This window comes from Halotalea alkalilenta DSM 17697 (genome assembly GCF_000621205.1).
Lineage (GTDB): Bacteria > Pseudomonadota > Gammaproteobacteria > Pseudomonadales > Halomonadaceae > Halotalea > Halotalea alkalilenta.
This window is the reverse complement of the sequence record NZ_KK211227.1, coordinates 92,893-146,766: the sequence shown is the minus strand read 5'-3', so window position 1 is coordinate 146,766 and position 53,874 is coordinate 92,893. Positions and strand designations below refer to the sequence as shown.

Genomic DNA, 53,874 nt, shown 5'->3' with positions numbered 1-53,874 from the left:
CGTATTCTGCGTCGTTTCGAGGCTCGCGCAATAGGTGGTCTAGATGAGACCAGTGGGCTGCAGCTTCCTCGATTTTGAAGTCGAGCATATCTTTACTCCTTCCACTTGTCCTTGTCGTACTCCGAGTGGGAGAGCACGGCGCGGATGTAAACTCGTTTTGCCCGATACTGGACAATGGCGATGAGGCGGATGTTGTTGCCAGCGATGTCGAATACATGATGGCTGCCCACCTTATCGGTTGCCGGGAACAGGTTTTTCATCTCGGCGAAGTTTGCCGGATCGTTGACCTTGATCAGTCGGTACCATGCATCCAAGGCTTTCGAGGATTGGGGAAACCTTGACTTTGCTTGCCATACCCTTTTCTGCGTGATGACGTGCATTTGACTCATCCCTGATCTTTGAGCGCATTGTATAGCAATTTGCTATGCATAGCAAATTGCTATACGCCAGTAAAGGTCGTAGCTATCAAGGAGGCGAGATGAAGTGCTTGCCAGTGATTGCTCGGTCATCAATAGTCCCCCTTACATATGCGGTTCATCTCTCTGGCGACGAGATTTACCATCGGTGCAGGATGGTTGGCTCACACGCCGGGTTCGCAATCGAGGCTCGGCAGCTGGGTATGTTGATAGAGGATGCGTTAGAGCTTTAAGCCATATATGAAGAAGACGTGGAGGATATTATCCATGATGCATACAAGCTTCCGGTTTATCAGTCAAAAGACCTTGGAAACCAGATCACCCTGTTTTTTTAGTTTGGAGAAGGGATTAGCCTGCTTGGAAGAACGTGAAGCGCTAAGCAAGTCTCCAGGCCGGACAAGTGAATGTCTTGATGACGTTCTCTAGCGGGTTCGGCAATCAGGATGCGGCGTTCCAGCAAGAATGGTGCGGGCCAAGCCGGTATGGGCTTTACAGTCACGGCGAATATAGCCTTGATCGCTTTGTCGACCCGACCGGACGGCAATATACTTTGGAAGAGCTGCGTTGCAGGAACGCTGCGACGGCCAAGGAGCCGTTCGGGTAGTGGAAGCCTGCTGGCGGCTTTTTCATCGACTGGTTTCGAGCCGTCCTCCGTCAGGTGGGAGCTTCGAGGAACACGCCCGTGAGCAGATGCCGTTCCAGTTGATGGCCAGGCGCAGCACGAGCTCGAGCAGTTCGATAATCCATACCCGAAGGAAAATCAGCCGTGAGTAGAAGCCGCCGCAAGACGCCGATCACTGCGGTTACGTCTTCCGGGTTCAACGGTAGCGATAAGCCCGGCAAGCGCGCGGCCAATCGTGCGCTGCGCGTGGCTGAGCGCAGCTGGCTGGCATCTGGTATAGACGCGCCGCCACCGCTGCTTCGTGAAGTCTCCAACGTGTATGGCTTTCCAAAAGACGGGAAGCTTTGGCGCGGAGACCGATACCCTGAATTGAACCGAAAGTAGCCCAAGCCCAGCCTAGCGCTGGGTTTTCCATATCTGGCCCGCAGGTCATCCCAAGCGGATCGAGTGAAACCAAGCTGGCGGATGAAAGCGTCGCCTGAGCTCGGTGAGCGTTCGTCTCGCATCTTCGCTGCAATGGCAGAGTCTCCCGGATTTACCAACGATCCAATCCGCACCTCGAATGCTGGTACCTCGACTACGCAGGGTGATCGGGAATTTCATCGGATTCGTCGGGCCCCCGTACTCGCTCGGGTACTCGAGCAAGCCTTGAACCCAGCCTCAGCGAAGAGGTGAATGTCCCATTCACGGCTACTCCACCCAGCCGGCAGCAATCGGTGCGACTGTGCGTGGCACCGCTGCAAGGCATTCACCTACAGCGATGGCATAGTGAGGGAAGGCGCGCCAGGCTGCAGCTCGATCGCCGCTTCGCGGCGGGGTCCTTTGGCTTCTCGCCCCGCTTGGCGGCGCAGTGGGTGGACAGCAAGTACGTGGACTACTACTACGGTGTCACGCAGCACGAAGCGCGTAGCTGGTGCGCCGCCTACGAAGGTGATTCCACGGTGAACGTCGAGCTCGGTATGCGCATCGACTGGCAGCCGGCGCCCAGGCACGCAGTGTTCATCGACCTGGGGGCTGCGCGTATGGGCAGTACGATCAAGAATGGCCTGCTGGTCGATGAAGATATCCAGTACGGTGTCGGCGTCGACTACTTCTATCGCTTCTGATTTTACCTACTCAAGCCCCGTCATCGGTTCAGAAGAGCGTCAGGCGCCCACCCTGGGAAATGAGCTGCCGATAGAGCCTGTAGGTTCGCTCGTCGGGCAGGATCGGGCGCATTTCCGGCGCGGCGTCGAGCACCAGCATGGCGGGGGCTTGAGGGTCGTAGGCCGACCAGCGTGGCAGTCCGGCGCCGTTGGGGTCGCCGGTCTTGACGAAGTTGGCCCAGTAGGCCGATGCCTGGGCCGAGATCTTGCGGTCGGTGTCGGTGAAACTGCGGCCCTGGGCGCGGTCGAGCGTCGCCAGTACATAGGGCACTTCGGAAGTATGGAAGACGCCCCATTGCTCGGTTCCCGGTTCGATATGGTCGAACAGGTAAAGATAGATAGGCCGGTGGCTCGTTCTGGCCCTCTCCCTGGCCCATTGCCAGGTCGACGCCAGGCCGCGCTCGCGGCGGATCGTGCGGCTCAGCTCGCGCACATCGCTCGTGCGATCGACGCCATAGTGCGCGCGCGCCTGCGGCGCCATCGCGGCGAAGATCTGCTCGATTTCCGCCTCCAGTCCGTCCATCTCCTCCTGCGGCAGGCTGAAGGCCTCGTCGGCGTTCATCCCGGCCAGGATGGGCGTGTCGGCCGAGGTGCCCGTCGCACTGAGGTAGGGGTCCTGCGGCAGCAGCTGGCCGTCGATCACGGGGGCGAAACTCAGCACGCCGGAGGAGGGCAGGCGATTTTCCGCGGCCATGACGGCCTCGGCCGGAAGCTCGCGCAGCTGGTCGATGGAGTCGACGCCGGCGGCGGCCAGCAGTTGTTCTCCTTTGGCTTCGGCGGTGGCCATGGCCTGTGGCGGGCGGCCCATGCCGGGGCCGCTTTCTGAAATGGCGCGGGCGAATAGCCCTTTCGCCGCCGGACTCGCGATCAGGTTGTGCACCGACATGGAGCCCGCCGACTGGCCGGCGATGGTGATCTGCTCGGGGTCGCCGCCCAGCGCCTCGGCGTTGTCGTGTACCCACTCGAGCGCGGCGATGATGTCGGCCAGGCCGAAGTTGCCGGAGCCGACGCCCTCGCTTGTGAGCTCGGGATGGGCGAGGAAGCCGAACACGCCGAGGCGATAGTTGAGGTTGACCACGATGACGCCGTTGGCCGCCATCGGCGCGCCGTCGTAGATCGGCACCGAGCCGGAGCCTGAGGTGTAGCCGCCGCCATGGATCCAGACCATGATCGGCCGCTTCGCCACGCTCGGCTCCGTCGGCTTCCAGACATTGAGATAGAGGCAGTCCTCGCTCACCGGGCCTGGGGTCATGTACTCGGACGTATAGGGGCCGAAGCCGTCGCTCAGCTCCTGCTGGCAGCTGTCGGCGAAGGCCGTCGCCTGGCGCGTGCCTTCCCAGGGATGCGGCGGCAACGGCATCCGCCATCGGTTGGGGCCGACGGGCGGGGCGGCGTAGGGAATGCCGAGGTAAGCGTCGACGCCTCCCTGGCTGGTACCGCTGACGAGTCCTTGTTCCACCAATAGCGTGGCGGCAGAGCTCTGCCCGATGTTGGCCAAGGTCGCTGTCGCCAGCGAGAGCGTCAGCAGCACTCGTGTCATGTTCATGTCAGGGTCTTCCAGACAGGGGGATAGGGAAGGTTCGCTGCCCCTCGATGGATTGCCACTCGAGGCGCGGCATCTTCACCAATGATAGACCGCGGCGATGCCCTGCCGCGGTAGCGGTGGAAGATCAAGCGGTCAGTCGTTCGAACCAAGCGAGGAAGTCTCGCTGCATGGCAGGCGCAATGCCGTGATCGCCCGGGTACAGGCGGGTTTCGTGCGTGACGCCCAGCTCCGTCAGCATCTCGTCGGCGCGGTGGGCCCATTCCACCACCAGCTTGGTATCCTCCCGGCCATGGCCGATGAACCCCTGCACCTTGGCCAGGGCGGCGCGGTCCGCGACCTGGGGCCTGATTTCGGGAAGGATCCGCCCGGAAAGGATGCCGAAGCCTGCGACCAGTTCGGGGCGGGTCAATCCGATGCTCGCGCTCATGATGCCGCCCTGGCTGAAGCCGGCCACTATGGTCTTGGACGGTGCGACGGCGTACTCCGCCTGCAGTTCGGCGATGAACGTCGCCAGCTGCTGGCGGCTTTTCTCGGCCGCCACCAAGTCCGGACGCGGGCCCTGCGGGCCGAACGACACCTGGAACCAGGCATGCTGGGTCGGCCCCAGGGACAAAGGGCCGCGCGCCAGGATGACCCGGGTGTCGCCCGCCACGGCGGAGCCTAGCGGGGCGAGGTTGGTTTCGTTGCCGCCCACCCCGTGGAGCAGGATCAAAAGCCGCTTCGCCGGCCCGGTGTCGGATGTCATCGTCCGAAACGGCAGCGACAGGTCGGTGCGCAGCGCCGACCAAGTGATGTCGCTCATGGTGTTCTCTCCGTGTCGTTGGTGTCGAGTCCGAAGATGAATGAATCCATCGACAGCACGCCGTAGGTCATGCCTCCCTCGATCCGCCGGCGGGAGTCGTCCGCGCTGCTCGCGCCCGCTGCGACCAGAAGCGGCAGGTAGTGCTCCTCGGTGGGATGCGCGCGCGCCGCATGAGGGGCGCGGGCACGGTAGTGGACCAGCGACTCGTCGTCATGTGCCGCGACCGCCGTCGCGACCCAGTCGGCGAACTCCTGGGCGTATTCGGGATCGCGGATATGGCTGCGGAACTCGTAGAGGTTGTGGGTCAGGCTGCCGGAGCCGACGATCAGTACCCCTTCGTCCCGCAGCGGCGCCAGGGCTCGGCCCAGGCGCTGGGCACCTTCGGTGTCCATGTCGCGCGGCAGTGAAACCTGCAGCACCGGGATGTCGGCATCGGGCTTCAGGTATCGCAGCGGCACCCAGGCGCCGTGGTCCAGCCCGCGCTGGGTATCGAGCGTGGCGGGCAAGCCTGCACGGGCGAGCATTTCGACGATGTCTCCGGCGAGCTGCACAGCGCCTGGCGGCTCGTAGTGGAGCTCGTACAGGGGCGGCGGGAAGCCGCCGAAGTCATGGATGGTCGGTGGATTGGCCACCGCGGAGACGCGCAATTGCGGCGTCTGCCAGTGGGGCGAGACCACGAGGATCGCCGTCAGCGCCGGCAGCGAGGCACCGAGCCGCTGGAGGTTGGGGCCGAGCAAACCGGGCTCTAGCGCGAACATCGGCGAGCCGTGGGAAACGAACAAAGAGGGAATGCGAGACATAGGGCGTTCTCCAGGATGAGCGGGCGGCATGCCGCCCGCGTTTAGAGCCTATCCTCCGTATTACGACGCTTTGGCGCTGCGGCGGTTGCGCAGTGCATCGATGCTGAACTCGCCTGCACCGTTGGCGGCCAGGAGGAGGAAGCCACCGGCCATCCCCACGTTCTTCCAGAAGTTGATCGCCTGGCCTGCGTCGCCGAAGTCGGCGTGGAAGATCAACGCGGTCAGCACCGAGAAGGCCGCGAGGACCAGGGCGATCCAGCGGGTGAACGCACCGGCGGCGATCGCCAGCCCGCCGCCCAGTTCGAGCAGGATCACCAGCGGCAGCAGCGCGGAGGGGACGCCCATGGCTTCCATGTACTGCTGGGTGGCGGCGTAGCCGACGATCTTGCCCCAGCCGGAAATGATGAAGATCAGCGACAGACCGATGCGGCCTGGCAGTGAGAGGATTGCGTTCATGTCGGTGTCCTTGTGTCTAGCGTATCGAGATGTGATGACCGTTCGCGCGATAGCGGGGCGCTGGCCCCGCTATCGGCAACAGCGATGTCAGGCGCGATGGATCCAGGTGGGCGCGATCTGCGTGCCTTGCCCGGCGCCATAGGCGAAGTAGATGTTCAGGCCCGCCACCGGCTCCAGGTAGCGCGCGTTGTGCAGGCCGCCCGCGTCGACGGCCTGGAAGCCGATGCTTTCCGCCAGCGCATGCACGGTCTGCTTGGCGCGCTCGTCGTCGCCGGCGTAGAACACCGGCACGGTCTGGCCTGCCGAGAAGACGGGTCCTTCGGCCAGCACCTGGGCGAGTACGGTATTGAATGCCTTGACCACTTTCGCTCCCGGCAGCGCCTTGGCGATCTCCTCGGCCGCGGAGGTGTCGTAGCCCAGGGTCAGGCCCATGAAGTCGGCGGTCAGCGGATTGGTGATGTCGACCACTATGCGGCCTTCGAGCGAGCCGAGCGCTTTCAGCGCGGGGACGGCGTCGGCATAGCCGGTGGCGACGATGACGACCTGCGAGTCACCCAGTGCCTCGGCAGGCGACACGGCCGTGGCGCCGGCGTAGGTGTCGGCCAGGGCCTGGGCCTTGGCTGGGTCGCGTGCGGTCACTCGTACCTGGTGGCCCGCTGCGGTGAGCTGCTTGACGAAACCCGCGCCCATGTTGCCTGCGCCAACGAGAGTGATGTTCATGGTGAAAGTCCTTCGAAGTTTGGTTGAGTCGCGGCGCTTGGAGATTCGACTGCACAGTGTTCTGCAAGGCCGCTTGGTGTGAGAGAACTTTATTGGTTATTCATTTCGAGATAAATATGCATATCATGCACAAATTGTTTCGAGTTTAGAGACTATGGATCTTCTGCAAGCGATGAAAACCTTCACTGCCGTGGTCGAGGCCGGCAGCTTCGTCGGCGCCATGGAGCCAACCGACTTGTCCAAGCCTGCGATATCGCGCCATGTCGCCGAACTGGAGCAGCACCTGGGAACGCGCCTTTTGCAACGAACGACGCGTCGCCTGTCGCTGACCAGCGAGGGCCAGGCCTACTACCAGCGTTGCAAGGAGATCCTGCAGGCCGTGCAGGAGGCCGAGGCCGAGGTGGGGTGCAGTTCGTTCCAGGTGCAAGGGCCTCTACGCATCGGTGCGCCACAGACATTCGGCGCGCTGCACCTGGCTGCGCTGTGGGGACGCTTCGCCGCGGAGAATCCGCAGGTCACCCTGGACATCGTGCTGTCGGACCGCGTCGTCGATCTGGTCGAGGAGGGCTATGACCTGGTGATTCGCATCGCGCGGCTGTCCGACTCGAGCCTGGTGAGCCGCCCGCTGGCCCGCACGCGCGTGGTGCTGTGCGCCTCGCCGGCCTATCTCGCCAAGCACGGCGCTCCCACCCATCCGCACGAGCTCGCCCAGCACGACGTGATCTCGTACAGCTACTGGTCTTCCCGCGATGTGTGGAGCTTCCAGGGGCCCGCCGGCGAGGTGACGGTACGTACGCGCTCGCGCATCCATGCCAACAACGGCGATACCTGCCGGGCCGCGGCGCTGGCGCATCAAGGGATCGTCCTGCAGCCTGATTTCCTGGTCCATGAAGACCTGCGCAGCGGTGCGCTGGTCGAACTGATGCCTGATTTCCACGCAGCGGAACTGGGCATCTTCGCGGTCTACCCGACGCGCAAGCAGCTACCGCTGAAAGTGCGCCGGCTGGTGGATTTCCTGGTGGATGCGCTGCAGACGCCGCCCTGGGCGCAGTGACATGGCGGGCGGGATACTAACCTCAGGCGGCCGGTCGTGCCGCAAAAGTGCGTCGTCGGGCGAGGCGAGGGCGGTTCAGACTTCTTCGCCCAATCGGTCGCCGCTGAGCCGGGCGGCCATGAAATCGATCAGTGCCTTGATCTTGGGCTGGGGCTGTCGGCTGGCTGGCCAGAGGATGAACAAATCGCGCTGGTCGCTTACGTAGTCGTCGAGCACCGCGGCCAAGCGCTTGGCGGTGATCGCATCGGCGACGATGAAATCCGGCAGCAGGGCGATGCCCAGGCCCGCCTCGGCCATGGTCAGTAACGGGTCGATGGAGTTGGTGATGGCTGTCTGCGGCAGTTCCAGATCGAGCGGCTCGCCGTGCGCGTGCAGCGGCCACGGCGCGAGTTTGCCGCTGCTCGGGTAGCGGTAGCGCAGGCAGGCGTGCTCGAGCAGATCGTTCGGCCGGCGCGGCGTGCCCCGGCGGGAAAGGTAGTCCGGCGCTGCCATCAACCGATGGCGGTAGCCGCCCAGCCGGCGCAGGGTCAAGCGCGAATCATCGACCTCGCCGATCCGCAGTACCGCGTCGAAGCCTTCCTCGATCACATTGACCAGCCTGTCGCTGAAGTCCATTTCCAGCTCGATGTGGGGAAAACGCTGCTGGAACGAGGCCAGGTGATGCATCAGGTGCACCCCCAACTGGGGCAGGCTGATTCGCAGCCGGCCCCGCGGCTCTTGGGTCGATCGGCTGAGCTCGTTCTTGGCCAAGTCGAATTCGGCGAAGATCCGGTAGCAGCGCGACAGGAACAGCTCGCCTTCGGCGGTGAGGGCGATGGCGCGGGTGGAGCGGTGGAACAGCCGGGCGCCTAGCTCCTGCTCCAGCCGGGCCACCGAGCGGCCGATCGCCGACGAGGATACGCCCAGCCGCCGCCCGGCCTGGGTGAAGCTGCGGGTTTCGGCCGCCTGTACGAAAGCCTCGAGTGCGCCAAAGTAGTTCATGGTCGATTGATGCGTTTCATTCCGATATGTTTGGAAATTTAGCCCATTTTTCTTTCGAATGCAGGGGGCTAGATTGATCGTCTTCGTTCGGGCCGCACCGTTGCATGCCTGGACCCTCCTACAGGCGAGATATCCATGACCCAGAACCATCCGCAGGGCGCGCTCCCGTCGGAGCTTGCGCAGCATCCCGGCTATGCCCGGGTATTCCAGCCCGGCCACCTGACCTTCGGCTTCATCGCGCCGCTCGAGAGTTATCCCGATAGCCCCGGACCGACCCTGGCCGACCATGCCGAGATGGCGCAAAAGGTCGACGCGGCCGGCTTTGCCGCGCTGTGGCTGCGCGACGTGCCTTTTTATGACCCTTATTTCGGCGATGTCGGCCAGGTGCTCGATCCCCTGGTCTATGCGGGATTTCTCGCCGCCATCACCCGGCGGATCGCGATCGGCACGGCCGGCATCGTGCTGCCGCTGCGCGACCCGCTGATCGTGGCCAAGCAGGCGGCGACGATCGACCAGCTGCTGGGCGGGCGTTTCCTGCTCGGCCTTGCGACCGGTGACCGCCCGGTCGAGTACCCGGCCTTCGGAGTCGACTTCGACAACCGCGCCGAGCGCTTTCGCGATGCGCTGGAGATGATCCGCGCGGCCACCGAGCGTGCCTGGCCGGTCCATGCGTCGCGCTTCTATGGTCGTCTCGACGGTGGCCTGGACCTGGTGCCGAAGCCGGCCGCGCCGCGTCTGCCCAGCATCGTCATCGGTCACGCAGGCCAGACGCTGGAATGGACGGCGCGCAACACCGACGGGATCATATCCTACATCGCCGATCCGCTGAGGATCCCGCAGATCCTCGCGCAGTGGCGCGCGGTCAGCGAACCGGGCGTGTTCAAGCCGTATGGCTACGGCACGCTGTTCGACCTCGATCGCGATCCGAACATGCCGATCCAGCCCGGCCGGGTGCTGAGGGGCGGGCGCAACGCCCTGCGCGAGCTGTGGCTGCGCCAGCAGGAGCAGGGCGTGTCGCACGTCGGGCTGCACTTCAAGCCCCAGCGCCGCCCGGCTCGGGAGGTGATCGACGAACTGGGCGAATACCTGCTGCCGGTGTTTCCTAGTCTGAAGCCGCAGCAAGACAGCTCGGAAGACCAGTCATGAACCATCCGCTGCACCACATGGATTTCATCTTCCAGACCAAGCTCGGCACCTATCCGCTGGCCGTGCAGTGCGAGATGCTCGCCGAGCTCGGCTACCAGGGCATCACCGTCTCGGCCTGGAGCAAAGAGCTGGATCAGCTGCCGCGGGTGAAGGCGCAATGGGGGCTCGACGTGGGTGCGCTCTATTTGATTCATCGCCCAGGGCTCGAGTCGTTCGTCACCGGGATCTTCGAGTCGCTCGAAGGCTGCACCAGCATCGAGCTGGCGCTGCACTCCGGTGACAAGGTCGAAGACGGCGATCGTCGGATGCTCGAGCGCCTGCTGCCGATCGCCGAGCGCCGCGGTATCGATATCGCGCTCTACCCGCACGTGCGCTATGGCATGCAGACCACCTCTGAAGCGGTGGAGCTCTGCCGCTACTTCGACCATCCGCGCCTGGGCATCGTGTTCAATGGCTACCACTGGTACGCCACCCAGGAGGGGGCGCTCGAGCAGCGTCTCGACGCGCTCTGGCCATGGCTGCGCCAGGTCAATATCGCAGGCTGTCGCATGTCGCCGCTGGGCTGGGGAGGCGTTGCCACCATCGAGCCGCTGGACGAGGGCGAGATGGACAATTTCGTCCTGCTCGGCGCGCTGAGCCGCCGGGGCTTTGCCGGCCGCTACGGCGTAATGGGCTGGGAGAGCATGGGCGGCGACGTCTACGGCAACCTGGTTCGCTCGATGAGCGCGTTCCGTTCGATGGAGCGGCGGCTGGTGGCGCATCCCGACTGGGCGATCATGACTGAACTCCCCAACTAGCCGAGGAACGATGGTCATGGCTCACCCGATTCACGCACTGGATTCGTTCTTCTACAGCTCGATGGGCGTCTACGCCTTCCAGTCGCAGTGCGAAATGCTCGCCGAGCTCGGCTACGATGGCATCACCGTCTCGGCCTGGAGCGGACAGCCGCTCACCGACCTTACGCTTCTGCCCTCGGTCAAGCAGCGCCATGGCCTGGATGTGGCGGCGTTGTACCTGGTGCTGCATGAAGGCCGCAATGATGCGCTGCTGCGCCGTATCGTCGAGCGCGTAGAAGGCGTGGAGCTGATCGAGCTGGCGGTGCAGACCTCGATCAACGGCGCCGGGGCGATCATCGACATGATCGAATCGCTGCTGCCGATCGCCGAGCGGCGTGGCCTGCGTATCGCGCTGTACCCACACCTGCGCCACGTTACCCAGACCACCTCGCAGGTGGTGCGCCTGTGCGAGCACTTCGACCACCCGCGCCTGGGCGCTTCGTTCAATGGCTATCACTGGTTCGCAAGCCAGGAAGGACGCCTCGAAGAGCGTCTGGCCGCGATCGAGCCGTGGCTGATGCAGGTGGTGCTGTCGGGCAGCGCGATGTCGCCGCTGGGGTGGGGACAGGTGGCGACCATGGAGCCGCCGGACCGGGGCGAGCTCGATAATTTCGCCGTCGTCGCGGCGCTGGACCGGATCGGCTACAGCGGCAGCATAGGGGTCTTGGGCTGGGACTATGGCGGCGATATCTACTTGAAGCTTCGCCGCAGCCTGGCGGCGATGCGTGCCATCGACCAGCGCTTGGCGTCGCATCCGGGCTGGGCCGCAGCGATAGCCGGCGATTGAGGCGATGGTCCGCCCCGGGGCGGGCGCTTGCGCGATGCTGTCTGTAGCCTGAACCATTCGTCCGGGGCATTCCCGGACGAATGGCGTGCTTGGCTCATGCTTCGCGGTAGGTGCCTTTTTGCTTGGCCGCATGGATGGCCAGCGCATCCATCAGCGTGGGCGAGAGGCTGTCGTAGGGCGCAAGGCCCAGCTTTTGCAAATGCTCGCGGATCGCGGGCATGCGCGACGGCGGCGTACCGCCTTCGATCAGAGACGACACGAAGGCGGCGAATCCCGGCGCCGCCCAGCCGGTTTGTGGCGACAGCTCGGTATGGACGAAGTCCAGGCCATAGAAGGCGTGGTCTTTGTTCTCGATGCGACCGAACAGGTGTGCGCCGCACTCCCGGCAGGCATGGCGCTGGATGGTGGCGCTTTCATCGACGATCTCGAGCTTCTCGCCGTGGGCGACGACGCTGACTTTGTCGCGCGGTGCGACGGCGACCACGGCGAACAGCGCGCCTTGCGGTTTCCAGCACTTGGTGCAGCCGCAGGCGTGGTTGTGCTGGGTCTGGGACTCGACTTTGACCTCGACTTTGTCGCTGTCGCAGAGGCATTGCAGGACGCCCCCGGCGAAGCCCGGCTGCTCGGCGGCGATGCCGTTGTCCACGCTGGGGTGGATGCTGATCGGATTCATGATGATGTCCCGGTAGTAGGGCGCGGTCTGCACCGCGCCATGGACGAGTGATGACTTCTAGTAGTGGACGACGGAGCGGATCGATTTGCCTGCGTGCATCAGCTCGAAGGCTTCATTGATCTGTTCCAGCGGCATGGTGTGGGTGACGAAGGGAGCGAGGTCGATCTCGCCTTTCATCGCATCCTCGACCATGCCCGGCAGCTGGGTGCGGCCTTTGACGCCGCCGAAGGCCGAGCCGAGCCAGCGGCGGCCGGTGACGAGCTGGAACGGGCGGGTGCTGATTTCCTGGCCGGCGCCGGCGACGCCGATCACCACCGACTGACCCCAGCCGCGATGGGCGCACTCGAGCGCGGCGCGCATCACGTTGACGTTGCCGATGCACTCGAAGGAGTGATCGACGCCCCAGCCGGTCATCTCGATGATGACTTCCTGGATGGGCTTGTCGAAGTCCTTGGGATTGATGCAGTCGGTCGCGCCGAAGCTACGGGCGAGGTCGAACTTCGACGGGTTGGTATCGATGGCGATGATCCGCCCGGCCTTGGCTTGGCGCGCGCCCTGGATGACCGCCAGGCCGATGCCGCCGAGGCCGAACACGGCGACCGAATCACCTTCTTGCACCTTGGCGGTGTTGTGCACCGCACCGATCCCGGTGGTCACGCCGCAGCCCAGCAGGCAGACATGCTCCGGGTTGGCCTCGGGGCTGATCTTGGCCAGCGAGACCTCGGCGACGACGGTGTATTCGCTGAAGGTGGAGCAGCCCATGTAGTGGTAGATGGGTTGTCCGTTATAGGAAAACCGGGTGGTGCCGTCCGGCATCAGTCCCTTGCCTTGGGTGGCGCGCACGGCCACGCAAAGATTGGTCTTGCCTGATTTGCAGAACAGACACTCGCCGCACTCGGCGGTGTAGAGGGGGATGACGTGATCGCCGGGCTTGACGCTGGTGACGCCTTCGCCGACTTCGACCACTACCCCTGCGCCTTCGTGGCCCAGTACGGCGGGGAATACGCCCTCGGGGTCATCTCCGGACAGGGTGAAGGCGTCGGTGTGGCAAACGCCGGTATGGGTGACCTTGATCAGCACCTCGCCCTTCTGCGGCGGGGCGACGTCGATCTCGACGATTTCCAACGGCTTGCCAGCTTCGAATGCAACGGCTGCGCGAGATTTCATGGTAGGCCCTCTTGTGGAAGAAGTGATTGAAGGTGCGTCAGCGAAGATAGGAGCGCACCAGGGAGACGACATCGTCGATGGACTTCTGCTGCGCTGCGTCGGGCTCTGCGAGATGACCGAACTCTTCCCGCAGGTGGCTCTCCAGCACGCCGGCCATCAACCCATTGATTGCACCGCGCACGGCTGCGATCTGCTGGAGCACCGGGCCGCATTCGGCCCCTTCCTCCAGCGCACGCTCTAGTGAATCTAGCTGACCGCGCACGCGGCGCACGCGAGCCAGGACACGTCGCTTCTCTTGCGCGGTGCTTGGCATGGGTTGCTCCTGGATACTGTAGGGGAGTATATGATGATACTCCCGGGGGGTATGTGGATCAACCACCCCGTCCGTATGATCAGCGGTCTTTGATTCGGGCCGTTTCGCCCTGTGGCGGTGACCAACGCGAAAAAAAACCGCTTGCCCATCGGTGATGAGCAAGCGGTGGTGTTGGACGCAGATGGCGTCGTTCAGAACGGATAAGGCTGGGCGGGATCCTCGAGCGTGATCCACTTGATCTCGGTGAACTCATCGATGACCGCGCGGCCGTCGAAGCGACCATAGCCGCTGTTCTTCATCCCGCCGTAGGGCGCCTGCGCCTCGTTTTGCACCGTGGCACCGTTGACGTGCACGCAGCCCGCCTGGATACGCGAAGCCACGGAGATGGCGCGGGTGAGGTTGCTGCCGAATACCGCCGCCGACAAACCGTACTCGGAGTCGTTGGCCACGCGCACGGCCTCTTCAGTGTCACGCACCCGCACGATGGTGGTGACCGGGCCGAAGGTCTCTTCGCCGTAGATGATCATGCCTGGCTTGACGTGGTCGACGATGGTGGCGTCCATCGCCGCGCCCTGCGCGTTGCCGCCGGCGACGATCTTGGCGCCTTTGTCCACCGCATCCTGGAGCATGTGGTTGAGCCGCTCGCCCGAGCCTGAGTTGACCATCGGGCCAAGCGCGTACCGATCGGGATTGGTCAGGTCGCCCACCTTCAGGTCCCGGGCGCGTGCGGCGAAGCGCTCGACGAAGGCGTCGGCGACCTTTTCGTCGACCACGAAACGCTCGGTGGACATGCAAATCTGGCCCTGGTAGAGGAAGGCGCCGAACATCGCTGCATTCACTGCGCCGTCCAGATCGGCGTCATCCAGTACCACGAACGGTGCCTTGCCGCCCAGTTCGAGCAGGCAGCGTTTCAGATGGCGTGCCGAGGTCTCGGCGATGATGCGGCCTACGCGGGTCGAGCCGGTGAAGTTGATCCGGCGCACGGCTGGGTGGGCGATCAGCGCTTCGGTCACCGCGGCCGAGCCTTCAGGCGAGGTGGTCAGGAAGTTCAGCACGCCGGCCGGCAGGCCGGCCTCGTACAGGCAGGAGGCCAGCAGGGCATGAGTGCGCGGGCTGTTCTCCGAGGCCTTGAGAATCACCGGGTTGCCGCAGACCAGCGGGTAGGCGATGGCGCGCGCGCCGAGCAGCACCGGCCCGTTCCACGGCACGATGCTCAGCACCACGCCGGCCGCCTGGCGGACGGTGAGTGACAGCGAGCCGGGCTTGTCGGTCGGCAGCGTCTCGCCTTGGATCTGCGTCGCCAGTCCGGCGGCCTCGCGGAACAGCGCGGCGGAGCCCAAGACGTTGAATCTGGCCCAGAGTTCCGGCGCGCCGACCTCAGCCGCCATGACCTCGCAGAACTCCGGCAGCTTCTGTTCGAGCAGGTCGGCCGCCTTGAGCAGCAAGGTGCGCCGCGTGGTCGGGCCGCTGGTCGACCAGGATGCGAACGCCTTGGCCGCCGATTCGGCCGCCGCGAGCGCATCGTTGACCGAGGCGGCGGCGGCGGTGGTCACCAGCTCCTGGCTGATCGCATGACGCCGTTCGAAGGTGGCGCCGTGCTCGGCTGGACGGGAGAGGTTGTCGATGACTAGTTCGGTTTGCATGTACTTCTCTTTGCTGGATGGTGGATGGGATCGTGGTCACTAGGGAGCGCTCAGGCAGCATCGATGATGCGCTGGATGAGTTCGGCAGTGATGTAGCGGATATCCAGGCGTTGATCGCAAAGCTGGATCCGCTCCAGCTACTGGTGATGTTGGACCACTCGATTCGTGCTTGATTCCAGCGCTGGCGCAGGAGGGCCGAGGTTCACGTTCGCTGCGATGATTGGGCTGCCTCGAGCGCTGCGCCTGCGGGACATCGTCCTTGGCGCGATACCTGGAGCAGCGCAGCGATGATGGATAGCCGTCGATAGGCCTGTGGTGGCATCTGGATAGACCCCTTCGGAGATGAGCGCTTTACGCGCGTTCTGGCGAGATGCGACCAAGTAGTATAAAGACGAGCGGTTGCTGGCAGAACCACCGTTTTGATAGGGTTCATATCGATTTGATATGGATTGGGTCGCGTCGTCCGCGCAGGTAGCGCGGATTGGCTTTGATTATACCTTTACCGATATGAAAATGGACCTCAAACGACTTCGTTATTTCGTCACGGTGGCGCGCCTTGGCAGCTTCACGCGTGCAGCCGAGGAGTTGCGCATGGCGCAGCCCCCGTTGAGCCAGCGCGTCCAGGAACTCGAAGCCGAGGTGGGTGCGCCGCTGCTGGACCGGGACTCGCGACCGCTGGTGCTGACCCCGGCCGGCCGGTTGCTTTACGACCAAGCGGTGCAAGTGCTGCAGAAGACCGAGGCGATGGTGACCAGCATGCGCCGTTTGCTCAGCGATGAGCGGGCGGTGTTCAACTTCGGTGTGGTGCCGGCCAACTTCCACAGCAGCCTGGCTAGCATCATCCGCGAGTATCGGCGTGTGCTGCCTGGCGTCGAGGCGCGGATCCTTGAGCTGAACAGCTTGGAGCAGGTGGACGCCCTGCGCACCGGGCGGATCGATGCGGGTATCAGTCGGGTAGAGGTGCCTGCCGAAGGAATCCGGCGGATCGTGCTGCGCGAAGAGCCCATGGTGGTGGCATTGCCGAGCGATCATCCGCTGGCGACGCTGGAGGAGGCGATGCCGCTGGCGGCGCTGAAAGACGAACCCTTCATCGTCTATGCCAGCAACCCACGCCCCAGCCTGGCCGATCACGTGCTGGCGCAGTTCGAAAGTCGTGGGGTCACGCTGTCGCGGACCATCGAGATCGACCAGTACGACACCGCCCTGATCCTGATCGCCGCGGGGACGGGGGTATCGATCGTACCCGCGTCCGCGCGCCTGGTGACCTCGCCTGGGGTTGCCTATCGGCCCTTGGTCGAGCACATCGCTTCGCCGATCATCTTCTGCCACCGCGAGGACGACGCTTCGTCCGAACTCCGTGCTCTCTACTTCGCACTCGCCCAGTTCCTCACCGAGTGTGGGCACCCGGTTCCCAAGGAGCTGAAGCTTCGCGCCGATACGGCGCTGAAGTGATCGCGCGATAGCGCGTGAGATTAATGACAAACCCCTTTTGACCCAGCGACGCTCTCGATCCTGGCGAGTCGAGAACCGTTTGGGTCCTAACGCACCTCTTGCTCGCTTAGATGCGAGGGGCGGTCCCCTCGCGCTCCCCCTGAAAGGGGGGCGCGCCGCCACGAGATCGCGAAACCCTGGCCGATCAATCGCTTGCCCTCGGGTCGGCGCGCATGGACGTCCCTGTCCGGGCGCGCCTTTTGCGACATCCATGTCGCAAACCCCGGTGCAATCGATTGCCGGCCAGCGCGCTCTCGGAGGCGGCTGGAAACCATCGTGGCATTTTCAAATACTTTGTCAGCAGTTTGTCGCGCGATAGCGCGTGCAATACCGGCTCAGGCGGCGAGAGTTGGCTGTCGTTGCCGATATCGAAAACGACCTGGGACGCCTTTCGGCGCCCCTGGTAGTTTTGCTTCCGGTGACCTCGTCGGGTCGGTCAGGGAGTGGCGCTGTCGGCGTCATCCGGCAGTGCGTAAGCGATGACGTAGTCGCCGCGATCCGGTGATTGCCGCGCGCCGCCGGCCGAAACGACCACGTACTGGCGGCCGCTCGCCGGCGATACGTAGGTCATCGGCGTGGCCTGTGCGCCGACCGGCAGCCGGCCTTTCCACAGCTCCTCGCCGGTTTCGATGTCCAGCGCACGCAGGTAGTAGTCCTGGGTGCCGGCGTAGAACACCAGGCCCGAGGCGGTGTTCACCGCGCCTCCGAGGGTCGGCATACCGAGCGGGACGGGTACGCTCGCCTTGATGCCGTTCACCACTGCGTCCTCGACCGTACCGGCCGGGCGCTGCCAGACCAGCGCACGCGTGTTGAGGTCGATCATCGAGAAAGTCCCCCACGGTGGCGCATGGCAGGGAATGCCGAGCGGCGAGGAGAGCGATGCATGGTCGACCACGAAGGGGGTTCCTTCCATCGGGTAGACGCTACCGACGCCGTGGCCGGCAGGCATCTGGGACTCGTCCAGTCCTTCGCGCGGGATCAGCTTGACGATCTGAGGCATACGGATGTCGTTGATGAACATGTAGCCTTCGTTCTCGTTGATCGAGACGCTGCCCCAGTTCATCCCGCCATAGTAGCCCGGATACAGCAGGCTGGGCTCAGTGGTCGGCGCGGTGAATTCGCCTTCGTAGCGCAGCTTGCGGAAGGCGATGCGGCAGGCGAGTTGATCGAAGAAGGTGGCGCCCCACATCGCCTGTTCGGTCAGCGGCTCGGTGCCGATGGACGGCATGCCCACCGAATACGGCTGCGTCGCACTGACCCAGTCGCCTTCCTGGTGCTCCTGCGGTACCGGCCTTTCCTCGACCTCGGCCAGCGGTGAGCCATCGCGCCGGTCGAGCATGAAGATCTGCCCGCGCTTGGTCACCTGGATCAGCGCCGGTACGGTGCCCCCGTTACCATCGGGCAGCTCGTAGAGCGCAGGCTGCGCCGGCACGTCATAGTCCCAGAGGTCGTGGTGCGCGGTCTGGAACTTCCAGCGCACGCGACCGGTGGCGAGCTCCAGGGCAACGATGGATGACGAGAACTCATCGGCCGCTGGAGAGCGATGGGCACCCCAGAAGTCCGGCTGCTGGTTGCCGGTGGGCAGGTAGATCAGGCCCAGCGCTTCATCGAAGGCCGGTGTGGACCACACGTTCGGGGTCGCCCGGGTGTAGGTGTCGCCCTCGGGTGGCAGCTTGGTGATCGCTGGGTTGCCGAGATCCCAAGCCCAGACCAGTTCGCCGGAGTTCGCATTGAAAGCGCGGACCACGCCGGAGGGCTCGTCGACCGAACGGCCGTCGAATACCCAGCCGCCGACGATCACCAGGTCCTGGACCACGGTGGGCATCGAGGTCGGGAAGTAGTAGGCCGGCTTGATCTCTCCCATGCCGACTTTGAGATCGACGGTGCCGCCCTGGCCGAAGTCTTCGCACAGCTCGCCGGTATCGGCGTCGAGCTCGATCAGGCGTGCGTCGATCGTGGTCAGGACGATGCGGCGGCGGCAGGCGTTCGCCGCAGCCGGCTGTGCAGCGGCAGTTTCCAAAAGCGCAGGTGCCGCGGCGTCATCGACGCTATCGGTGTCCGCACTCTCCAGCAGGGAGTTGGTGACCGCGCCCGGCTCGTAGTAGCCCACGCCGCGACAGCGGTTCCAGGTGTGAGTGTCTGGCGCCTGCGGATCGAAGCTCCATTTTTCTTCGCCGGTATCCGCGTCCAGTGCGAACACCTTGTTCATCGGTGTGCACAGGTAGAGGGTGTCGTCGATCTGGATCGGCGTGTTCTGGTTTTCCGAGAAGGGATTGGCGGGATCGCCGGTGCGGAAGGTCCAGGCGACTTCAAGGCCTTCGACGTTGTCACGGTTGATCTGGGTCTCGGGGACGAAGCGGGTTCCGTTCGGCGTGCGGCCGTAGTACTGCCATGCCGCCGGATCCGAAGATTCCGGCTCGCCGCTGTCCGCCAGCGAACCGATGCCGCCATTGCTGATCACCCCGTGGGGAACGAACATGCCAACCCCGCCAGCGACGAGGACCAGCACCAGGGCGGCTGAAAGGCCGCGCGACACGCCGCGCCCGCTGCCGCCGAGCAAGGGGGGCAGCAGCAGGGAGGCGATCAGCGCCAGCACCAGCATCGGCGCCAGACGCGGTACCAGCGGCCAGAAGCTCAGGCCGACCTCCCATAGCGCCCACAGCACGGTGCCGACGAAGACCAAGGCATACAGCCAGGCGCCGGCGGGCTTGCGCCGCAGGTAGAGGAAACCGGACACCGCCATCGCCACACCGGCGATCAGGTAGTACCAGGATCCGCCCAATATGACCAATTGCATGCCGCCCGCGGCCAGTGCGACGCCGACCAACGACAGCAGGCCGCCAAACACGAGCAGAGCCGTTTGCGAGCACTTGCGTGACGCACCGGATGGACTCTTGTTTCTTTCCCCTGACATTTTCGATCCCTTGATTATTGATACCGCCGATAGTGATCAACTCGCAGAATGCACATCCCTCCTGAAGCGGTGACGGCCGCTCAGCTACCGTCCGAAGAATCGTTGCCGAAGAGCTTGCCGGCGCCGGCCCAGTCCGAAGGGGCGACATCTTCGAAGATCACGTAGATGTAGTTCGGATCGGTGCCGGTGTTCTTGACGATGCTCTCGGTGATTTCGGCAGCGACGGCTTGCTTGGCTTTCGCATCTTTGCCTTCGAACCAACTGACGCGTACTACAGGCATGTTCAATCCCTCTCTTTGGGTGATGAAAGTGCCGAGTCATGATGAGCCGGCACATGGGAGTCGATCTTTTCTCGACCGACGGTTAGCGGAAGAAACCTTCGAAGGGCTTGAAGTAGACCGCACCGAATCCATCCAGCCTGGCTCGGGCGGCGGCATCGGGTTCGCCGTATACCGTTAGCCGCGTCACATCGACCAACGAGATGAAGCGTTCGCCGAACGGCGCGAACGTCTCGTCGACGTGGGACACGACCGACGCCGAGTCACGGTAGTGCTCGAAGATGTGAACGGCGCTTTCGTCGGCGTTGATGCTGTATTCGTAGGCCAGGGTAGTGGGTTCGGTGCGGGCAGCGACCACCGCTTCGGCCACCATCTGCTTGAACTCCTCGAGCCGGCCAGGCTTAGGGGCCAGCTCGAATACCATGTAAACGGCGTTGTTCATGGGTTTTCCTCATATTGATCAAGGGCGGATGAAGGCAAGGCGAGTCGGCGCTCGATCCTGGCCCAACCAGTGCCGGGGCGCCGGCCCTACTCGGGGTTTCTCACCCTTTGGTGAAACTCTCCGATTCTATTTGTTGTCAGGAGGTCGATAAACTGGCGTTTGGTCTATAATTGATAGACATAAATTCCACTATCGGTGTGCGCGCATGACTGGGCAAGCGGGGGTTCCGGATTCACTCTCAGGCATCGGCGCGTTCGTTGCCGTGGTGCGGGCCGGCAGTTTCACCTTGGCGGCCGAACGCCTTGGGGTCACCAAGTCGGCGGTAGGGAAAAGCGTCAGCCGTCTCGAGCGACGCCTAGGCGTGATACTCATCCGCCGGACCACGCGGCGTCTTCAGCTGACGCATGACGGCGAGGCGTACTTCCAGGCATGCGCCGCGGCGCTGGATGGGATAGCGGCGGCGGAGGCGCAGATCATGCCTTACGACGAGGTGCTGCGGGGGCGGGTGTACATCGACATGCCCATGGCCTTCGGCAAGAGCGTGCTGCTGCCCATCCTGCTCGAGATAGCAGCGCCGCATCCGGAGCTGGCTCTGACCATGAGCTTCAACGATGCAACGGTCGATTTGATGCGTGATGAGGCGGATCTCGCGATCCGGTTCGGCGAAGTTCCGGACAGCGGTCAGTTGATCGCGCGGAAATTGACCAGCCTCGAGCGGGTGATCTGCGCCTCTCCCAGCTATCTGAAAGCCCATGGTATCCCGATGAACCCTTCCGATCTCAACGGACACCGCTGCATCGTCGGGACGACCCACGGGCCTCCGCAGCATTGGACCGTGCGGCAAGGGGGGCGCGACACATGCATCACGCCGCCGGCCACTTATCAGCTGAGCGACGGGGAGTCGATCGTGCAGACCGCCGTGGCCGGGTTCGGGCTGTGCCAGATGCCGATTCCTCTGGTCAGGCCCAATATCGAGCAGGGGCTTCTCGTCCCCGTGCTCGAGGCGTATTCGGGCGTGATGGTTGACGTGAGCATACTCTGGGTCCAGCAGGCGACGCACGCGCCGAGGATCCGCTATGTGATCGATCGGCTCATGGAGTATGCGCAGCGAGGCGCCTTGGCTTGAACCGCGGCGCGTTAGCCTCAGCGCCTGACCTGCGGCGGCAGACGCTCGCCAGGGCGCGAGTCCCCTCCGTCATGGATGGCCATGTCGCTTGAACCGGCGTGGCGCCATCCACCAGATGATCAATGCGGCCAGCGCCAGGGCGGCACCGACGAAGCCGGTCGATTCCCATGGCAGGCCCGCCGTGATGGCCACGCCTCCCGCCCATGGGCCCAGCGCATTCGCAATGTTGAATGCCGCCTGGTTGGAAGCCGCCGCCAGGGTCTGGGCGCCTTTGGCCACATCCATCAGGTGGATCTGCATGATCGGGGCGAGGGTGCCCATCGTCCCCAGCAGCAACACGGCAGGGATGATGGTCAGGCTCGAAGTGGCGGCCAGGGGATAGATCAGTAGCACGACGAGCGCGCCAATCAGGCTGATGGCGACCGCCTGGCTTTGGAACCGGTCGAACAGCCATCCTCCGAGTTGCGCTCCGATCAGCGAGCCGACGCCGAACGCGGCCACCCCGAAGGGAATCCAGTTGGCGCCGACCCGGGTGGTATTCAGCATCGTCGGTGCGAGGTAGCTGAACACGCAAAACATCCCCGCGAAGCCGACCGCGCCGACGAGCAGTGCGAGCCAGACCGGCGCTGTGTTGAAATCTCGAAGCTCGGTCAGTGGACTGGTGGGCTTTTCCTTTCGATCAGTCGGAAGCGCCACTGCCACCAAGGCGACGGTGATCAGCGCACCGACCGTGACCGCGACGAAGGCGTACCGCCAGCTCAGGGTCTGTCCCAGGCTGACCGCCAAGGGGTTTCCCACCAGCAGCGCGAGCGTGATTCCCATCATCACCCGTGCCACGGCTGCGCCGCGCTGACCGGGCCGGGCGACCGATGCGGCGACCAGGGCCGCCACGCCGAAGAATGCGCCATGGGGGAGGCCGGAAATGAACCTGAAGACCAGCATCCAGTGGTAGCTGCCGGCCAGGCCGCTGAAGAGATTGGCGATGGCGTACGCGCTCATCAGCGCCATCAGCATCGTTTTGCGTCTCAGACGTCCTCCGAGAATCGCAAAAGTCGGAGCGCCGACCACGACGCCGAGCGCATAGGCGCTGATCAGATGGCCCACGGATTGCTCCGTGACATTGAAGTCGCTGGCGACGTTCGGCATCAGGCCCATGATCGAGAACTCACTGAGCCCGATGACGAATCCACCCATCGCCAGCGCGAATATGACCGCGACGTAGCGTTTTCCATCGAATGAGTGCTGTGCTTCGGTTACCGCTTCATTCATCTTGCCAGGCCCTATGATTTAACCATTGGCGAACGAGCGCCCGTCTCCTCGAGGATCGATCCGAGCGCCCAATCTGCCGGGTGCTGCCTATGGATGGAGGATCTCGGTTTCATTATGGGGAGAGCAAAGCCGCGCCCGACCGCCACTGTCAGATGGCGGTCGGGCGCGGCACGGCGCTCCAGCGTGCGCCGTGTTCAGGGCGTCAAGTCAGGCCGATTCGGGATCCTCGCCGAACAGCTTGCCCGCGCCCGCCCAATCGGAAGGTTTGACATCCTCGAAGATGACGTAGATGTAGTTGGGATCGGTTCCGGTGTTCTTGACGATGCTCTCGGTGATCTCGGCAGCGACGGCCTGTTTGGCTTTCGCGTCTTTACCTTCGAACCAACTGACACGGACGACTGGCATGGCGTATTTCTCCCGATGATGTGGTAACGCTGGGTTGGGTGGGGCGTCGATGTACGTTTCGGGCAATCGCAGTCGCCGTCACGTTCACCTCGATGTGGCTCGAGGGTTCGAGCCGGAGCTCGGTATGGTCAAACCAAGGGCGCAGGCGTCTCATCGCCTTCCCTGGCAACGCTGTCCTGGCACCTCGGTCCATCTCAGGGCGCTTCCTGCAAGAAAGTGCGCAGATCGGTAGTGAACTTGACTGGATTCTTGAACATCAGGAAGTGGTCGCCCTGTTCAGCCTCAGAGTAGACGAAGAGTTTCGAGCCAGGAATGGTCTTTTGCATCCATCGCTGGCTGGGCAGGTTGTTGCTGACCTCACCGCTGAAGATCGCCACCGGCACGTCGATCTTGTGCCGGATGACGTCGCGCCAGTCGTTGGTGATGTGGTCGAACAGCACTCGCCCTACCGCCTGGGGGTCGTTCTCGATGAAGGTGTTGGCGAACGCCTCGGAGTTCGCATAGTAGGGCGAGTCCATCGCCTGCGAGCGCTGCATTGGCAGCAGGTCGGTGATCAGGGTGTTGAGCGGCGCGCCCTGGGTGAAGCCCGCGACCATGCGTTCTGGAGAGGTGGTCGTGCCGCCGGCGTCCAGGCGCTCCTGTTCGCTCCAGTCCTCGTGGGCGTAGATCGAAATGGGCTCGTCGACGAATACCGCCTTGCTGATGTCATCGGTCCCGAACAGGTCGATGTAGCTCCACAGCACCGCGGCGCCCATCGACCAGCCGGCGTAGTCGGCCTTCTTGAGGCCCAGGTGGTCGCCGAACTCCTTGAGGTCCATGGCGAAGCGCGCGATACGGCCGCCGTGCTCGACGCGCTGGGACAGCCCCTGGTTGCGCGGATCGAGCACGTAGACGTGATAGTCCTTGCTCAGCAGGTAAAGCACGTTGAAATACTCAGCGCCGTTGGCCGACCAGCCCGGGATGAATACCAGCGGTTCGCCCTGGCCAGCCTCCCAGTAGGCCAGCTCGACGCCATCGGAGGTGGTGAAGCGGTTGATCTGCAAGCCGGGGAAATCCGAAAGCTTCTGCGGCAGCCCCTCGATCCGGTTGGGGAAGGTGTAGTCCTTGCCGAGCACCTGCAGCGCCGGTGCGGCGAGGGCGAGGGCGGAGGTGGAGGCGAGGGCAACCCCCAGGCCCAGGCTGAGTATCAGTCGTGGCAGCATGGCTTTAGTCCTGCAAGGAGTGGGCTCGCCGGCGAGCCCGGATGACGGTTCAGGCATGTGCCCAGGACGGTGCGGTGGTCGGGCCGGCGCCGAGGAAGAAGCCGAACTGGATGTTCATCATTCCGATCGGCTCGAGGAAGCGGCTGTTGCGCAGCGGCCCGGCATCGACCGCGACGAATCCCAACGCTTGCGCCAGTTCACGCACCTGCGCGGTGGCGGCGGCATCGTCGCCGGCGACGAACACCTGCAACTGCCTGCCGTCGCGAGCCTCGGCCGGAATCAGGTCGGCGAAGATCGTATTGAATGCTTTGACCACTCGCGCGGTCGGGGCGGCGGCCTGGGTTCGTTCCGCCGCTGAAGTGGTCAGGCCCACCACCAGGTCCTTGAAGTCCTCACTGACCGGATTGCTCACATCGATCAGCACCTTGGCGGTCAGATCGCCGGCCTCGGCCAGCACTGCGGCGACGGCTTGGTGCGGCAGCGCCAGGATCACCGTATCGGCGAGCTTGAACGCGGCGACGATACCGCCGCCTTCCACCTGTGGGCCAATCTCATGCGCCAGGGCCGCCGCCTTGCTCGGATCGCGATCACCGATCGCGACGTCGAATTTCGCTTGCGCCAGCGCGCGCGCGTAGGCTGCACCGATGTTGCCGGTTCCAATCACTGCGATCTTCATGGGAAACCTCGCATATTGGGTTGTTCAGACGCTTGAGTTCAGAAACTTCGGTTCGGCAAGCTCAGAGTAGATTTGATCCAATTATTGGTAAATGACTAAAATGATTGTTCATTACAAACGAAATGTTTCCAATGGATCGACTGACCAGTATGGCGGTGTTCGTCAAAGCCGTGGATCTCGGTTCGTTCAGCGCAGCCGCCGAGGCGCTGCAGATGTCGCCGCAGCTGGTGGGGAAGCACGTTCGGCTGATCGAGCAACGCTTGGGGGTGCGTCTTATCAACCGCACCACGCGACGCCAAAGCGTGACGGACTTCGGCCAGGCTTTCTACGAGCGCTCCAAGATCATCCTCGCCGAAGTCGAAGTGGCCGAGAGCATGGCGGCCGAGACGCGCGCCTCGCCTACGGGGAGGTTGCGCATCAATGCCCCGGTGAGCTTCGGCATGCGGACGCTGGCCGAGCGCCTGCCCGAGTACATGCAGCGCTACCCGCAAGTGGAGGTGGAGCTCAGCCTGAGCAATCGCGCGGTGGACCTGATCGACGAGGGCTACGACGTGGTCTTCCGGGTCGGGGAGCTGTCCGATAGCGGCCTGGTCGCTCGACCCCTGGCACCCTATCGCCTGGTGCTGTGCGCAGCACCCAGCTATCTCGAGGGCCGGCCGCCTCTGCTCACGCCATGGGACTTGCAGCAGCACGACTGCCTGGGCTTCGCCCATACGGAGCTGCGCACCCACTGGTCCTTCGACGGGCCGGACGGGCGTGTCGTCGTGCCGGTGCCTGCCCGGCTGATGGTCGACCATGGTGAGCCCTTGCTCTGCGCTGCGCTTGCCGGCATGGGCATCCTGCTGCAGCCGCTGGAACTGGTCGGCAGCGCGCTGGCCGATGGTCGCTTGGTGCGTTTGTTGCCAGCCTACCAAGCACCGTCGCGGCCGATGCACGTGCTGTATGCCCCTGACCGACGCCTCACGCCGAAGCTCAGGAGCTTTCTTGATTTCGCCGTTTCCGCGTTCGGCGCCGAGTCCTTTGCGCACGACATCCCGGGAGCCGTTCGCTGACGCCAGCACGCGGGCCTCATTTCAGAGCATGTAAGGCTCGCGCCGCAGACGTTCGACGCACCTTTGCTTGGTGGGGAAATATCGATGGCCTGGAAGAACCGCAAGCATCGGCTCAACCTCGGCTTGCAGTTCGTCCACTTTGGTCTCGCTATTTATTGGTAGTTCGACGCTTCAGTCGCCCGGCTTGAATGTTTTGATTGTTTTTCAAAACGAATAGCGATAATACAGGCTGTATGATTCGATTCCTTCATTAGGGCTCGCTAGATCGGCATTCGAGTAGTGCATAGCGCGTATCCCGATGACGTGATGAACAGCGAACTCGACGCCGGCGCCGATCCGATCTTCGAATGCAAGGCGTGATCCAAGGTCTCGATCGCCGACATGAGTGCCGCTGAATGCGGCAGCACCGATGCCTGCTTCGATGAATGGGGTGAAGCCATCGGTGTTGAATCGATAGACGAACACCGGGCTGAAGGATATCGAATAGCGGTCAGGCGCTGCATCACCCTCTTCCCAGTAGGTCAGTCCCAGGTCCCAGTATCCGCCGAGCTCGCCGCGCTGGCTTTGCAGCCAACGATTATCCCATTCTCGGCCGTATGCCAAGCGCAAGGTCGTATCGGACTGCCCGGTAATACCGGGCGCGATGGTCACGTTGCCGGCGTACGTCGAAACCCACGGCAGGCAGGCGAGGGCTGCGATGCCGAGTGAAAATGCATAGCGCATAAGGTACCAACTCCTCGTGTCCTTGGTTTTAGTGCACAGAATCTAGCACGAAATTATTAGCGGACTAACAAAAAGTTCATGGCAGCCGATGCTCTGCCGCCGGCGCCCGGTGCGCTGCTCCGCACGGTTGCCTCGAGTGCGTCGGATCGATGGCTCGAAAACGCATCATATCCCGCTATGGCGGCCATATGGTGCTCTGGGGACGGAATTCACGCTCGGCCGTCGCAGATCGACATCGATGACCTGGACGGCACCTGGCGACGATGAACGCGCTTGAATGACACGCAGGAGGGAAGGCCTATACGCGCCTGGGTTCAGGATTCATCCACGTGCTCTTTCAGTTCCAGCCGGGATGATCCGTGTCTTCGAGGTGACTTTCTTCTTTCCCGATGGGCAACGGATCGTATCCATTTCTTCACCGTCAGTCGTTCCCAAGGGCTCGAGAACCGCTTTGTATCGAACGACTCGGGCAGCAGTTCGCCTCCCTCTTCGCTGGGCAGGATGAAGACACGTTGGGCGCCTACCGGCCGGTCTTCGCTACTGTATATCGCGATGACACGTATTTCGATTCTATCGAATAGCAGATCTTGTGCGTTTTTATAGGTGGATATTATGCCGTCGTTTTCTCTCAATACTCGCTCGTAGAGCGCTCTATAAGTGCCTATCCTTTTCGTTTGACCACTCTCCAGAGGGCCTTGACGGGTTTCGTTTTCGAGCGACAAATCATCCTCTTTGTCGCTAGGAAGCTCGAACTCGGCAATATCCGCGGTGACACAGCCTTTTTCGGAGTGCAGGGTGACCAGAATGTATTCGATGAAGATTTTCTCAGAGCTCATGTTGCTCAACAGGCATATTGAGTCCAGGTTTCTCGATCGACTTCGATTGATCAATATTCTCGGACGCCGCTGTCGGGCAAAATTCTGATATAGAAGTTGTGCATAAAACAGCCATACGCACAAGGTGGCAATCCCGTTGATGACCAGCAGTGCGCCTGAGTTTTCATTGATCCAGTTGATCATGTTCCATCCTTGGTCTTTAGCTTCTCCACGGTAGAGATCCATAGCGTAGGAAGGTTCCATGGATGGCGCTCGTTCCTTGACCTCACCCGATGTCTCCGGTGCGAGTACACAATCGTTCGGTTCGGCGTCGGTGACTCAAAGGACCCATGCGCTAGTGAGGATCGCCCATCCGGCTAATGCCGTCGTTGGGACTAATTTTCCGCTAATCAAGACAGTAAGACTTTGTGTCATCATGTGGATCGAATGATTATCTGGTGATCCGTATGGAAGGCTTCGTTTTTGCGCTCATATCATTTTTCATCATTGGCCCTCTCCAGCAAACGGTAGAGAACAATATCGAGGAAATGGGGCTTACGCAGCAAAGCGCGCGGCAGGTAGTGCAATGCTTGAGTGAGGATTACCAGGAAATCTACCAAAGGGCCGCTTCCGATATCTGGAGAACGGCGACGATTGCGTTCACGCTCTGGACGGGCATGGTCGATGCGAACGATGCCCTGGAATCCATCGCCCCGTCATGCACTTTCGTGCCTGACGACAAGGCCGTGGAATCGTGACGCTCGGCATTCTTTGCTGATCCACAATGCGCCTTCGGCATGCAAGGCCTATATTGGGCTTATCGAGTTCAAGTTGATGCAGGAGGTGATATGTCTGTATTGGAAAGGCTGGCAGGCAACAAGAACGTGGCACGTGGCGCGCTGCGCCAGCTGTCGCTCGCTGAGCTTGAGAAGCTGGCCACGACCTTCGACGAAGTTTGGCAGGAAAAGGCCGAGGAGCAGCAAGCGTTGGATGCCGCCGTGGATGAAAAGAAAAAGCAGCTGGCCGCTATTCGGGCTCAGTTGGAGGCGCTGGGTATTTCTCCGGAAGAGCTGAAACCAGCCAAACGGCGCCCAGGTCGTCCTCGCAAGAGTTCCTCATAGTCAGCTTGCGCCGGCGGATGGGGTATGAGGTGCGGAGAGTTGCGCTGAGCGCTCATACGCTATGTAGGGTGTTATTTTTCTCTAGGTGATCAAATGTTATTAATGTTCGCCGCCTTGGCAGGCTATGGTTTTCGAGCGGGGCTATTCGAGGAGTAACTCTAAGGATGGAGGAGCTAGATTCTGGCTCGACCATCGCGTGAGCCAGACCGTGCAAGGATTTTGCCGCATAGCCCCGCACCCTATTCAAAACCCAGCCTTCACCGGCTGGGTTTTCCCGTTTCATAGGCCAAGGTTTCTAATTTCTTTCTGCCAAGGCCCGCCTGCCTCTCTCGATGGCCTCGCCGCCGCTCGATCCCTCGACTGGCGTTCCCGACTGTTGTGTCGAACCGGCTCGTTGGCGTGTAGGAACGCCGCTCGGGACGAACGGGGGAGAGATTGGTGCTGAGCCCCGGCCTCGGCGCGGCCGCTCGATCCCTCGACTGGCGTTCCCGACCGCTGCGTCGAATCGGCTCGTTGGCGTGTAGGAACGCCGCTCGGGACGAACGGGGGAGAGATTGGTGCTGAGCCCCGGCCTCAGCGCGGCCGCTCGATCCCTCGACTGGCGTTCCCGACCGCTGCGTCGAACCGGCGTGTTTGCGCGTGGGAACGCCGCTCGGGACGAACGGGGGACAGATTGGTGCTGAGCCCCGGCCACGGCGTGGCCGCTCGATCCTTCCACTGGCGTTCCCGACTGTTGTGTCGAACCGGCGTGTTCGCGCGTAGGAACGCCGCTCGGGACGAACGGGGGAGGGCATGCGCGTGCAAGGCGGGAATAGCGGTTGAGCAGCCTACGTTGAGCTGCTCAATAATAAGATTTATCGAATATTATTATTAGTAAATATTTGTTCGGTTCGTTGCATGTCTCCGTTAGCTTGAAGAGCCGGTTGAGATCAGTAGACGCTCATTGTGAGCTGCTCACACATCCACCAAGGCCTTCCCAATGCCCGACGCTGACCCTTCGCTCACTGCGGTGCCCAGCTCTCAGGGTGATGCCGCGTACAGGCGCATTCGTCGAGATATCCTCAGCTGTCGTTTACTGCCTGGATCGAGGCTCACCGAGCCTGAATTGATGGATGTCTATGGGATCGGCAAGAGCAGCTGTCGCATCGCACTGACCCGCCTGTGTCATGAGCACTTGCTCGCATCGCTGCCACGCAAGGGCTACCAGGTCGCGCCCGTCACGGTCAAGGACGTCGAGGAGGTGTTCACCCTGCGCGCGCAGTTGGAGCCGCTGGCGGCGAGACTGGCGGTGGAGAGGGTGGATATCGAGCGGCTGCGAGTGCTGGAGGCCGCTTGCCGGGTCATGCATCCGGCGCCGCTGCCTGAGCAGATAGATGTGTTCATGGATGCCAACAAGGCCTTCCATCTCGAGATCGCCCGGGCGGCCGGCAACGAGCGGCTGCTGCGTACCCTTTCGGGGCTGATGGATGAGATGACCCGGCTGGTGGCGCTGGGCTTCAACGTGCAGGGCACCAAGCCTGAGATCAAGCACGACCACAATGCGATGATCAAAGCCTTCGAGGAGCGGGATGGGAAGCGTGCCGAGCTGATCGCGCGCCGGCATATCGAGACCTTCCAGGCGATGACCCTGGAGAAGGTGTACGCCAGCCTGAGCGAGTCGGGTGTCTCGCTGCCGCTGCTGATGGCGAGATTCTCTTGATGAATGCGCCGTCTTCTCTGGCTCTCGCCGTGCCGGCGCTCTCGTTGAAGGATATCGGTAAGCACTTCGATGGCCTGGAGGCGCTGCGCGGCATTTCGCTGGATGTCGCCAAGGGAGAGATCGTCGCTCTGCTCGGTACCTCCGGCTGTGGCAAGAGCACTCTGCTCAATATCGTCTCAGGGCTGCTGCCGGCCGACCGCGGCGAGCTGCGTATCGATGGCCAGCCGGCGGCCAGCTTTCGCGACTGGCGGCGGATCGCCTACATGTTCCAGGAAGACCGCTTGCTGCCATGGCGCAGCATCCGGGCCAACGTGGCGTTCGGCCTGGAGGCGGAGCGTTCGCGGCGCGCCGAGCGCATCGTCAAGGCCGAGCAGGCGCTGCGTCTGGTCGAGCTCGATGGCTTCGCACGCGCCTGGCCGCATCAGCTCTCCGGCGGCATGCGCAGCCGGGTGGCGCTGGCGCGCAGTCTGGTGGTGGAGCCGCAGATCCTGCTGATGGACGAGCCGTTCTCCAAGCTGGACCCGCAGACGCGAGCGCAAATGCACCAGGAGCTGCTGCGCCTGCAGCGATTCAAGAACATCACCGTGGTGTTCGTCACCCATGACGTGGAAGAGGCGGTGGTGCTGGCCGACCGCGTGGTGGTGCTAGAGCCGCGTCCTGGCCGCATTCGTGCGATCAAACCGCTCGATTTGCCGCGTCCGCGCATCCCGACGGACCTGGCGGTGAGCGAGCAGGTTCGCCAGCTGCGGATGGCGCTATGACGATGGAGACCGCGAAACGCATCGTCAGTCTGCTGCTGCAGCGTGGCGTCTTGATCGCCGTGTTCCTGCTGCTGTGGTGGTACGCTGCCGTGCAGCTTCCTTCCTTCGTGCTGCCGGGGCCCGAGCGGGTGTTCTCTGCGCTCGTTGGCCTGGTGCACAGCGTCACCTTCCTGCATGACCTGGGCGCCACCATGGGCCGGGTGTTCAGCGGTTTCGTCCTGGCCACGCTGATCGGCACGCCGCTCGGCCTCGCGCTGGGGTCGAGCCGGGCGCTGGCGCGCTTTTTCGAGCCGATCCTCGCGGTGCTCAACACCGTCTCCTCGGCGATCTGGGCGATCTTCGCGATAATCTGGTTCGGTATTTCGGACGCGACCACGATCTTCGTGGTGTTCATGACCGCGATGCCATTGATCCTCACCAATGTCTGGCAGGGCGCGCAGACCGTGGAGCGCCAGTTCATCGACCTGGCGCGCTCGTTTCGCATGTCGCGCTGGCAGGTCCTGGTGAAGATCTCGCTGCCGAGCATCCTGCCTTACTTCTTCTCCGGTGCGCGTCTCGCATTCGGCTTCGGCTGGCGCGTGTCGCTGGTGGCCGAAACCCTGGGCGCGTCCGACGGTATCGGCTATCGGCTTCGGCAGGCCGCCGACCTGGTCCAAAGCGATCAGGTGTTCGCCTGGACGCTGCTATTGGTCGCGCTGATGCTGCTGCTCGAGGCGGGCGTGCTCAAACCGCTGGAACGCTGGTTGTTTCGTTGGAAAACCCCTAGTCGCTGATCGTCAAGGAGTCGTCCCATGCGTAAGCTGCTCGCCGTCGCTGTCCTCGCAGTGACCCCCCTGTTGAGCTTTTCGGTCCAAGCCGCGGAGAAGGTCCGGATCGGCTATTGGACCAGCGGCGTCAGCCTCGGCTATGGCTCGGTGCTGGAATCCAAGGATTTCCTCGCCGAGCGGGGGATCGATGCCGAGTTCGTTCACTTCCCCGACGTCAACGCGCCGATGCGCGCGCTCGCCGCGGGTTCGATCGATCTCGCATTTGGTGCACCGCTGGCCGGCGTGTTCAGTACCGCGGCCGAAGGCGTACCGGTCAAGATCTTCGCCGCCACCCAGCCCGCCGACGTTCAGTTCGTGGTGTCGGAGGACTCGCCGATCGAGTCGCTGGACGAACTGCGCGGCAAGAAGATCGGGATGTCGCCGGCCGGTTCATCGGTCGCGGTGATCGCAAGCGCCGTGCTCGCCGGCAACTACGGCATCGGCAGCAATGATTTCTCGCTGGTCGGCGGCAACGAATCGCGCCTTGCCCAGTTCCTCGCCCAGAAGCAGGTGGATGGCGCTGCGCTGCGCTCGGTGACTATCGCCCAGCTCGGTGACGAGTTGAAGGTCAAGCGGCTCGGCAGCTTCGCCGATGAATGGCGCAAGCTGACCGACTCCGATTCGGTGCCCTACATCGGCGTTGGCGCGGTCAACGCCGGGCTGGTCGATGCGCACCCCGAGACCGTCGCACGGGTGATCGCCGCGTTGCGTGACACCCTGGCCTGGGGCGAGGCGCATCCCGATGAGGTCATCTCGATCCTCCAGAGCAGTGCCAATCTGCCGGAGCATGACGCGCGGGTCTATGTCGGCCAGTGGAGTGCGATGAACCGAGTGGCCTTCGAGCCGGAGGATATCGAGACGCTCAAGCGCCAGCACCAGGTGTTCGCCGACAGCGGCCTGATCAGGGGTGAGCTCGACGACGCCCTGTTCGCCACCCAACCCTATGCTCGAGCCGAGCAGCTGCGATGACCGAGGAGACGAGAGACGTGAGCAAAACCATGAAAGCGCTGGTGCTCGACGAGCATGGCGAGCTGGACCGCCTGCACGTTGTCAGCGACAAGCCGGTGCCGGCGGCTGGCGAAGGACACGTCGTCGTACGCGTCGGTGCCTCGTCGTTCAACTATCACGACGTGTTCACGGTCAACGGCATGCCCGGCATCAAGGTGCCGCTGCCGGTGGTGATCGGCCTCGACCTGGCTGGCACGGTGAGCGAGGTGGGCGCAGGTGTCGAGGGTTGGCAGGTGGGTGAGCGGGTGTTGGTCAATCCGCTCAAGCCCGGCGTCGGGCTGATGGGAGAGATGACCGATGGCGGCATGGCGGAGTACGCGCTGGTCGACGCACGCCAGCTGATCCGCCTGCCCGACGCGGTGAGCTTCGAGCAGGCGGCGGCGCTGCCGGTGGCCTATGGCACCGCGCACAGGATGCTCATCACCCATGCCACGGTGAAAGCGGGCGATCGGGTGCTGATCCTCGGTGCCAGCGGCGGGGTGGGCACCGCCTGCGTGATTTTGGCCAAGCTGCTCGGTGCCGAGGTGATCGCCTGCGCCGGCAGCGAAAGGAAGGCCGAGCAGCTCAAGGCGCTGGGGGCTGACCAGGTGGTCAACTACCGCACCACCGACTTCTCGAAATGGGCGATCGGCCAGTATGGCAAGCCGCAGCGGCGCACTTTCGAGGGCGGCGTCGACGTGGTGATCAACTTCACCGGCGGCGACACCTGGGTGCCATCGCTCAAATGTCTCAAGCGCGGCGGCACCCTGCTGGTCTGCGGTGCCACGGCGGGCTACGCCCCGGCCGAGGATCTGCGCTACGTCTGGAGCTTCGAGCTCAACATCAAGGGCTCCAACAGCTTCTACGAGCAGGACTTGGCCGCGCTGCTCGATCTCGTCGCCACCGGCAAGGTGGACCCGGCGATCGACCGCGTGCTGCCGTTGGAGCAGGCGGCCGAGGGCCTGGCGCTGATCCGCGACCGCGAGGTGCTGGGCAAGGTGATCGTGACGCCCTGAGTGGGCACATGACGCTTTCCATCAGCTCATCCATGACTCACTAGGCGAGATCGACCATGACCGAAACAATCCCCACCCCCGCCGATATCCAGGCCAGTCTGCTCAAGGGCCCTTACCATCAGTGGCTCGGACTGCAGGTGGTGTCCGTCGGCGAGGGCAGCATCGAACTGAGCGCCAAATGGCGCGAAGAGTGGGTCGTCAACCTAGCGGGCGGCTACATCCATGGCGGGATCCTCGCCGCGCTGGTGGACTTGACCGCCGACTGGGCCTTGGTCTCCAAGACCGGTAGGGGAGTGCCGACCATCGATCTGCGCGTGGACTACCATCGTCCGGCGAAGGGCGACCTGCGTTCGACCGGCAGGGTGATCAAGTTCGGCAGGCAGGTATCGGTGGCCGAGGCGCAGGTCTTCGATAGCGAAGGGCGCCTGGTGGCGAGCGGCCGCGGGGTGTATTCCACGCCTGATTCCGCCTCGGCGAAGGCCTAGGGCTCGACGATGAGCGCCGAACTCGATCACCTGGTGATCAATACCCGCTTCGGCACCGATGCCGCCGCCGAGCTTTTCGCCGCATTGGGTTTCACCCTGACCCCGCGCGGCTACCATTCGCTGGGCTCGATCAACCATTTGATCGTGTTCGAGCAGGGCTATCTGGAGCTGATCGGCCTGCCGTCGGGTACCGACAGGCTGCGCCAGGAAGTGTTGGCAAGCCCGCTCGGCATCGACGGCCTGGTGCTGGCCTGCGACGACCCCATCGCGACCCATGAGCGGCTGGTGCGCCAGGGCTTTGCGGCCCAGCCGGTGCAGCGGTTCTCGCGTCCGGTGGAGGTCGATGGCGTCGAGCAGGAGGCGCGTTTCGCCACGGTTCGCCTGCCCGGTGAGTTCGCCGCGGGCCGGGTCTACTTTTGCCACCACGAAACCCCCGAACTGGTCTGGCGGCGTGAGTGGCTCGGCCATGCCAACGGCGTCAGCGGCATCGCGCGGCTCACCGTGGTGAGCGCCGAGCCCAAGGAGAGCGCCCGGCGCTATGCCAGGCTCGGCGGCTTCGATGGCGACTTCCAGCTCGATATCGTCGATGCGCAGGCGCTGGTGGCGCGCTTCGGCGCGCTCGCCGGGGATGGGGAGCCGTGCCCGGAGCGCTTTGCCGCCATCAGCCTGCGCTGCGCCGACCCGGCGCTGCTCGCTCGGCGCGCCGCGGCACTCGGGTTGGCGCATGGCCCCACGCCGGCGGGTGTGGGCGTCTCGATCCCCTCATTCGCCACTCTGCTCGAGTTCGTCCAATGAATCCGTCCAACCGCAATCTGGCTGGCGTCCTCGACGCCGGTGTCGAGCGCGACCAACTCGCCTTCATCGGCCTGGACAGCGCCATGCGAGAGTCCCGCTACAGCTTTGGCCAGCTCGATGAGCTGGTCAACGCCGTCGCCCGCGGGCTGCTCGCCCGCGGCTATGCGCCGGGCGAGCGTATCGCGATACTTGCGTCCAACTCGGTGGAGTATCTCGCCGTGGTGCTCGGTACCATGCGCGCCGGGCTGGTGTCGGTACCGGTCAACTTCAAGCTGCCCAAAGCGTTGATCGAATACGTGGTCAACGACAGCGGCGCCCGGCTGCTGCTCTGCGACCGGGCGCGGCTGGCCCTGGCACCCGATGGCGTCGACCGCCTGACGCTCGAAGGAGAGGGGCCGGAGCGGCTGTCGCAGCTGCTCGACCCAGGGCCGCTCGAGATGTTCCAGCCGCGGGGCGAGGAGCCGGCGATGATCCTCTATACCTCCGGCTCCACCGGCAAGCCTAAGGGCGTGGTGCTCAGCCACGCCGCCCACCTGTGGGTGGTGCGCACCCGCCTGGAGGCGACGCCGCTTTGCAACGAGCGGGCACTGATCGCCGCGCCGTTCTACCACATGAACGCCCTGGCACTGGCGCTGCTGAGCCTCGCCTCCCGGGCGACTACGGTGCTGCTCGCGCAGTTCACCGCGCAGGCTTACCTGCAGGCCATAGAGCGCTATCGCTGCACCTGGCTCACCGCGGTACCGCCGATGATCGCGATGATCCTGCGCGAGCCGCTGGAGGGCGTGGATCTCTCCTCGGTACGGGTGGTGAGGATGGGCTCGGCCCCAGTGAGTGCCAGCCTGCTGGAGCAGATCCACCGGCTGCTGCCCAACGCGCGGGTGATCAACGCCTATGGCACCACCGAAGGTGGCCCGGTGGTGTTCGCAGCCCACCCCGCTGGGCTTGCGACCCCGCCGCTGGCGGTGGGCTGCGCCCATCCCCAGGTAAGCCTGCGCCTGCGCGATGAGGAAGGTAAGGAGAGCGACCAGGGGGTGCTCGAGCTGAAAAGCCCAGGGCTGATGTCCGGTTATCATCAGCGCCCGGACCTGGCGAGCCCCTTCACCGCGGATGGCTACTATGTCACCGGAGACGTGTTCCATCGCGACGCCGAGGGGTTCTACACCTTCGTCGGGCGGCGCGATGACATGTTCGTCAGCGGTGGCGAGAACATCTACCCCGGCGAGATCGAAAAGATGCTGGAGGGCCACCCCGCGGTGCAGCAAGCCTGCGTGGTGCCGGTGGAGGATGAGATCAAGGGCTACAAGCCGGTCGCTTTCGTGGTGCTGCGCCCCCTGGCGCGGGCGAGCGAGGAGGAGCTCAAGGCGTTCAGCCTGGAGCATGCCGCGGCTTACCAGCATCCGCGCCGGATATGGCTGCTCGACGCACTGCCGCTGGCCGGGACCAACAAGATCGATCGCCACGCCCTGCGCATGCGCGCGGCCCAGCTATGGCAAGGCTTGCGATGGGAAGAAGAGTGAGGAAGGCGCGCAGCCATCGGCCGTCTAAGGCGTCGCGCTACCGCGGTTTCTTCGCCGGCAGCCGATAGCCTTTGACCGAGATGGCCCGGACCCGCTCGAGTTCTTGCTCGAAGGCCTTGATCTGCTGATCGTCGGCAGCGGATCGCCGTTTGGACGATCCATCCATGATAGTCATCGACGTCTTTCGCCTCCTTGGCTCGGAAGTGATCAGTGTAGATTAGTGGGAGAACTGTTTCAGTTTTTATATTAAGCCGCGATGTTGTTCGTTTCTCACCTGATCAATGTACCGATCAATGGCGTTTCAAGCGCGCCTTAAAACAGCGTTGCGCCCTTAGATGCATCCACATCGCCATCGCGCGATCCTTCCACCTCGTCATGCATATCCCTCGCCCCCACGCCAGGCCCGGGATCGACATGCTGGAACGGGTGGAAGGTTCGGCGCTGGGTCTTCGGTGCGCGAGTGTGAATATCGATATTCAACTATCGGAAATAAGAGATTCGAAATAGATATCCGGTTGAAATTCAACGTCCTCTAACCGGCAGGTACTATGGTGCCCGTTCTCCTCGCCCGTCTGTTTCGCAATGGCATACGAACTTTCGATAGGGCCGGGCCTTGATATCGGTGCCGTCTACAGTGGGACTTTTTCGACCTTGATCCTCTCGATATGAATACTTCCCGTGTTTATCCACCGAGTCCTGGGGTACTTACCGACGCGCTGGCGTTCGCCATCCAGCGCTCCTCCCCATCGCAGGCTTCGGCGCGGGCGGCCGCGCGCCGCGGGGTGGCTGATTTCATCGCCTCCGCGCTGCCGGTTGCCACCGCTCTAGTGCCCGATTCGGGGCTTGGCCCGGTGCGTGAAATGTTCGCCCTGGATGAACCCGGACACCGGGCGGTAGTGCTCGGCTATCTCGGCCATGCGTTGGATTTCGACGATTACCATCCCGGAATGCGGGGGCATCCGAGTACGGTGGTCCTGTCCGCCTTGCTGGCGGCATGGAAGCAGCACCCTGGCTCGAGCGAAGAGCTCCTCAGCGCCTACATCCTCGGGGTGGAGGTCGCCGGAAGGCTTGGGTTGGCGATAGGTTCGCGCCACTATGTCGCCGGTTTCCACTCGACCGCGACGCTCGGCACCATCGCGGCCGCCGCCGCGGTGGCCAGACTGCTTCGTCTCGACATCGAACGCACGGCGATCGCGCTCGGTCTGGCGGCGACCCAGGCCGCCGGTTTGCGGGCGCAGTTCGGCTCGGCCGCCAAACCCTTGCATGCAGGCCTTGCGGCTCGGGCGGGCTATGAGTCAGCAAGGCTGGCAGCGCTGGATTTTCCCGCCAACCGGGAGGTGTTGCCGGGGTTTCTCGACACCCTGGGGCTCGGCGCTGCTCGTCCCGAGCGACTGCTGGCGGATTGGGGCGCGCCATGGCGCATCGTCGCGCCGGGCCTCGAGTTCAAGCGCTACCCTACCTGCGGCGGCACCCATGGCGCGGCGGATGCCGCGCTGGCGCTGCGCGTGCGGCTGGTCGAAGCATATGGCACCGATGATCTGGACGATTTGATCGAGCAGGTAGTGGTGCAGTTTCCGCCCGGTGCCGATGTCGCCCCCTTCATCCGCGTACCCAAAAACGGTGTCGAAGCGCGCTTCAGCCTCGAATACGTGATCGCCGCAGCGCTATTGGAAGGTGAGGTGGCGCTCTCCCGTTTCGTCGAAGGGCCGGTGGATGCCCGCCTGGCCGCGCTGGCAGCGCGGGTGGTGCGCGAGGAAGATCCCGCCGCGACGCCGGACGCGCTCGATCCCGACGCGCGTTTTCACCGCATCATCCTGCGCCTCACCTCCAAACGTGAACTGGTCGAGCAGGTGACCAGGGCCGAGGTCGTGGCGCGGCCGGTCGACATCGACGCCAAGCTCACCGGGACGCTCGATGGCCCGGCGCTGGATCGGCTCCGCCATCATCTTGCGCTGCGCAGCGACCGGGACATCGCCGCTTTGCTCGAATTTCTCATCCCGAACGGAAGCACACCATGAGTAATGCTGACATTGAGCCTCGGCGACAGCTGAGGCTAGGTCTCTTCGTACAGGCGCTGGGCCACCATGTCGGTGGCTGGCGTCATCCCGAGGCGAAGGGCTCGCCGACCGATATCGACTGGTTCGGCTGGATCGCCGAAACCGCCGAGCGCGGGGGCTTCGATATGTTCTTCGTCGGCGATGCGCTGGCCACCAGCGTGCATAGGCTGCCATCGACGATGTCACGGCTCGAGCCGCTGACTCTGCTCGCCGCCCTTGCCGGGCGTACCCGGCATATCGGTCTGGCCGCGACCGCCTCGACGACCTTCGACCAGCCGTTCCACCTCGCTCGCGCACTGGCCTCGATCGACCACATCAGCCACGGCCGCGCGGCATGGAACGTGGTCACTTCCTTTTCCGAGGGGGCCGCCCGCAATTTCAGCCGTGAGGACCTGCCGAGCCATGCCGATCGCTATGCGCTGGCGCAAGAGTTTCTCGAAGTGACCCATGCGCTGTGGGATGGCTGGGAGGAGGGTGCGATCGTGGCCGACAAGGCGCGCGGGATCTATGCCGATGACGACAAGATCCACCCAGCCAACCATCGCGGTAAGCATTTTTCCGTCGAGGGTCCGTTGAACATCGCCCGCTCACCCCAGGGGCGGCCGGTGATCATCGAAGCCGGCTCCTCGCCCGCTGGTCAGCGCCTCGCCGCGCAGACCGCCGAGGTGGTGTTCACTGCCGCCGCCACCCTGAAGGAAGGACAGGCGTTCTACCGCAGCCAGAAGCGGCTGGTCGCGGCGGCAGGGCGCAATCCCGACCATCTGCTGGTGCTGCCGGGGGTGATGCCGATCGTTGGGCGTGACCGTGCCGAGGCGCAGCGGACTTGGGATCAGCTCAATCAATGGGTCGATATCGACAACGGCATCCAGCAGCTCTCCGCGCGTTTCGGTTTCGATCTGTCCGCTCATCCCCTCGATGGGCCAGTGCCGGAGGTCGGCGAAGTGGAGGGCGGCCAGAGCCGTGTACGTCTGCTCACCGATCTCGCTGCGCGCGAGGGGCTGACCCTGCGCCAGCTGGCGGCGGTAGCGGCGGGCTCGCGCGGGCATCGGGTGGTGGTCGGTGACGCGAATGACATCGCCGACGACTTCGAGAACTGGCTCGAGCAGGGCGGTGCCGATGGATTCAATGTGATGCCCGCGGTCCTGCCCGGCCAGCTCGAGCTGTTCGTCGACCTGGTGATCCCCGAACTGCGCCGCCGTGGATTGTTCCGCGAGAACTATGCATTCGACACCCTGCGCGAGAATCTCGGCCTGCCCAGCGTGGCCGAGAATTTCGCCAACCTGCGCCCCTTCGCCGACGAGTACGCTTGATGAGCATATTGAGACGATTCGCCCTTACCATGACCCTGGCCTTGTCGGTCTGCGCCACCGCGCAGGCGCAGCAGTCCAACGTACCGATCAAGACCGACTTCGAGGTCAGCGCCGACCCAGCGCTGCAAGCGATCCTTCCTGATGCCATACGGCAGGCCGGGGTCATCAATATCGGCACCAACCCCAATACGCCGCCGACGGTGTTCTATGGCGAAGACAACCGCTCGCTCGAGGGTCGGGAAGTAGATGTGATGACCGCCATCGCGCATCGTCTTGGGCTTGAGCCCCGCTGGCACGATGCGGGCGGTTTCGACAACATCATTCCGGGGCTGAGCACCGGGCGCTACGATGCCGCGCTGGCCAATCTCGACGTCAATTCGGTGCGCCTCAAGCGGATCGATTTCGTCAGCTATTTCAACAATAACCGCCTCGGCATGGTGGTTCGAAGCGATGCCGGCGACGAGCGGCTCACCGAATTGGACCAGCTCTGTGGCAGGACCGTCGGCGGTGGCTCCGGTACCCAGAACGTGGCGGTGCTCGAACAGCAGAGCGAGCGCTGCGTCGCCGAAGGCAAAGAGAAGATCGACATACCGCTGTTCCCCGACCGTCCGTCAGGCGTGCAGTCGGTGGTCAGCGGGCGTACGCCGGCATTCTTCGGTCCCTATGAAGGGCTCAAGTACCAGGCGTCGGCCTCTCGCGGTGCGCTGATGCTGGGCGGAGAGTTCGAGGTGCCGCCGAGCTACGTCGGCATCGGCCTCGGCAAGGACTCCGAGCTCACCGAGCCGGTGCGTCAAGCGCTGCAATCGCTGATCGACGACGGTACCTATCGACGGATCCTCGAGCGCTGGGAGATCGGCTATGGCGCGGTGAGCGAGGCCAGGAGCAACCAGGAGATCCTCGATGGTGCCTGAGCCTGCCGCGGCGCCGCTGAAGGTGGTGCGCAAGCGCCACTACGGGCGCTGGTGCTCTGCGCTCGTGGCACTGGCGGTCGTCGCGCTGATGATCGATTCGATGGTTCGCAACCCCAATTTCGAGTGGGAGGTGGTGGCGCGCAATCTCACCAGCGACTCGATTCTCGCAGGGGTGGGCATGACCATCGAGCTGACCTTCATCTCAGTGGTGTTCGGCTTCGCTGGCGGCATCGTGCTGGCATTGATGCGACTCAGCGCCAATCCGGTCCTGGTGGCGGTGAGCTGGACCTACACCTGGCTGTTTCGCGCAGTGCCGATGCTGGTCCAGCTGTTCCTCTGGTACAACATCGCCGCGCTCTATCCTCGGCTGGCGCTGTCCATCCCCGGTCTCGGCGAGCTGTGGTCTGCGCCGACCAACAGTGTGATCAGCCCGTTCAGCGCCGCCGTGATCGCCCTGGTGATGCACCAGGCGGCCTATGCCGCCGAGATCGTTCGTGCCGGTATCCTCGGCGTCAATGCAGGCCAGCACGACGCCGCCCAGGCGTTGGGGCTGACCCCGTTCCAGGGTTTTCGCCGTGTGGTCCTGCCCCAGGCGATGCGTACCATCCTGCCGCCGGCGGGTAACGAGGTGATCGGGCAGCTCAAGACCACCGCGGTGGTATCGGTGATAGCGCTGCAGGATCTGCTCTATTCAGCGCAGATCATCTATCAGCGTACCTATGAGGTGATTCCACTGCTGATGGTGGCGACGATCTGGTACATGGCGATGACCACGCTGTTGTCGATCGGCCAGTTCATGATCGAGCGCCACTACGGTCGCGGCGCCGCGCAGCAGAGTGCGATGTCGTGGCAATGGCTGGCTCGCGGTGCGCTTCCCCGGTCGGGAGCACGCCGATGAGTGCCGCGATCGAAATCTCCCGGGTGAGCAAATCGTTCGGTTTCACCCGCGTGCTCGACGACGTTTCGCTGGCGATCCCCGAGGGCAGCGTCTGCGTGGTGCTCGGGCCGTCCGGATCGGGAAAGTCGACCCTGCTGCGCTGCGTCAATCACCTCGAGAGCGTCGATGCGGGCACCATCGAAGTCGGCGGTGAGCTGATCGGCTATCGCCGCGACGGCGACCGGCTGCACGAGCTCAGCGCCCGCGCGGTGGCGCGCCAGCGCGCGCGTATCGGCATGGTGTTCCAGCATTTCAACCTGTTCCTCCACCGGACCGTGATCGAGAACCTCATCGAGGCGCCACTCTTGGTGCGCCGCGAGTCCAAGGCGGTCGCCATCGCACGCGCCCAGCGCCTGCTCGCCCAAGTCGGTCTTGCCGATCGCGCAGCGGCCTGGCCGCGCGAACTTTCCGGCGGCCAGCAGCAGCGCATCGCGATTGCACGGGCGCTGGCGATGGAGCCGGAGGTGATGCTGTTCGATGAGCCGACTTCCGCACTCGATCCGGAGCTGGTCGGTGACGTGCTGCAGGTGATGAAGTCGCTGGCTCGCAGCGGCATGACCATGATGGTGGTGACCCATGAAATCGGCTTCGCCCGCGAGGTCGCCGACCAGATCGTGTTCATGGACCAGGGCCGGATCATCGAGTCCGGCCCGCCGAGCCAGGTGCTGGACGCGCCGCGCCACGAGCGCACCAGCGCTTTTCTTTCCACCGTGCTGTAGGCCGGTCGTATCGTCTGGTGGCCGACGAAAGGCCGCCTTCGTTCACTTTCATACATGCGCAGGAAGTTTCGATGACCTCTTCACCAGATCCCCTGGTATCCACCGACTGGCTCGCTCGTCATCTCCACGACGACGCGCTGGTGGTGCTCGATGCCACCTACACCTTGCCTGGGGTGACGCCCACCGGTGGCGAACTCTATGCCCAGCGGCATATCGAAGGCGCGCGTTTCTTCGACATCGATGCCTTCGCCGATCCCGGCTCGTCGCTGCCCCATATGCTGCCCGACCCCGCGCTGGCCGAGAGGCTGATCGGCGAGCTGGGAATCGACGACGATACGCTGGTGGTGGTTTACGACACCCCGGGGCTGATGTCGGCGGCGCGCGCCTGGTGGACGCTCGAGGTGTTCGGACACCGGCGCACGAGGCTGCTCGACGGCGGTTTGCGAAAATGGCTCGCCGAGGGCCGCGAAGTCACCGCGCAACCGTCGCATTGGGCGCCACGGCGGTTTCGCGCGCGCTTCAGGCCGGAGCTGGTCCGCGACCAGAGGGCGGTGGAGGAGAACCTCGCTTCGCACCGCGCCCAGCTGATCGATGCGCGCAGCGCTTCTCGCTTCACCGGCGCCGAGGCGGAGAAGCGCCCTGGCCTTCGTTCGGGGCACATACCGGGCAGCCTCAACCTCGCATTCGATCGGCTGAGCGATCCAACCACCGGCCGGATGCTCGATGAGCGTACGCTGCGTGCTCGCTTCGAGACCGTCGGGCTCGACTGGCACGCGCCGGTGATCGCCAGCTGTGGCTCGGGGGTCACCGCCTGCGCGCTGGCCTTCGCGCTGTACCGGCTCGGCAAGCACGACGTGGCGGTCTATGACGGCTCCTGGATGCAGTGGGGGGCGGACGAACGCTTGCCGTGCGCGCAGGGCGAATCCAGTTTCGAACCGGGGAAGGAGTGAGAGCAGCGATGCATGAACGAAGCAAGGCCTTCAGCGAATTGCGCGAACGTTTCGCAGATCGCTTCACCACCGATGTCGCCACGCTGGTCGCTCACGCCGGCGGCAAGGCGCATCACGCGCCGGCGAATCCCGACGCGGTGTTATTCGCCGAGAGCACTGAGGAAGTGGCGCTCGCGGTATCGCTCTGCGCGCGCGAGCGGATTCCGCTGGTCGCTTTCGGCGCGGGTACCTCGCTCGAAGGGCAGCTGAGCGCCCAGCGAGGCGGGCTCAGCATCGATCTCTCGAGGATGGATCGGGTGCTGCGGGTCAGTGCGAGCGATCTCGACTGCACCGTGCAGGCCGGTGTTACCCGCGAGGGGCTCAACCAGGCGCTGGTGGCCGAGGGCCTGTTCTTCCCGATCGATGCGGGAGTCGGTGCGACGCTGGGCGGAATGGTCGCCACCCGCGCCTCTGGAACCAACGCGGTGCGCTACGGCACCATGCGTGAAAACGTACTGGCGCTGACCGTGGTGCTGGCCGACGGCCGGGTGATCAAGACCGGCGGCCGCGCGCGCAAGTCCGCCGCCGGTTACGACCTCACCCGCCTGCTGGTCGGCTCGGAAGGCACGCTTGGCATCATCACCGAAGTCACCCTGCGGCTCTACGCCATACCCGAAACCAGCTCGGTCGCGGTTTGTGGATTTCCTTGCGTGGGGGATGCGGTCGACACCGCCATCGCGGTGGTGCAGAAGGGCATACCGATCGCCCGCATGGAACTGATGGATCGGCGCTTGGTGCAAGCGGTCAATGCCTATTCGGGGCTCTCGCTCGCACCGCGGGACACGCTGGTGTTCGAGTTCGCCGGCTCGGCCGCAGCGGTGGCCGAGCAGATCGAAAAGGTCGAAACGATCGCCGCCGCACACGGCGCGGTGGGCTTCGAATGGGCCAGCGAAATTGAAGCCCGCGAGCGTTTGTGGGCTGCGCGCAAGGATGCGTTCTTCGCCATCGTCGCCCAGCGTCCCGGTGGCCGGGGGTGGAGCTCCGACGTCTGCGTACCGGTCTCGCGACTCAGTGAATGCATCCTGCATGCCCAGGCCGCCCTCGACACCACCCAGGTGCCGGCCGCGATCCTCGGCCACGTCGGCGATGGCAATTTTCACGCGGTGTTTTCGGTCGATCCCGCGCGGCCCGAGGAGATGGCCGAAGTCGCGCGGATCAACTCGGCGATCGTCGATAAGGCGCTCTCGGTGGGCGGCACCTGTAGCGGTGAACATGGCATCGGCACCGGCAAGATCGACTACTTGAAGCGCGAATGCGGCGAACAAGCGATCGATGTCATGCTGGCGCTGAAGCGCGCCCTCGACCCCTTCGAGCTGATGAATCCCGGCAAGGTCTTCTCCACCAGCGACCCGCGCTGAGCCTTGGGAGACTGGAGAGCTCCTGGTCGTTGAGGCCGGAGACGGACAGGTCCGCCGTTGCTCCGCTGAAGTTCCGGTCTGATCAAGAGCGATTCATCGCCCCGGCATCATCTTGGTGTCATCTCGGTCAGTGATGATCGAGCCCGAGCGGGCCGAGATGGAGAATCCAGATGAAGACCTCCGAGCTGATCGCGCATCTCGAGGTGCTGCGCCGGCAGAAGGGCGATGTCGACGTGTTGATCCGCGTAACCGGCAGGCCGGGGGAGTATCTCGACCTCTACGCGCCGGAGCCGGTGCTGATCACCCGCCAGAGCCAGCGCCAAGGAGTGCTTGGCGAAGACTGGGTGATCGTACTGGGTTGAGCCGCCAGAAGCGTTCGCCTCGAGGGCGAGTAACTGGCATCGAGAGATCGCGCGGTGGTGGCAAGGCCGTGGTTCGACTCGGCTCGTCCCTCGCCGGCTATCCGAGCATCCTGAGTAAGCGAAGCGCATCGAAGGACACGAACGGACCAATGAACCCGTTCGTCCCGAGCGGCGCCTGTACGCGCCAAGGCCGAGCACACGCTCAGCAATGGGGGCGCCAGTCGAGGGATCGAGCGGCGGCGGTAAGGCCGTGGTTCGACTGCCCTCGTTCCTCGGGCGCTATCCGAGCATCCTGAGCGAGCGAAGCGAGTCGAAGGGCACGAACGGTATCGAAGCGTCCTCGGGCGCTAGCCGCAAACGGCCCAATAACCCCGTTCGTCCCGAGCGGCGCCTGTACGCGCCAAGGCCGAGTGCCGGCTCGGCAATGGGGGCGCCAGTCGAGGGATCGTGCGGCGGCGGTAAGGCCGTGGTTCGACTGCCCTCGTTCCTCGGGCGCTATCCGAGCATCCTGAGCGAGCGAAGCGAGTCGAAGGGCACGAACGGTATCGAAGCGTCCTCGGGCGCTAGCCGCAAACGGCCCAATAACCCCGTTCGTCCCGAGCGGCGCCTGTACGCGCTAAGGCCGGGTGCCGGCTCGGCAATGGGGGCGCCAGTCGAGGGATCGAGCGGCGGCGGGTGGGCTGGTGCGCTCAACTGTATCGATACGACAGGCACTCGTTCTTGCGCGGCCCTTCGATCTTCCAGCTCAACGAGAAGCCGCTCGGGGTCAGGGTCAGTGTCGCGCTGTAGCTGTCGCTGCCGCAGGGATGGGGCTGTTCGCTGTGCAGCGAGTCGGTGCCATCGTCATGCTCCACCAGGTCGAAAAGCCACACCGCGTTGGCCTCACCGCGGCGTTCATGGTGCAGCCGCAGGCGGTCATCGAACCACGTCAGTCGATAACGATTGCGAAATGCCACTGGGCGGGGGTGCTGCTCGCTGAAGAATTCGCCGGCTTCGTCGAGCCTTACCACCCGTCGGGCGCCTTCCAGGCCTGAATGGATGGTGACCCGGCCTTCGCCGCGTCCGTTCCAGCCGGTCTTCGAGCCGGGCAGGGTGTGGGCGGTGAATTCCATTCGGGTGATTGCATCGATGCGCTCGCCAAGGCGTATAATCGTCGTCAACTTTAGATTTCCAAAAAGGTTTACCACTCGATGGGTTACTTGCTGGGCGTCACGCTGTTGTGGTCGTTCTCATTCAGCCTGATTGGCGTCTACCTCTCAGGACAGGTGGATAGCTACTTCTCGGTGCTGGTGCGCATCCTGCTCGCGCTGCTGCTGTTCCTGCCGCTGCTGCGGCCGCGGCGCATCGCGCCGCGCACGGCGTGCGGTCTGATGGCGGTCGGCGCGGTGCAGATCGGGGCGATGTACATCTTCTACTATCAATCCTTCGAACTGCTCAGCGTGCCCGAGGTGCTGCTCTTCACCATCCTGACGCCGATCTACGTGACCCTGATCGACGACGCGCTGGCCAAGCGGTTCTCGCCATTCTACCTGGGCACTGCCGCGATTGCGGTGGTCGGTGCGCTGCTGATCAGCCATCCTGGCGTGGAGCCGGGCTTCTGGCGAGGGTTCTGGATGGTCCAGGCATCGAATCTTTGCTTCGCGCTCGGCCAGGTCGCCTATCGGCGCCTGCCTGGGCTCGCCGCCGTCGATGGTACCAAGCTCTCCGCCTTGCATCAGTTCGGCTGGTTCTATGTCGGCGCCGCGATCCTGGTGGTGCCTGCTTTCGTGCTCTTCGGTGACGCTTCGCGACCGGCGACGACGGCGGTGCAGTGGAGCGTGCTGCTGTGGCTCGGCCTGATCGCCTCCGGCCTGGGCTACTTCTTCTGGAACGAGGGTGCGCGTCGCGTCGATGCCGGCACGCTTGCGATCATGAACGAGGCGCTGAAGCCCGCGGGCCTGGCGGTCAATGTGCTGATCTGGAACCGGGATGCGGACGTGCTGAGGCTGACCCTCTCTGCGCTGGTGATCGGCTTCGCGCTGTGGCTCAACCTGTGGTGGACCCGCAGGCGCCGCCGCCTGGCGATCGCTTGAAGGTCATAGCGGCACGCGCAGCGGCCAGCGCTGGGCGGTGATGATCGTTGGCATCAGCGGCTCGCCGTCCAGGTCGAACAGGGCAAGCCGCAGCGGCCGCGGGGCCTCGCCCTGGTCGAAGTGCCCGGCGAGCTGGCGTTCGAATGCATCGATCGGTAGCAGCTTGGCATCGCGCGGCGGGTGCAGCGCGTGGGGCATGCCGAGACGAAATCCATAGGCGGGTGCGTAGCGTGTGCGAAACGCAGGCCATTGGTGCCAGTGCAGCCAGCGTCCGACGAGATGCCCGGGCTTGGCGTCGCGGGGGGCGGGCAGTGCGTTGGGCCAAGGATGGAAGAGCACGCCGAGCATCGCGCACTGGCGCTCGATCGGTCCTGCGGTTTCAGCCGCCAATGCGCTACCCAACTGCTGGTTCAGCGCGGCGCGGGCGAGTGGGGCGTCGAGCAGCCGGGTCTGCTGCTCGGTGAGATGGCGAAGCTTGAGCTCGAGGCTGTCGCGGCCGTCGGTGCCGATCCAGCGCCGGGCCGAGTCGGGCGCGCCGGGGCCGGGATCCAGGCCGAGATAGAACTTGATCGCCAGTTCGAGGTGAATCAGCCGGTGGGGGGCGTCGCGGCGTCGATAGAGCAAATCGAGTTCGCCGAGGGTGCGCTGGTCGGCGCGCAGCACTTGGTTGGCGGCGATAAGCTCGGCGTTGGGGGCGCGTGCGATCAGCCACTGCCACAGCCGTTCGACGTACTCGCCCAGCCGCCTGCTCGGGCGTTCGTCGAGCCAGGCGGCGAAGGGCGGCGCTTCCTCGGCGCGGCCGCGGCGCCAGCTCGGGTCGAGCACGCCGAGCGCATCCAGCGCAGGGTAGCGGGTGCCCTCGGGCTGGGCCAGCGGCGGGGCATCGAGCAGCCAGGCGAGGTCCGCGTGCGCGCGGGCTGCTAATCTCGGATCGCAAGGCAACGTCATCCGGTTTGCTCCCGGTGAGCGGCAGTCAGCATAATGGCCCGCATCGCCTCGCCCTCGAACCACCAGTGGAAAGCTTCCATGGCCCAATTCAGAACGGTCGGCCTGATCGGCCGTCCAGGCAGCCGCTACACCGACGAAACCCTGCGCCGGCTGCTGCGCTTCTTGCTCGCTCGAGGTCATCGGGTGGTGCTCGAAGAGGGCGTCGAATACATCGATGCCGCAGCCGACGAGGCGGTGCCCAATCAGCATATCATGCGCGCCAGCCTGGCCATGCTGGGAGAGAACTGCGACCTGGCGATCGTAGTCGGCGGCGATGGCAGCATGCTCGGCGCCGCTCGTAGCCTGTGCATCAGCGGCACGCCGGTGGTCGGCGTCAACCAGGGGCGGGTCGGTTTTCTCACCGACATTTCCCCCGACGACATGGAGCTCAAGCTCGCCGAGCTGCTCAGCGGACACTTCGAGCTCGAGGAGCGCTTCCTGCTCGATTCGACGGTCGAGCGCGAAGGCGTCTCCGTCGCTCGCGCCCATGCGCTCAACGACGTGGTGGTCCACCCCGGGCAGGTTGCGCGGATGATCGAATTCGATCTCTACATCGACGACCTGTTCGTCTATCGCCAGCGCTCCGACGGTATCATCATCGCAACGCCCACCGGTTCCACCGCCTATGCCTTGTCCGCCGGTGGTCCGATCCTGCATCCGAAGCTTGATGCGGTGGTGCTGGTGCCGATGTTCCCGCATACGCTCTCGAGCCGGCCGCTGGTGGTGCCGGCCGACAGCGAGATCCGGCTGCACGTCTGCGGCAAGCTCGACCAGCAGCCGCTGCTCAGCTGTGACGGCCAGACCCAGCTGCTCACCCATGCGGGCGACGTGCTGAGGATCAGGCGCAAGCCCGAGCGGCTCAAGCTGCTCCATCCGCTTGGGCACAGCTATTATGAGAGCTGTCGCAGCAAGCTTGGCTGGAGCAACAACGGGCAATGAGCATTGCGCTGGCGCAGGGTGGCGGGGTCGATCTGATCGGCGACGTGCACGGCTGCGCCAGCCTGCTCGAACGGCTGCTCGAGCGACTCGACTACTACCGTGGACGCGATGGCGTATGGCGGCATGCGCATCGTCGCGCGCTGTTCCTCGGTGATCTGATCGATCGTGGACCGGAGATTCGCGAGACGGTGGAGCTGGTGCGCGAGATGGTCGCGGCCGGCAGCGCGGAGGCGCTGCTCGGCAACCACGAGGTCAGCGCGCTGCGTGCGTTTCTCCACCCCGGCGGCGTGCGGGTGCCGCGCGTGCACAAGGCTACCCTCGAGCAGTACAGCGGTTACGAGGCGCAGTGGCGAGACACACTGGAGTGGATGCTCGAGCGGCCGCTGTGCGTCGAGGGAGAGCGCTTTCGCGCTGTCCACGCCTGCTGGGACCCGTCGCTGGTGCAGCCGTTCCTCGCCAGCCATCCCGATGGCCGGATCGACCACATGATGCTCGAACGGGCGAGCGACCCGCAGAGCTTCTTCCACCAGCTGTTCGATCGGTTGACCCGTGGGCCCCAGCTGCGCCTGCCGGGAGAGCGTACGATCACCTCGCGCGACGGTATCGAGCGTCACAGCTTCCGCACCAGCTTCTGGATCCCAGGCCCCGAGTGCTATGGCGACGTGGTGTTCCAGCCGGACCCGCTGCCGGACGATCTCGAACGCCGGCCGCTGGAGGAGAGCGCCAAGCGGCGGCTGGTTTCCTATGGCGATGATCAGCCGCCGCTGTTCGTTGGCCATTATTGGTGCCGTGGCGTGCCGGCGCTGATCGCGGCGAACCTGGCCTGTCTCGATTACAGTGCAGTGAACGGCGGCGCCTTGGTGGCCTATCGCTTCGATGGCGAGCGCAGGCTCGACGCCGACCGCCTGGTCTGGATCGACGCCGCCCGAGATTGATTCGATTTTTTTTGGCTACCGGTGAACTTTCTCCGCAAGCCGCCGTCAAAGTAAGTGTTCCCTTGAATGATCCCTTGCTCTAGCCCGGTCGGTTCTGCCACCGGGTTTCTTTTTGTCCGCGACACTCCTGCGCTCCCCGGTTCTCGCCGTGGATGCCGATCGGTTACCATGCAAGCGCTTCTCGTCTCGTACCGTCAGGACCCCGCCGATGCCACCACCCGTGATGCGTTTCCCTCCCCGGCTCGACCTCGCGCCGCTGCGCCGCGCGCTGTGGGCGGCGAGGATCAACCATTACTATCGCGAGGATGGGGAAGGCCAGTGGATCGTGCTCACCGACGCCAATCGCCTCGCTGAGGCGCGCGAGCTGGCCGAGCGCTGGCAGGCCGGCGAGCGCCTTGACGTGGTGGTTCCTCCGAAGGCCGCACGGGGCGGCGGCAGGGCCGTTAAGGCGCTTTCGAGCGCGCCGCTCACCGTGGCGCTGGTGGCGGTCTGCGTGGTGGTCTTCCTGCTGATGCAGGGCCTTCAACTGATGATGGTCGAGGCGCTGGCGATCGCGCCGCTGACTTTCTCCGCCAGCGGTGTCGGCAGCGCCGGGCTCGGCGCGACCCTGTCCAGCGGCCAGCTTTGGCGCCTGTTCACCCCCGCACTGATGCATTTCGGTGTGAGCCACCTGGTGTTCAACCTGATGTGGGTCTGGTACTTCGGCCGTCAGATCGAGCTGCGCGGCGGTACGCTGGCGCTGGCGTTGCTGGTCGCGATCACCGCGCTGGTCGGCAACCTCGCTCAGTACGCCGCGGGGGGCCTGCTGTTCGGCGGCATGTCCGGGGTGGTCTATGGGCTGCTCGGCTACGTTTGGCTGCGCGCGCGCCAAGCGCCCGCGAGCGGCTATCATCTGCCCCAGATGCTGATGCTGTTCATGCTGGGTTGGCTGGTATTGTGCATGACGCCGCTGGCGGCCTGGATCGGTTTCGGCAACGTGGCCAACGAGGCCCACCTCGGAGGCCTGCTCTCAGGCCTCGCCGCGGCGCTCGCGGTCCACGCGCGGGCGGCGGCCCGGTGAGTGATTCCAAGGAGATGACGATGAGTGAGATGACCTTCGACAAGATGGCGCAGCAGATGAGCCCGGAGATCTATCACAATCTCAGGCGTGCGGTGGAGCTGCGCAAATGGCCCGACGGGCGGATGCTCAGCCGCGAGCAGCTGGCGCTTTGCCTCGAGGCGATGATCAAGTACGAGTGCGAGCACCAGGTGCCCGAGGAGCAGCGCACCGGCTACCTGGACCGCACCAAGCATCGTGATGACGAGCGCGGCGGCGAACCCGAGGCCGAGCGGATCAGATGGCGGGAGTGACTGCGCCCGGCCCGCTCACTGCCGATGTGGCTCAGCCGCTCGAACTCGTGGCGGACTGCGCCGGTGCCAGCGAGCGCCGCCGCGCTTCCATCCGTTCGAGGAACACCTTCATCACCCGGGTGTAGATCTCGCGGCCGAGGAACACGTCCTCGATGCCCGCGTCGATATTGGGATTGTCGTTGACCTCGATCACCACCACCCGCTGTTCGCTTTGCTTCAAATCCACGCCGTAGAGACCATCGCCGATCAGCCGGGTGGCCCTGAGCGCCGCCTTGATCACCTTGGCCGGCACCTTGGCCGGGTCGATGGTATCGAAGCCGCCGCTGCGTACCTTGCCTTTGCTGTGGTCGTAGATCTGCCAGTGGCCACGCGCCATGTAGTAGCGGCTGGCGAACAGCACCTCGCCATCGATCACGCCGATGCGCCAGTCGTACTCGGTGGGCATCCATTCCTGCAGCAGCAGCAGCGCGGAGTCCTCGAACAACGTGCTCGCCTCGCGCACCAGCTGCTCGCTGGATTCGATCTTGACCACCCCGCGTGAGAAGGCGCCGTCCGGCACCTTGAGCACCTGGGGATAGCTCAGCGTCGCCGCCAGCCGGCGCAGGGCGGGAAGATCGCCGCGGTGCAGCAGCCGGCCGCGCGGCGCCGGTATGTCGTGGGTGCCGAGCAGGGCATGGAGATAGACCTTGTTGGTACAGCGCAGGATCGAACGCGGGTCGTCGATCACCACCAGCCCTTCGTGCTCGGCACGCTTGGCCATGCGGTAGGTGTGATGGTCGAGATTGGTGGTCTCGCGGATGAACAGCGCATCGAACTCGGCCAGGCGCCCCTCATCCTTGCGGGTGATCAGACTGACGTCGATGCCGAGCCGCCGACCGGCGCGGATGAACTGCTTGATCGCCGCGCGATTGCTCGGTGGCAGGGCCTCGCCCGGGTCGACCAGCATCGCCAGGTCGAAGCGGTAGCGCCTGCGCGCCGCCGGCGTACGCCAGACCTGGCGCGAATGTCGATTGAGCGCACGGGCGAAGCGCTCCTCCTCGTCTTCGCGCAGGGCCTCGAGCGGCAGCGGCTTGAGCCGCTCGAGCCGCCAGCCTTCTCCGCGTCGCCCTAAGCGGGCTTCGAGGATGGGGGCCGGCATCCGTTCGAACAGCCAGCGGCCGAGCCGCTCGAGGCCGGGCAGGCCGCTGTCGCCGAAGAACAGCCGCAGGCGCAGCTGGTCACCCTCCAGCAGGCCGCGTTTGGCTTGTTCGGCGATCACCGCGTCGACTCCGTCGAGCTCCAGGTGGGTGAGCGCCTTGCGCGACAGCTGGTTGAGCGTCTCGACGCTGGGCTGGACTCGCTGTCCGCGGGCCTGGGCAAGCAGCGAGACGTAGTAGCCGGTGCCGAGATAGCCGAGCTCGCCGCACAGGTTGATCACATGGGTGGCTTTGTCGGAGGCATCCAGGGCGAGGAAGTCCCGCGCGGTGATGACATCGTCGCTGGGATAGAAAGGGCGCCAATCGCTGATCCGATCGACGACGATGCGCAAGCGTGACATGGTGCTGATCCCGTATTGAAGCGGTGCGCGAGGAGGCCAGCATGCGCTAGCCTTGCGCCAGGAACAAGCGCTCGCCATCATGGCGCCCGCCGCCCTGGAGCCATGGATTCCCGATGACCGACGCCACCGCAGGCGCAGTGCTCGAACTGCGCACCGCGCACCCCGACGACCTCGACGAACTCGAGGAGCTCGAGTTCGACAGCTTCGACGGCGATCGCTTCAACCGCCGCCAGCTGCGCTATCTGCTCAGCCGCGCCCGCGCCGTGACCGTGGTGCTCGAGGACGCCGCCGGTACATGCGCACCGCCGCAGCGCATCCTCGCCTATGGCACCCTGCTGTTGCGCAGCAACAGCCACAGGGCTCGTCTCTACTCCCTCTGCGTGCACCCGGCCGCGCGCGGCAGTGGTCAGGGGCGCCGACTGCTGGTCGAACTCGAACGCCGCGCGCTCGAGCACGGGGCCAGCGAGCTGGTGCTCGAGGTTCGCGCCGACAACCGCCGGGCTCTGGGTCTCTACCGCCGGATGGGGTATCGCACCCTGCACTGGATCGATGACTACTACAGCGACGGCTGTGCGGCGTGGCGGATGTCGAAGCCGCTGCCGGCGATCCTGGACTGAGCGCTTGCTCCAAGGGCAGTCGAACCACGGCCTCACCGCCGCCGCTCGATCCCTCGACTGGCGCCCCCATTGCCGAGCCGAGATTCGATCCCGGTGTGTATGGCGCC

Annotated in this window: 59 protein-coding genes (1 of these 59 only partly in view); 34 read left to right on the top strand and 25 right to left on the bottom strand. The window is 64.4% G+C overall.

The window, feature by feature from the left end:
• Both Q376_RS0111775 and Q376_RS0111770 read right to left on the bottom strand, forming a co-directional pair.
• On the bottom strand, window positions 1-88 hold the beginning of the coding sequence (locus tag Q376_RS0111775; protein ID WP_027350487.1) for a helix-turn-helix domain-containing protein. 317 nt of this gene lie to the left of the window's left edge; 88 of the gene's 405 nt are visible here — the first part of the coding sequence; its start codon is at window positions 86-88; its stop codon lies beyond the left edge, outside the window.
• 4 nt (window positions 89-92) lie between these two features.
• Window positions 93-380, bottom strand: a complete 288-nt coding sequence (locus Q376_RS0111770; RefSeq protein ID WP_027350486.1) for a type II toxin-antitoxin system HigB family toxin — start codon at window positions 378-380, stop codon at window positions 93-95.
• Between the two features lie 802 nt (window positions 381-1,182).
• Between Q376_RS0111770 and Q376_RS24845 the strand changes: the two genes are divergently transcribed.
• Complete coding sequence (locus tag Q376_RS24845) at window positions 1,183-1,422, top strand: hypothetical protein (RefSeq protein ID WP_155834331.1); 240 nt, start codon at window positions 1,183-1,185, stop codon at window positions 1,420-1,422.
• 287 nt (window positions 1,423-1,709) lie between these two features.
• A complete protein-coding gene (locus Q376_RS24350; protein WP_342665972.1) occupies window positions 1,710-2,144 on the top strand; it encodes a MipA/OmpV family protein in 435 nt (144 codons plus the stop codon).
• 28 nt (window positions 2,145-2,172) lie between these two features.
• Here Q376_RS24350 and Q376_RS22430 read toward each other — a convergent pair whose 3' ends face one another.
• The 5 genes from Q376_RS22430 to Q376_RS0111735 all read right to left on the bottom strand — a co-directional run bounded on the left by Q376_RS22430 (window position 2,173) and on the right by Q376_RS0111735 (window position 6,507).
• On the bottom strand, window positions 2,173-3,729 hold the full coding sequence (locus Q376_RS22430) for a carboxylesterase/lipase family protein (protein ID WP_052365180.1): 1,557 nt from the start codon (window positions 3,727-3,729) through the stop codon (window positions 2,173-2,175).
• A gap of 124 nt (window positions 3,730-3,853) precedes the next feature.
• Window positions 3,854-4,531: an alpha/beta hydrolase gene (locus Q376_RS0111750; RefSeq protein ID WP_027350485.1), complete on the bottom strand. Its 678-nt coding sequence runs from the start codon at window positions 4,529-4,531 to the stop codon at window positions 3,854-3,856.
• Entirely contained in the window at window positions 4,528-5,331 is an 804-nt protein-coding gene (locus Q376_RS0111745; RefSeq protein ID WP_027350484.1) for a dioxygenase family protein, read from the bottom strand. Before Q376_RS0111745 ends, Q376_RS0111750 begins: the two co-directional genes overlap by 4 nt.
• 60 nt (window positions 5,332-5,391) lie before the next feature.
• Window positions 5,392-5,787, bottom strand: a complete 396-nt coding sequence (locus tag Q376_RS0111740; RefSeq protein ID WP_027350483.1) for a DoxX family protein — start codon at window positions 5,785-5,787, stop codon at window positions 5,392-5,394.
• Window positions 5,788-5,874: 87 nt separating this feature from the next.
• A complete protein-coding gene (locus Q376_RS0111735) occupies window positions 5,875-6,507 on the bottom strand; it encodes an NADPH-dependent F420 reductase (RefSeq protein WP_027350482.1) in 633 nt (210 codons plus the stop codon).
• Between the two features lie 172 nt (window positions 6,508-6,679).
• On the opposite strand from Q376_RS0111735, the gene Q376_RS0111730 reads away from it, so the two are divergent.
• The gene (locus tag Q376_RS0111730) at window positions 6,680-7,561 is read left to right on the top strand and encodes a LysR family transcriptional regulator (protein ID WP_211266659.1); all 882 of its coding nucleotides are present in this window, start codon (window positions 6,680-6,682) and stop codon (window positions 7,559-7,561) included.
• 75 nt (window positions 7,562-7,636) lie between these two features.
• Here Q376_RS0111730 and Q376_RS0111725 read toward each other — a convergent pair whose 3' ends face one another.
• Window positions 7,637-8,542, bottom strand: coding sequence for a LysR family transcriptional regulator (locus tag Q376_RS0111725; protein WP_027350480.1), 906 nt, complete (start codon window positions 8,540-8,542; stop codon window positions 7,637-7,639).
• A gap of 135 nt (window positions 8,543-8,677) precedes the next feature.
• Here Q376_RS0111725 and Q376_RS22425 point away from each other — a divergent pair, with 135 nt between their 5' ends.
• The 3 genes from Q376_RS22425 to Q376_RS0111710 are packed head-to-tail and all read left to right on the top strand — an operon-like array spanning window position 8,678 to window position 11,311.
• On the top strand, window positions 8,678-9,688 hold the full coding sequence (locus tag Q376_RS22425) for an LLM class oxidoreductase (protein ID WP_052365179.1): 1,011 nt from the start codon (window positions 8,678-8,680) through the stop codon (window positions 9,686-9,688).
• Complete coding sequence (locus Q376_RS0111715; protein ID WP_027350479.1) at window positions 9,685-10,485, top strand: sugar phosphate isomerase/epimerase family protein; 801 nt, start codon at window positions 9,685-9,687, stop codon at window positions 10,483-10,485. The genes Q376_RS22425 and Q376_RS0111715 overlap by 4 nt, the downstream gene beginning before the upstream one ends.
• Before the next feature lie 16 nt (window positions 10,486-10,501).
• Window positions 10,502-11,311 carry a TIM barrel protein gene (locus Q376_RS0111710; RefSeq protein ID WP_027350478.1) on the top strand — a complete coding sequence of 270 codons (810 nt, stop codon included), beginning with the start codon at window positions 10,502-10,504 and terminating at the stop codon, window positions 11,309-11,311.
• A 94-nt stretch (window positions 11,312-11,405) separates the two neighbouring features.
• Here Q376_RS0111710 and gfa read toward each other — a convergent pair whose 3' ends face one another.
• The 4 genes from gfa to Q376_RS0111690 all read right to left on the bottom strand — a co-directional run bounded on the left by gfa (window position 11,406) and on the right by Q376_RS0111690 (window position 15,107).
• Entirely contained in the window at window positions 11,406-11,984 is a 579-nt protein-coding gene (gene gfa, locus Q376_RS0111705; RefSeq protein ID WP_027350477.1) for an S-(hydroxymethyl)glutathione synthase, read from the bottom strand.
• Between the two features lie 57 nt (window positions 11,985-12,041).
• Window positions 12,042-13,151 (bottom strand): S-(hydroxymethyl)glutathione dehydrogenase/class III alcohol dehydrogenase, encoded by a 1,110-nt coding sequence (locus tag Q376_RS0111700; RefSeq protein ID WP_027350476.1) that lies wholly within the window; start codon window positions 13,149-13,151, stop codon window positions 12,042-12,044.
• A gap of 37 nt (window positions 13,152-13,188) precedes the next feature.
• Window positions 13,189-13,464 (bottom strand): formaldehyde-responsive transcriptional repressor FrmR, encoded by a 276-nt coding sequence (frmR, locus tag Q376_RS0111695; RefSeq protein ID WP_027350475.1) that lies wholly within the window; start codon window positions 13,462-13,464, stop codon window positions 13,189-13,191.
• A gap of 191 nt (window positions 13,465-13,655) precedes the next feature.
• Window positions 13,656-15,107, bottom strand: coding sequence for an aldehyde dehydrogenase (locus tag Q376_RS0111690; protein WP_027350474.1), 1,452 nt, complete (start codon window positions 15,105-15,107; stop codon window positions 13,656-13,658).
• Between the two features lie 32 nt (window positions 15,108-15,139).
• Between Q376_RS0111690 and Q376_RS24840 the strand changes: the two genes are divergently transcribed.
• Entirely contained in the window at window positions 15,140-15,280 is a 141-nt protein-coding gene (locus Q376_RS24840) for a hypothetical protein (RefSeq protein ID WP_155834329.1), read from the top strand.
• 271 nt (window positions 15,281-15,551) lie between these two features.
• Window positions 15,552-16,559 carry a LysR substrate-binding domain-containing protein gene (locus Q376_RS0111680; RefSeq protein WP_081803524.1) on the top strand — a complete coding sequence of 336 codons (1,008 nt, stop codon included), beginning with the start codon at window positions 15,552-15,554 and terminating at the stop codon, window positions 16,557-16,559.
• Between the two features lie 475 nt (window positions 16,560-17,034).
• On the opposite strand, the gene Q376_RS0111675 is transcribed toward Q376_RS0111680, so the two are convergent.
• The 3 genes from Q376_RS0111675 to Q376_RS0111665 form a co-directional block, all read right to left on the bottom strand.
• The gene (locus Q376_RS0111675; protein WP_052365177.1) at window positions 17,035-19,512 is read right to left on the bottom strand and encodes a membrane-bound PQQ-dependent dehydrogenase, glucose/quinate/shikimate family; all 2,478 of its coding nucleotides are present in this window, start codon (window positions 19,510-19,512) and stop codon (window positions 17,035-17,037) included.
• 80 nt (window positions 19,513-19,592) lie between these two features.
• On the bottom strand, window positions 19,593-19,793 hold the full coding sequence (locus Q376_RS0111670) for a tautomerase family protein (RefSeq protein ID WP_027350471.1): 201 nt from the start codon (window positions 19,791-19,793) through the stop codon (window positions 19,593-19,595).
• 82 nt (window positions 19,794-19,875) lie between these two features.
• Window positions 19,876-20,232, bottom strand: coding sequence for a putative quinol monooxygenase (locus tag Q376_RS0111665; RefSeq protein ID WP_027350470.1), 357 nt, complete (start codon window positions 20,230-20,232; stop codon window positions 19,876-19,878).
• A 205-nt stretch (window positions 20,233-20,437) separates the two neighbouring features.
• Between Q376_RS0111665 and Q376_RS0111660 the strand changes: the two genes are divergently transcribed.
• Window positions 20,438-21,358, top strand: coding sequence for a LysR family transcriptional regulator (locus Q376_RS0111660; protein ID WP_027350469.1), 921 nt, complete (start codon window positions 20,438-20,440; stop codon window positions 21,356-21,358).
• Between the two features lie 69 nt (window positions 21,359-21,427).
• Here the strand turns inward: Q376_RS0111660 and Q376_RS0111655 are convergent, their stop codons facing one another.
• From Q376_RS0111655 to Q376_RS0111640, 4 genes are all read right to left on the bottom strand, one after another.
• A complete protein-coding gene (locus Q376_RS0111655) occupies window positions 21,428-22,627 on the bottom strand; it encodes an MFS transporter (protein ID WP_027350468.1) in 1,200 nt (399 codons plus the stop codon).
• A gap of 207 nt (window positions 22,628-22,834) precedes the next feature.
• Window positions 22,835-23,032: a tautomerase family protein gene (locus tag Q376_RS0111650; protein WP_027350467.1), complete on the bottom strand. Its 198-nt coding sequence runs from the start codon at window positions 23,030-23,032 to the stop codon at window positions 22,835-22,837.
• Window positions 23,033-23,226: 194 nt separating this feature from the next.
• The gene (locus tag Q376_RS0111645) at window positions 23,227-24,234 is read right to left on the bottom strand and encodes an alpha/beta fold hydrolase (RefSeq protein WP_027350466.1); all 1,008 of its coding nucleotides are present in this window, start codon (window positions 24,232-24,234) and stop codon (window positions 23,227-23,229) included.
• Between the two features lie 49 nt (window positions 24,235-24,283).
• Window positions 24,284-24,910 (bottom strand): NADPH-dependent F420 reductase, encoded by a 627-nt coding sequence (locus tag Q376_RS0111640; protein ID WP_027350465.1) that lies wholly within the window; start codon window positions 24,908-24,910, stop codon window positions 24,284-24,286.
• A gap of 131 nt (window positions 24,911-25,041) precedes the next feature.
• Between Q376_RS0111640 and Q376_RS0111635 the strand changes: the two genes are divergently transcribed.
• Complete coding sequence (locus Q376_RS0111635; protein ID WP_027350464.1) at window positions 25,042-25,962, top strand: LysR family transcriptional regulator; 921 nt, start codon at window positions 25,042-25,044, stop codon at window positions 25,960-25,962.
• A gap of 204 nt (window positions 25,963-26,166) precedes the next feature.
• Here Q376_RS0111635 and Q376_RS0111630 read toward each other — a convergent pair whose 3' ends face one another.
• Window positions 26,167-26,685: an acyloxyacyl hydrolase gene (locus Q376_RS0111630; RefSeq protein WP_027350463.1), complete on the bottom strand. Its 519-nt coding sequence runs from the start codon at window positions 26,683-26,685 to the stop codon at window positions 26,167-26,169.
• 314 nt (window positions 26,686-26,999) lie between these two features.
• A complete protein-coding gene (locus tag Q376_RS22420) occupies window positions 27,000-27,764 on the bottom strand; it encodes a hypothetical protein (protein WP_155834327.1) in 765 nt (254 codons plus the stop codon).
• A 203-nt stretch (window positions 27,765-27,967) separates the two neighbouring features.
• On the opposite strand from Q376_RS22420, the gene Q376_RS0111620 reads away from it, so the two are divergent.
• The 10 genes from Q376_RS0111620 (at window position 27,968) to Q376_RS22405 (ending at window position 36,687) form a co-directional block, all read left to right on the top strand.
• Window positions 27,968-28,258 (top strand): hypothetical protein, encoded by a 291-nt coding sequence (locus Q376_RS0111620; RefSeq protein WP_027350462.1) that lies wholly within the window; start codon window positions 27,968-27,970, stop codon window positions 28,256-28,258.
• A 90-nt stretch (window positions 28,259-28,348) separates the two neighbouring features.
• Window positions 28,349-28,621 (top strand): H-NS family histone-like protein, encoded by a 273-nt coding sequence (locus Q376_RS22415; protein ID WP_052365174.1) that lies wholly within the window; start codon window positions 28,349-28,351, stop codon window positions 28,619-28,621.
• 979 nt (window positions 28,622-29,600) lie between these two features.
• The gene (locus tag Q376_RS0111610; protein WP_027350461.1) at window positions 29,601-30,320 is read left to right on the top strand and encodes a GntR family transcriptional regulator; all 720 of its coding nucleotides are present in this window, start codon (window positions 29,601-29,603) and stop codon (window positions 30,318-30,320) included.
• The gene (locus Q376_RS0111605) at window positions 30,320-31,081 is read left to right on the top strand and encodes an ABC transporter ATP-binding protein (protein WP_027350460.1); all 762 of its coding nucleotides are present in this window, start codon (window positions 30,320-30,322) and stop codon (window positions 31,079-31,081) included. The genes Q376_RS0111610 and Q376_RS0111605 overlap by 1 nt, the downstream gene beginning before the upstream one ends.
• Complete coding sequence (locus Q376_RS0111600; RefSeq protein ID WP_211266658.1) at window positions 31,078-31,854, top strand: ABC transporter permease; 777 nt, start codon at window positions 31,078-31,080, stop codon at window positions 31,852-31,854. Before Q376_RS0111605 ends, Q376_RS0111600 begins: the two co-directional genes overlap by 4 nt.
• Window positions 31,855-31,872: 18 nt before the next feature.
• The gene (locus tag Q376_RS0111595) at window positions 31,873-32,856 is read left to right on the top strand and encodes an ABC transporter substrate-binding protein (protein WP_027350458.1); all 984 of its coding nucleotides are present in this window, start codon (window positions 31,873-31,875) and stop codon (window positions 32,854-32,856) included.
• Window positions 32,857-32,873: 17 nt separating this feature from the next.
• Complete coding sequence (locus Q376_RS0111590; RefSeq protein ID WP_027350457.1) at window positions 32,874-33,890, top strand: zinc-binding dehydrogenase; 1,017 nt, start codon at window positions 32,874-32,876, stop codon at window positions 33,888-33,890.
• A gap of 56 nt (window positions 33,891-33,946) precedes the next feature.
• A complete protein-coding gene (locus Q376_RS0111585) occupies window positions 33,947-34,375 on the top strand; it encodes a PaaI family thioesterase (RefSeq protein ID WP_027350456.1) in 429 nt (142 codons plus the stop codon).
• 9 nt (window positions 34,376-34,384) lie between these two features.
• The gene (locus tag Q376_RS22410; protein WP_043447613.1) at window positions 34,385-35,170 is read left to right on the top strand and encodes a VOC family protein; all 786 of its coding nucleotides are present in this window, start codon (window positions 34,385-34,387) and stop codon (window positions 35,168-35,170) included.
• Window positions 35,167-36,687, top strand: coding sequence for a class I adenylate-forming enzyme family protein (locus Q376_RS22405; protein WP_043447608.1), 1,521 nt, complete (start codon window positions 35,167-35,169; stop codon window positions 36,685-36,687). Before Q376_RS22410 ends, Q376_RS22405 begins: the two co-directional genes overlap by 4 nt.
• 37 nt (window positions 36,688-36,724) lie before the next feature.
• Here the strand turns inward: Q376_RS22405 and Q376_RS24835 are convergent, their stop codons facing one another.
• Window positions 36,725-36,862 (bottom strand): hypothetical protein, encoded by a 138-nt coding sequence (locus tag Q376_RS24835; protein WP_155834325.1) that lies wholly within the window; start codon window positions 36,860-36,862, stop codon window positions 36,725-36,727.
• Window positions 36,863-37,352: 490 nt separating this feature from the next.
• Here Q376_RS24835 and Q376_RS0111565 point away from each other — a divergent pair, with 490 nt between their 5' ends.
• The 8 genes from Q376_RS0111565 to Q376_RS0111530 all read left to right on the top strand — a co-directional run bounded on the left by Q376_RS0111565 (window position 37,353) and on the right by Q376_RS0111530 (window position 45,330).
• Entirely contained in the window at window positions 37,353-38,705 is a 1,353-nt protein-coding gene (locus tag Q376_RS0111565; RefSeq protein ID WP_052365173.1) for an MmgE/PrpD family protein, read from the top strand.
• Window positions 38,702-40,054 carry an LLM class flavin-dependent oxidoreductase gene (locus tag Q376_RS0111560; RefSeq protein ID WP_027350454.1) on the top strand — a complete coding sequence of 451 codons (1,353 nt, stop codon included), beginning with the start codon at window positions 38,702-38,704 and terminating at the stop codon, window positions 40,052-40,054. The genes Q376_RS0111565 and Q376_RS0111560 overlap by 4 nt, the downstream gene beginning before the upstream one ends.
• A complete protein-coding gene (locus Q376_RS0111555) occupies window positions 40,054-40,965 on the top strand; it encodes an ABC transporter substrate-binding protein (protein WP_081803523.1) in 912 nt (303 codons plus the stop codon). The genes Q376_RS0111560 and Q376_RS0111555 overlap by 1 nt, the downstream gene beginning before the upstream one ends.
• Window positions 40,955-41,863, top strand: coding sequence for an amino acid ABC transporter permease (locus tag Q376_RS0111550; protein WP_027350452.1), 909 nt, complete (start codon window positions 40,955-40,957; stop codon window positions 41,861-41,863). The genes Q376_RS0111555 and Q376_RS0111550 overlap by 11 nt, the downstream gene beginning before the upstream one ends.
• A complete protein-coding gene (locus Q376_RS0111545) occupies window positions 41,860-42,621 on the top strand; it encodes an amino acid ABC transporter ATP-binding protein (protein WP_027350451.1) in 762 nt (253 codons plus the stop codon). Before Q376_RS0111550 ends, Q376_RS0111545 begins: the two co-directional genes overlap by 4 nt.
• 71 nt (window positions 42,622-42,692) lie before the next feature.
• The gene (locus Q376_RS0111540) at window positions 42,693-43,571 is read left to right on the top strand and encodes a sulfurtransferase (protein ID WP_027350450.1); all 879 of its coding nucleotides are present in this window, start codon (window positions 42,693-42,695) and stop codon (window positions 43,569-43,571) included.
• 8 nt (window positions 43,572-43,579) lie between these two features.
• Window positions 43,580-44,968 carry an FAD-binding oxidoreductase gene (locus Q376_RS0111535; RefSeq protein WP_027350449.1) on the top strand — a complete coding sequence of 463 codons (1,389 nt, stop codon included), beginning with the start codon at window positions 43,580-43,582 and terminating at the stop codon, window positions 44,966-44,968.
• A gap of 170 nt (window positions 44,969-45,138) precedes the next feature.
• A complete protein-coding gene (locus tag Q376_RS0111530) occupies window positions 45,139-45,330 on the top strand; it encodes a hypothetical protein (protein ID WP_027350448.1) in 192 nt (63 codons plus the stop codon).
• A gap of 689 nt (window positions 45,331-46,019) precedes the next feature.
• On the opposite strand, the gene Q376_RS0111525 is transcribed toward Q376_RS0111530, so the two are convergent.
• The gene (locus Q376_RS0111525; protein WP_155834323.1) at window positions 46,020-46,490 is read right to left on the bottom strand and encodes a DUF6314 family protein; all 471 of its coding nucleotides are present in this window, start codon (window positions 46,488-46,490) and stop codon (window positions 46,020-46,022) included.
• Window positions 46,491-46,520: 30 nt separating this feature from the next.
• On the opposite strand from Q376_RS0111525, the gene Q376_RS0111520 reads away from it, so the two are divergent.
• Complete coding sequence (locus Q376_RS0111520) at window positions 46,521-47,402, top strand: EamA family transporter (RefSeq protein WP_027350446.1); 882 nt, start codon at window positions 46,521-46,523, stop codon at window positions 47,400-47,402.
• A gap of 3 nt (window positions 47,403-47,405) precedes the next feature.
• Here the strand turns inward: Q376_RS0111520 and Q376_RS22400 are convergent, their stop codons facing one another.
• Window positions 47,406-48,350: a DUF1853 family protein gene (locus Q376_RS22400; RefSeq protein WP_052365167.1), complete on the bottom strand. Its 945-nt coding sequence runs from the start codon at window positions 48,348-48,350 to the stop codon at window positions 47,406-47,408.
• Between the two features lie 78 nt (window positions 48,351-48,428).
• Here Q376_RS22400 and Q376_RS0111505 point away from each other — a divergent pair, with 78 nt between their 5' ends.
• From Q376_RS0111505 to Q376_RS0111490, 4 genes are all read left to right on the top strand, one after another.
• A complete protein-coding gene (locus tag Q376_RS0111505) occupies window positions 48,429-49,328 on the top strand; it encodes an NAD(+) kinase (RefSeq protein WP_027350445.1) in 900 nt (299 codons plus the stop codon).
• The gene (locus tag Q376_RS0111500) at window positions 49,325-50,263 is read left to right on the top strand and encodes a metallophosphoesterase (protein ID WP_155834321.1); all 939 of its coding nucleotides are present in this window, start codon (window positions 49,325-49,327) and stop codon (window positions 50,261-50,263) included. Before Q376_RS0111505 ends, Q376_RS0111500 begins: the two co-directional genes overlap by 4 nt.
• A gap of 208 nt (window positions 50,264-50,471) precedes the next feature.
• Window positions 50,472-51,323, top strand: a complete 852-nt coding sequence (locus Q376_RS22395; protein WP_052365165.1) for a rhomboid family intramembrane serine protease — start codon at window positions 50,472-50,474, stop codon at window positions 51,321-51,323.
• 20 nt (window positions 51,324-51,343) lie between these two features.
• On the top strand, window positions 51,344-51,613 hold the full coding sequence (locus Q376_RS0111490) for a YeaC family protein (protein WP_027350443.1): 270 nt from the start codon (window positions 51,344-51,346) through the stop codon (window positions 51,611-51,613).
• Window positions 51,614-51,644: 31 nt separating this feature from the next.
• On the opposite strand, the gene Q376_RS0111485 is transcribed toward Q376_RS0111490, so the two are convergent.
• Window positions 51,645-53,150 (bottom strand): RimK family protein, encoded by a 1,506-nt coding sequence (locus Q376_RS0111485; protein WP_027350442.1) that lies wholly within the window; start codon window positions 53,148-53,150, stop codon window positions 51,645-51,647.
• A gap of 113 nt (window positions 53,151-53,263) precedes the next feature.
• Between Q376_RS0111485 and Q376_RS0111480 the strand changes: the two genes are divergently transcribed.
• The gene (locus tag Q376_RS0111480; protein WP_027350441.1) at window positions 53,264-53,767 is read left to right on the top strand and encodes a GNAT family N-acetyltransferase; all 504 of its coding nucleotides are present in this window, start codon (window positions 53,264-53,266) and stop codon (window positions 53,765-53,767) included.
• Window positions 53,768-53,874: the final 107 nt, after the last annotated feature.

What these genes read in the sequence shown, in the direction of transcription:
- Q376_RS0111750 (WP_027350485.1), bottom strand. Translation starts at nt 4,531, where the DNA reads ATGAGCGACATCACTTGGTCGGCGCTGCGCACCGACCTGTCGCTGCCG.
- Q376_RS0111600 (WP_211266658.1), top strand. Translation starts at nt 31,078, where the DNA reads ATGACGATGGAGACCGCGAAACGCATCGTCAGTCTGCTGCTGCAGCGT.
- Q376_RS22410 (WP_043447613.1), top strand. Translation starts at nt 34,385, where the DNA reads ATGAGCGCCGAACTCGATCACCTGGTGATCAATACCCGCTTCGGCACC.
- Q376_RS0111485 (WP_027350442.1), bottom strand. Translation starts at nt 53,150, where the DNA reads ATGTCACGCTTGCGCATCGTCGTCGATCGGATCAGCGATTGGCGCCCT.
- Q376_RS0111595 (WP_027350458.1), top strand. Translation starts at nt 31,873, where the DNA reads ATGCGTAAGCTGCTCGCCGTCGCTGTCCTCGCAGTGACCCCCCTGTTG.
- Q376_RS0111715 (WP_027350479.1), top strand. Translation starts at nt 9,685, where the DNA reads ATGAACCATCCGCTGCACCACATGGATTTCATCTTCCAGACCAAGCTC.
- Q376_RS0111530 (WP_027350448.1), top strand. Translation starts at nt 45,139, where the DNA reads ATGAAGACCTCCGAGCTGATCGCGCATCTCGAGGTGCTGCGCCGGCAG.
- Q376_RS0111680 (WP_081803524.1), top strand. Translation starts at nt 15,552, where the DNA reads ATGGATTGGGTCGCGTCGTCCGCGCAGGTAGCGCGGATTGGCTTTGAT.
- Q376_RS0111555 (WP_081803523.1), top strand. Translation starts at nt 40,054, where the DNA reads ATGAGCATATTGAGACGATTCGCCCTTACCATGACCCTGGCCTTGTCG.
- Q376_RS22430 (WP_052365180.1), bottom strand. Translation starts at nt 3,729, where the DNA reads ATGAACATGACACGAGTGCTGCTGACGCTCTCGCTGGCGACAGCGACC.
- Q376_RS0111740 (WP_027350483.1), bottom strand. Translation starts at nt 5,787, where the DNA reads ATGAACGCAATCCTCTCACTGCCAGGCCGCATCGGTCTGTCGCTGATC.
- Q376_RS0111605 (WP_027350460.1), top strand. Translation starts at nt 30,320, where the DNA reads ATGAATGCGCCGTCTTCTCTGGCTCTCGCCGTGCCGGCGCTCTCGTTG.
- Q376_RS0111725 (WP_027350480.1), bottom strand. Translation starts at nt 8,542, where the DNA reads ATGAACTACTTTGGCGCACTCGAGGCTTTCGTACAGGCGGCCGAAACC.
- Q376_RS0111500 (WP_155834321.1), top strand. Translation starts at nt 49,325, where the DNA reads ATGAGCATTGCGCTGGCGCAGGGTGGCGGGGTCGATCTGATCGGCGAC.
- Q376_RS0111700 (WP_027350476.1), bottom strand. Translation starts at nt 13,151, where the DNA reads ATGAAATCTCGCGCAGCCGTTGCATTCGAAGCTGGCAAGCCGTTGGAA.
- Q376_RS0111540 (WP_027350450.1), top strand. Translation starts at nt 42,693, where the DNA reads ATGACCTCTTCACCAGATCCCCTGGTATCCACCGACTGGCTCGCTCGT.
- Q376_RS22400 (WP_052365167.1), bottom strand. Translation starts at nt 48,350, where the DNA reads ATGACGTTGCCTTGCGATCCGAGATTAGCAGCCCGCGCGCACGCGGAC.
- Q376_RS0111610 (WP_027350461.1), top strand. Translation starts at nt 29,601, where the DNA reads ATGCCCGACGCTGACCCTTCGCTCACTGCGGTGCCCAGCTCTCAGGGT.
- Q376_RS0111505 (WP_027350445.1), top strand. Translation starts at nt 48,429, where the DNA reads ATGGCCCAATTCAGAACGGTCGGCCTGATCGGCCGTCCAGGCAGCCGC.
- Q376_RS0111585 (WP_027350456.1), top strand. Translation starts at nt 33,947, where the DNA reads ATGACCGAAACAATCCCCACCCCCGCCGATATCCAGGCCAGTCTGCTC.
- Q376_RS22405 (WP_043447608.1), top strand. Translation starts at nt 35,167, where the DNA reads ATGAATCCGTCCAACCGCAATCTGGCTGGCGTCCTCGACGCCGGTGTC.
- Q376_RS0111665 (WP_027350470.1), bottom strand. Translation starts at nt 20,232, where the DNA reads ATGAACAACGCCGTTTACATGGTATTCGAGCTGGCCCCTAAGCCTGGC.
- Q376_RS0111735 (WP_027350482.1), bottom strand. Translation starts at nt 6,507, where the DNA reads ATGAACATCACTCTCGTTGGCGCAGGCAACATGGGCGCGGGTTTCGTC.
- Q376_RS0111535 (WP_027350449.1), top strand. Translation starts at nt 43,580, where the DNA reads ATGCATGAACGAAGCAAGGCCTTCAGCGAATTGCGCGAACGTTTCGCA.
- Q376_RS0111770 (WP_027350486.1), bottom strand. Translation starts at nt 380, where the DNA reads ATGCACGTCATCACGCAGAAAAGGGTATGGCAAGCAAAGTCAAGGTTT.
- Q376_RS0111710 (WP_027350478.1), top strand. Translation starts at nt 10,502, where the DNA reads ATGGCTCACCCGATTCACGCACTGGATTCGTTCTTCTACAGCTCGATG.
- frmR (WP_027350475.1), bottom strand. Translation starts at nt 13,464, where the DNA reads ATGCCAAGCACCGCGCAAGAGAAGCGACGTGTCCTGGCTCGCGTGCGC.
- Q376_RS22415 (WP_052365174.1), top strand. Translation starts at nt 28,349, where the DNA reads ATGTCTGTATTGGAAAGGCTGGCAGGCAACAAGAACGTGGCACGTGGC.
- Q376_RS0111660 (WP_027350469.1), top strand. Translation starts at nt 20,438, where the DNA reads ATGACTGGGCAAGCGGGGGTTCCGGATTCACTCTCAGGCATCGGCGCG.
- Q376_RS0111745 (WP_027350484.1), bottom strand. Translation starts at nt 5,331, where the DNA reads ATGTCTCGCATTCCCTCTTTGTTCGTTTCCCACGGCTCGCCGATGTTC.
- Q376_RS0111550 (WP_027350452.1), top strand. Translation starts at nt 40,955, where the DNA reads ATGGTGCCTGAGCCTGCCGCGGCGCCGCTGAAGGTGGTGCGCAAGCGC.
- Q376_RS24835 (WP_155834325.1), bottom strand. Translation starts at nt 36,862, where the DNA reads ATGACTATCATGGATGGATCGTCCAAACGGCGATCCGCTGCCGACGAT.
- Q376_RS0111655 (WP_027350468.1), bottom strand. Translation starts at nt 22,627, where the DNA reads ATGAATGAAGCGGTAACCGAAGCACAGCACTCATTCGATGGAAAACGC.
- Q376_RS0111640 (WP_027350465.1), bottom strand. Translation starts at nt 24,910, where the DNA reads ATGAAGATCGCAGTGATTGGAACCGGCAACATCGGTGCAGCCTACGCG.
- Q376_RS0111670 (WP_027350471.1), bottom strand. Translation starts at nt 19,793, where the DNA reads ATGCCTGTAGTACGCGTCAGTTGGTTCGAAGGCAAAGATGCGAAAGCC.
- Q376_RS0111650 (WP_027350467.1), bottom strand. Translation starts at nt 23,032, where the DNA reads ATGCCAGTCGTCCGTGTCAGTTGGTTCGAAGGTAAAGACGCGAAAGCC.
- Q376_RS0111545 (WP_027350451.1), top strand. Translation starts at nt 41,860, where the DNA reads ATGAGTGCCGCGATCGAAATCTCCCGGGTGAGCAAATCGTTCGGTTTC.
- Q376_RS0111560 (WP_027350454.1), top strand. Translation starts at nt 38,702, where the DNA reads ATGAGTAATGCTGACATTGAGCCTCGGCGACAGCTGAGGCTAGGTCTC.
- Q376_RS0111635 (WP_027350464.1), top strand. Translation starts at nt 25,042, where the DNA reads ATGGATCGACTGACCAGTATGGCGGTGTTCGTCAAAGCCGTGGATCTC.
- Q376_RS0111690 (WP_027350474.1), bottom strand. Translation starts at nt 15,107, where the DNA reads ATGCAAACCGAACTAGTCATCGACAACCTCTCCCGTCCAGCCGAGCAC.
- Q376_RS0111480 (WP_027350441.1), top strand. Translation starts at nt 53,264, where the DNA reads ATGACCGACGCCACCGCAGGCGCAGTGCTCGAACTGCGCACCGCGCAC.
- Q376_RS22395 (WP_052365165.1), top strand. Translation starts at nt 50,472, where the DNA reads ATGCCACCACCCGTGATGCGTTTCCCTCCCCGGCTCGACCTCGCGCCG.
- Q376_RS22425 (WP_052365179.1), top strand. Translation starts at nt 8,678, where the DNA reads ATGACCCAGAACCATCCGCAGGGCGCGCTCCCGTCGGAGCTTGCGCAG.
- Q376_RS0111520 (WP_027350446.1), top strand. Translation starts at nt 46,521, where the DNA reads ATGGGTTACTTGCTGGGCGTCACGCTGTTGTGGTCGTTCTCATTCAGC.
- Q376_RS0111675 (WP_052365177.1), bottom strand. Translation starts at nt 19,512, where the DNA reads ATGTCAGGGGAAAGAAACAAGAGTCCATCCGGTGCGTCACGCAAGTGC.
- Q376_RS22420 (WP_155834327.1), bottom strand. Translation starts at nt 27,764, where the DNA reads ATGGAACCTTCCTACGCTATGGATCTCTACCGTGGAGAAGCTAAAGAC.
- Q376_RS0111645 (WP_027350466.1), bottom strand. Translation starts at nt 24,234, where the DNA reads ATGCTGCCACGACTGATACTCAGCCTGGGCCTGGGGGTTGCCCTCGCC.
- Q376_RS0111630 (WP_027350463.1), bottom strand. Translation starts at nt 26,685, where the DNA reads ATGCGCTATGCATTTTCACTCGGCATCGCAGCCCTCGCCTGCCTGCCG.
- Q376_RS0111490 (WP_027350443.1), top strand. Translation starts at nt 51,344, where the DNA reads ATGAGTGAGATGACCTTCGACAAGATGGCGCAGCAGATGAGCCCGGAG.
- Q376_RS0111730 (WP_211266659.1), top strand. Translation starts at nt 6,680, where the DNA reads ATGAAAACCTTCACTGCCGTGGTCGAGGCCGGCAGCTTCGTCGGCGCC.
- Q376_RS0111620 (WP_027350462.1), top strand. Translation starts at nt 27,968, where the DNA reads ATGGAAGGCTTCGTTTTTGCGCTCATATCATTTTTCATCATTGGCCCT.
- gfa (WP_027350477.1), bottom strand. Translation starts at nt 11,984, where the DNA reads ATGAATCCGATCAGCATCCACCCCAGCGTGGACAACGGCATCGCCGCC.
- Q376_RS0111565 (WP_052365173.1), top strand. Translation starts at nt 37,353, where the DNA reads ATGAATACTTCCCGTGTTTATCCACCGAGTCCTGGGGTACTTACCGAC.